The organism is Streptacidiphilus sp. ASG 303 (genome assembly GCF_020991365.1).
Lineage (GTDB): Bacteria > Actinomycetota > Actinomycetes > Streptomycetales > Streptomycetaceae > Peterkaempfera.
On sequence record NZ_JAJLRA010000008.1, the window covers coordinates 55,460 to 112,893 of the forward strand.

At 76.0% G+C, this 57,434-nt stretch carries 44 protein-coding genes and 1 tRNA gene (1 of these 45 cut by a window edge); 19 read left to right on the plus strand and 26 right to left on the minus strand.

The window, feature by feature from the left end; all coding sequences use genetic code 11:
* Together LO771_RS13180 and LO771_RS13185 are read left to right on the plus strand one after the other, a co-directional pair.
* Window positions 1-124, plus strand: partial view of a hypothetical protein gene (locus LO771_RS13180; protein WP_230651804.1) — the end only. It extends 302 nt beyond the left edge of the window; 124 of the gene's 426 nt are visible here — the last part of the coding sequence; the start codon falls outside the window, past its left edge; its stop codon occupies window positions 122-124.
* A 126-nt stretch (window positions 125-250) separates the two neighbouring features.
* On the plus strand, window positions 251-1,129 hold the full coding sequence (locus LO771_RS13185; protein ID WP_230651807.1) for a spermidine synthase: 879 nt from the start codon (window positions 251-253) through the stop codon (window positions 1,127-1,129).
* 190 nt (window positions 1,130-1,319) lie between these two features.
* Here the strand turns inward: LO771_RS13185 and LO771_RS13190 are convergent, their stop codons facing one another.
* The 5 genes from LO771_RS13190 to LO771_RS13210 form a co-directional block, all read right to left on the minus strand.
* A complete protein-coding gene (locus LO771_RS13190; protein ID WP_230651809.1) occupies window positions 1,320-1,634 on the minus strand; it encodes a hypothetical protein in 315 nt (104 codons plus the stop codon).
* Between the two features lie 288 nt (window positions 1,635-1,922).
* Complete coding sequence (locus LO771_RS13195; protein ID WP_230651811.1) at window positions 1,923-3,401, minus strand: GH1 family beta-glucosidase; 1,479 nt, start codon at window positions 3,399-3,401, stop codon at window positions 1,923-1,925.
* A 202-nt stretch (window positions 3,402-3,603) separates the two neighbouring features.
* Complete coding sequence (locus LO771_RS13200; RefSeq protein ID WP_230651814.1) at window positions 3,604-4,533, minus strand: carbohydrate ABC transporter permease; 930 nt, start codon at window positions 4,531-4,533, stop codon at window positions 3,604-3,606.
* Window positions 4,534-4,538: 5 nt separating this feature from the next.
* A complete protein-coding gene (locus LO771_RS13205) occupies window positions 4,539-5,540 on the minus strand; it encodes a carbohydrate ABC transporter permease (protein ID WP_230651817.1) in 1,002 nt (333 codons plus the stop codon).
* A 193-nt stretch (window positions 5,541-5,733) separates the two neighbouring features.
* On the minus strand, window positions 5,734-7,074 hold the full coding sequence (locus tag LO771_RS13210) for an ABC transporter substrate-binding protein (RefSeq protein ID WP_230651825.1): 1,341 nt from the start codon (window positions 7,072-7,074) through the stop codon (window positions 5,734-5,736).
* Between the two features lie 432 nt (window positions 7,075-7,506).
* On the opposite strand from LO771_RS13210, the gene LO771_RS13215 reads away from it, so the two are divergent.
* Together LO771_RS13215 and LO771_RS13220 are read left to right on the plus strand one after the other, a co-directional pair.
* Entirely contained in the window at window positions 7,507-8,559 is a 1,053-nt protein-coding gene (locus LO771_RS13215; RefSeq protein WP_230651828.1) for a LacI family DNA-binding transcriptional regulator, read from the plus strand.
* A gap of 363 nt (window positions 8,560-8,922) precedes the next feature.
* Complete coding sequence (locus tag LO771_RS13220; protein WP_374228165.1) at window positions 8,923-9,912, plus strand: slipin family protein; 990 nt, start codon at window positions 8,923-8,925, stop codon at window positions 9,910-9,912.
* A gap of 94 nt (window positions 9,913-10,006) precedes the next feature.
* On the opposite strand, the gene LO771_RS13225 is transcribed toward LO771_RS13220, so the two are convergent.
* From LO771_RS13225 to LO771_RS13240, 4 genes are all read right to left on the minus strand, one after another.
* Window positions 10,007-10,459: a DUF4442 domain-containing protein gene (locus LO771_RS13225; protein WP_230651833.1), complete on the minus strand. Its 453-nt coding sequence runs from the start codon at window positions 10,457-10,459 to the stop codon at window positions 10,007-10,009.
* Window positions 10,460-10,873: 414 nt separating this feature from the next.
* Window positions 10,874-10,949 (minus strand) — tRNA-His (locus tag LO771_RS13230).
* Window positions 10,950-11,188: 239 nt separating this feature from the next.
* On the minus strand, window positions 11,189-11,791 hold the full coding sequence (orn, locus tag LO771_RS13235) for an oligoribonuclease (protein ID WP_230651837.1): 603 nt from the start codon (window positions 11,789-11,791) through the stop codon (window positions 11,189-11,191).
* A 5-nt stretch (window positions 11,792-11,796) separates the two neighbouring features.
* Window positions 11,797-13,122, minus strand: coding sequence for a GlxA family transcriptional regulator (locus LO771_RS13240; RefSeq protein WP_230651840.1), 1,326 nt, complete (start codon window positions 13,120-13,122; stop codon window positions 11,797-11,799).
* Between the two features lie 1,023 nt (window positions 13,123-14,145).
* Here LO771_RS13240 and LO771_RS13245 point away from each other — a divergent pair.
* Window positions 14,146-15,021: a GNAT family N-acetyltransferase gene (locus LO771_RS13245; RefSeq protein WP_230651844.1), complete on the plus strand. Its 876-nt coding sequence runs from the start codon at window positions 14,146-14,148 to the stop codon at window positions 15,019-15,021.
* On the opposite strand, the gene LO771_RS13250 is transcribed toward LO771_RS13245, so the two are convergent.
* The gene (locus LO771_RS13250; RefSeq protein ID WP_230651847.1) at window positions 14,961-15,851 is read right to left on the minus strand and encodes an HAD family hydrolase; all 891 of its coding nucleotides are present in this window, start codon (window positions 15,849-15,851) and stop codon (window positions 14,961-14,963) included. The genes LO771_RS13245 and LO771_RS13250 overlap by 61 nt on opposite strands.
* Before the next feature lie 424 nt (window positions 15,852-16,275).
* On the opposite strand from LO771_RS13250, the gene LO771_RS13255 reads away from it, so the two are divergent.
* Window positions 16,276-16,908 (plus strand): universal stress protein, encoded by a 633-nt coding sequence (locus tag LO771_RS13255; RefSeq protein ID WP_374228166.1) that lies wholly within the window; start codon window positions 16,276-16,278, stop codon window positions 16,906-16,908.
* 166 nt (window positions 16,909-17,074) lie between these two features.
* On the opposite strand, the gene LO771_RS13260 is transcribed toward LO771_RS13255, so the two are convergent.
* From LO771_RS13260 to LO771_RS13275, 4 genes are all read right to left on the minus strand, one after another.
* The gene (locus LO771_RS13260) at window positions 17,075-18,265 is read right to left on the minus strand and encodes an acyl-CoA dehydrogenase family protein (RefSeq protein ID WP_230651851.1); all 1,191 of its coding nucleotides are present in this window, start codon (window positions 18,263-18,265) and stop codon (window positions 17,075-17,077) included.
* Window positions 18,266-18,345: 80 nt separating this feature from the next.
* Window positions 18,346-19,308 (minus strand): hydroxymethylglutaryl-CoA lyase, encoded by a 963-nt coding sequence (locus LO771_RS13265; RefSeq protein WP_230651853.1) that lies wholly within the window; start codon window positions 19,306-19,308, stop codon window positions 18,346-18,348.
* The gene (locus tag LO771_RS13270; RefSeq protein WP_230651856.1) at window positions 19,305-21,536 is read right to left on the minus strand and encodes a biotin carboxylase N-terminal domain-containing protein; all 2,232 of its coding nucleotides are present in this window, start codon (window positions 21,534-21,536) and stop codon (window positions 19,305-19,307) included. Before LO771_RS13270 ends, LO771_RS13265 begins: the two co-directional genes overlap by 4 nt.
* 188 nt (window positions 21,537-21,724) lie before the next feature.
* Window positions 21,725-23,389, minus strand: coding sequence for a carboxyl transferase domain-containing protein (locus LO771_RS13275; protein WP_230651860.1), 1,665 nt, complete (start codon window positions 23,387-23,389; stop codon window positions 21,725-21,727).
* Window positions 23,390-23,485: 96 nt separating this feature from the next.
* On the opposite strand from LO771_RS13275, the gene LO771_RS13280 reads away from it, so the two are divergent.
* Complete coding sequence (locus LO771_RS13280; protein WP_230651863.1) at window positions 23,486-24,253, plus strand: TetR/AcrR family transcriptional regulator; 768 nt, start codon at window positions 23,486-23,488, stop codon at window positions 24,251-24,253.
* Window positions 24,254-24,368: 115 nt separating this feature from the next.
* Here LO771_RS13280 and LO771_RS13290 read toward each other — a convergent pair whose 3' ends face one another.
* Window positions 24,369-24,761 (minus strand): VOC family protein, encoded by a 393-nt coding sequence (locus LO771_RS13290; RefSeq protein WP_230651866.1) that lies wholly within the window; start codon window positions 24,759-24,761, stop codon window positions 24,369-24,371.
* A 127-nt stretch (window positions 24,762-24,888) separates the two neighbouring features.
* Here LO771_RS13290 and LO771_RS13295 point away from each other — a divergent pair, with 127 nt between their 5' ends.
* Window positions 24,889-26,721, plus strand: a complete 1,833-nt coding sequence (locus tag LO771_RS13295; protein WP_230651868.1) for a molybdopterin-dependent oxidoreductase — start codon at window positions 24,889-24,891, stop codon at window positions 26,719-26,721.
* Window positions 26,722-26,887: 166 nt separating this feature from the next.
* A complete protein-coding gene (locus LO771_RS13300; protein ID WP_230651870.1) occupies window positions 26,888-27,544 on the plus strand; it encodes a fasciclin domain-containing protein in 657 nt (218 codons plus the stop codon).
* Between the two features lie 94 nt (window positions 27,545-27,638).
* On the opposite strand, the gene LO771_RS13305 is transcribed toward LO771_RS13300, so the two are convergent.
* From LO771_RS13305 to LO771_RS13320, 4 genes are all read right to left on the minus strand, one after another.
* Window positions 27,639-28,529 carry a phosphatase gene (locus LO771_RS13305; protein WP_230651873.1) on the minus strand — a complete coding sequence of 297 codons (891 nt, stop codon included), beginning with the start codon at window positions 28,527-28,529 and terminating at the stop codon, window positions 27,639-27,641.
* 23 nt (window positions 28,530-28,552) lie between these two features.
* Entirely contained in the window at window positions 28,553-30,160 is a 1,608-nt protein-coding gene (locus tag LO771_RS13310; RefSeq protein WP_304944803.1) for a serine/threonine-protein kinase, read from the minus strand.
* Window positions 30,157-30,912, minus strand: a complete 756-nt coding sequence (locus LO771_RS13315; RefSeq protein WP_230651876.1) for a hypothetical protein — start codon at window positions 30,910-30,912, stop codon at window positions 30,157-30,159. Before LO771_RS13315 ends, LO771_RS13310 begins: the two co-directional genes overlap by 4 nt.
* Window positions 30,913-31,057: 145 nt before the next feature.
* Window positions 31,058-33,058 carry an N-6 DNA methylase gene (locus tag LO771_RS13320; protein WP_230651881.1) on the minus strand — a complete coding sequence of 667 codons (2,001 nt, stop codon included), beginning with the start codon at window positions 33,056-33,058 and terminating at the stop codon, window positions 31,058-31,060.
* Between the two features lie 158 nt (window positions 33,059-33,216).
* On the opposite strand from LO771_RS13320, the gene LO771_RS13325 reads away from it, so the two are divergent.
* From LO771_RS13325 to LO771_RS13345, 5 genes are all read left to right on the plus strand, one after another.
* Window positions 33,217-33,972 carry a hypothetical protein gene (locus LO771_RS13325; protein ID WP_230651884.1) on the plus strand — a complete coding sequence of 252 codons (756 nt, stop codon included), beginning with the start codon at window positions 33,217-33,219 and terminating at the stop codon, window positions 33,970-33,972.
* Between the two features lie 189 nt (window positions 33,973-34,161).
* Entirely contained in the window at window positions 34,162-34,617 is a 456-nt protein-coding gene (locus LO771_RS13330; protein WP_230651888.1) for a PPOX class F420-dependent oxidoreductase, read from the plus strand.
* A gap of 11 nt (window positions 34,618-34,628) precedes the next feature.
* Complete coding sequence (locus LO771_RS13335) at window positions 34,629-38,684, plus strand: ABC transporter ATP-binding protein (RefSeq protein ID WP_230651891.1); 4,056 nt, start codon at window positions 34,629-34,631, stop codon at window positions 38,682-38,684.
* A 330-nt stretch (window positions 38,685-39,014) separates the two neighbouring features.
* A complete protein-coding gene (locus tag LO771_RS13340; RefSeq protein ID WP_230651894.1) occupies window positions 39,015-40,037 on the plus strand; it encodes a DUF4142 domain-containing protein in 1,023 nt (340 codons plus the stop codon).
* Between the two features lie 109 nt (window positions 40,038-40,146).
* Complete coding sequence (locus LO771_RS13345) at window positions 40,147-41,352, plus strand: DUF1996 domain-containing protein (protein WP_230651897.1); 1,206 nt, start codon at window positions 40,147-40,149, stop codon at window positions 41,350-41,352.
* A gap of 231 nt (window positions 41,353-41,583) precedes the next feature.
* On the opposite strand, the gene LO771_RS13350 is transcribed toward LO771_RS13345, so the two are convergent.
* A complete protein-coding gene (locus LO771_RS13350) occupies window positions 41,584-42,477 on the minus strand; it encodes an ATP-grasp domain-containing protein (RefSeq protein WP_230651900.1) in 894 nt (297 codons plus the stop codon).
* Window positions 42,478-42,502: 25 nt separating this feature from the next.
* Window positions 42,503-43,207: a helix-turn-helix domain-containing protein gene (locus LO771_RS13355; RefSeq protein ID WP_230651903.1), complete on the minus strand. Its 705-nt coding sequence runs from the start codon at window positions 43,205-43,207 to the stop codon at window positions 42,503-42,505.
* 412 nt (window positions 43,208-43,619) lie between these two features.
* On the opposite strand from LO771_RS13355, the gene LO771_RS13360 reads away from it, so the two are divergent.
* Both LO771_RS13360 and LO771_RS13365 read left to right on the plus strand, forming a co-directional pair.
* Window positions 43,620-44,447, plus strand: coding sequence for an SGNH/GDSL hydrolase family protein (locus LO771_RS13360; protein WP_230651905.1), 828 nt, complete (start codon window positions 43,620-43,622; stop codon window positions 44,445-44,447).
* A gap of 298 nt (window positions 44,448-44,745) precedes the next feature.
* Window positions 44,746-45,666, plus strand: coding sequence for a LysR family transcriptional regulator (locus tag LO771_RS13365; RefSeq protein ID WP_230651907.1), 921 nt, complete (start codon window positions 44,746-44,748; stop codon window positions 45,664-45,666).
* A 55-nt stretch (window positions 45,667-45,721) separates the two neighbouring features.
* On the opposite strand, the gene LO771_RS13370 is transcribed toward LO771_RS13365, so the two are convergent.
* The 4 genes from LO771_RS13370 to LO771_RS13385 form a co-directional block, all read right to left on the minus strand.
* On the minus strand, window positions 45,722-47,290 hold the full coding sequence (locus tag LO771_RS13370) for an MFS transporter (protein WP_230651910.1): 1,569 nt from the start codon (window positions 47,288-47,290) through the stop codon (window positions 45,722-45,724).
* Between the two features lie 1,070 nt (window positions 47,291-48,360).
* A complete protein-coding gene (locus tag LO771_RS13375) occupies window positions 48,361-49,857 on the minus strand; it encodes a S8 family serine peptidase (RefSeq protein WP_308188897.1) in 1,497 nt (498 codons plus the stop codon).
* The gene (locus tag LO771_RS13380; RefSeq protein ID WP_230651913.1) at window positions 49,854-51,377 is read right to left on the minus strand and encodes a WXG100 family type VII secretion target; all 1,524 of its coding nucleotides are present in this window, start codon (window positions 51,375-51,377) and stop codon (window positions 49,854-49,856) included. The genes LO771_RS13375 and LO771_RS13380 overlap by 4 nt, the downstream gene beginning before the upstream one ends.
* Window positions 51,377-51,739, minus strand: a complete 363-nt coding sequence (locus LO771_RS13385) for a hypothetical protein (protein WP_230651916.1) — start codon at window positions 51,737-51,739, stop codon at window positions 51,377-51,379. Before LO771_RS13385 ends, LO771_RS13380 begins: the two co-directional genes overlap by 1 nt.
* Window positions 51,740-52,178: 439 nt before the next feature.
* Between LO771_RS13385 and LO771_RS13390 the strand changes: the two genes are divergently transcribed.
* Complete coding sequence (locus tag LO771_RS13390) at window positions 52,179-53,573, plus strand: cytochrome P450 (protein ID WP_230651919.1); 1,395 nt, start codon at window positions 52,179-52,181, stop codon at window positions 53,571-53,573.
* A gap of 85 nt (window positions 53,574-53,658) precedes the next feature.
* On the opposite strand, the gene LO771_RS13395 is transcribed toward LO771_RS13390, so the two are convergent.
* Window positions 53,659-54,087: a PPOX class F420-dependent oxidoreductase gene (locus tag LO771_RS13395; RefSeq protein WP_230651922.1), complete on the minus strand. Its 429-nt coding sequence runs from the start codon at window positions 54,085-54,087 to the stop codon at window positions 53,659-53,661.
* Between the two features lie 108 nt (window positions 54,088-54,195).
* Between LO771_RS13395 and LO771_RS13400 the strand changes: the two genes are divergently transcribed.
* Window positions 54,196-54,996: a Sir2 family NAD-dependent protein deacetylase gene (locus LO771_RS13400; protein ID WP_230651924.1), complete on the plus strand. Its 801-nt coding sequence runs from the start codon at window positions 54,196-54,198 to the stop codon at window positions 54,994-54,996.
* A gap of 291 nt (window positions 54,997-55,287) precedes the next feature.
* Window positions 55,288-57,372: a hypothetical protein gene (locus tag LO771_RS13405; RefSeq protein WP_230651927.1), complete on the plus strand. Its 2,085-nt coding sequence runs from the start codon at window positions 55,288-55,290 to the stop codon at window positions 57,370-57,372.
* Window positions 57,373-57,434 lie beyond the last annotated feature (62 nt).

The window sequence follows — 57,434 nt, forward strand, 5'->3', positions numbered from 1 at the left end:
CGGCTGGCTCGTCGGCACGCTCGGCGCGGGCGCTGCCCTGCGCGCCACCGACCCCTGGGTCCTGCGCGCCGTGCTCTGCGAGGCCGCCGGGACGCTCATGGCGGGCGGCTTCGGCCCCTACTGAGCACGCCGCCCGGCCCCCCTCCGCCCGGTCCCCTCCGGCGGGCGTCTCCGCCCGGTCCCCGCCGCACGGACCCCCGGCAGGTCCCCTCCGGCGGGCGCCTCCGGTCGGCTCCTCATACTGGTCGCCATGGGACGCAGCAGCCGAGGACCGGACCACCGCACCCGCGAGCGGATCGCCCGCCGCACGGCCACCGGCCTCGCCGAACTCGTCCCCGACCGCGACCGCCCCCGCGGATGGACGCTCCTCCTCGACGGCGCCCCGCAGTCGTACGTCGACCTCGACGACCCCGCGCACCTCTCCTTCGAGTACCAGCGGCGGCTCGGCCACGTCGCCGACCTGGCCGCACCGCCCGGCAGGCCGCTGACCGCGCTCCACCTCGGCGGCGGCGCCCTCACCCTCCCCCGGTACGTCGCCGCCACCCGCCCCCGCTCCCGGCAGCAGGTCGCCGAGATCGACACGGACCTCACCGGGCTGGTCCGGGCCGAGCTGCCGCTGGACCGCGGCTGGCAGGTCCGGGTGCGCGGCGGCGACGCCCGCGCCGTGCTGGAGCGCGCGCCCGAGGGGGCCGCCGACCTGGTGGTGGCCGACGTGTTCAGCGGCGCCCGGGTACCGGCGCACTGCGCCACCGCCGAGTTCGCGGCCCTCGCCCTGCGCGCCCTCGCCCCGGGCGGCCTGTACGCGGCGAACATCGCGGACGGCGCGCCGCTCGCCTTCGCCCGCTCCCAGGTCGCCACCCTGCTGGGGCTCTTCCCCGAGGTGTGCCTGATCGGCGATCCGGCGGTGCTGCGCGGCCGCCGCTTCGGCAACCTGCTGCTGGTCGCCGGCCGGCTTCCCCTGCCGCTGGCCGAGCTGACGCGGCGCACCGGCGCCGACCCCTTCCCGGGGCGGGTCGACCACGGCCGGGCGCTGGCCGACTTCACCGGCGGCGCGGCCCCCGCCACCGACGCGACCGCCGCGCCCTCCCCGGCGCCGCCCCCGGGCGTCTTCCGCGACGCCGCCCGCTGACCGGCACGCCCGGGCCGTGACCGGGACAGGACCGGTGCGGGACCGCGGCGCGTGCCCGGCCGGCGGATGCGCCGGTCCGGCGCACGGGGGTGCACCCCGGCGCGCCGTGCACCCGGTACGCCCCGGCGTGCGGCGCGCTCCGGCCCGTCGCAGCCGCGCCGGGTGCGCCCGGCGCCGCGGCCCGCGGCCGTCAGTGGCCGCCCGGCAGCCCGCGGCGGCGCCAGACGGCCAGGCCGGTGAGCAGCAGTCCGGCGGTGATCGGCGCGATCACCGCGGCGCCCGTCCCCGAGGGCGCCCGCGGCAGCCGGGACGAGGCGTCGGCGGCCCGGTGCCCCGGAGCCGCGGCCCGCGCAGGCGCCGGGTCCCGGACGGATCCGGCGGGCCCGCCGGCGCTCCCTGCGGCGGAGGCGTCCTGACCGGTCGTCATGAAGGAGGCCGCGAGCAGCAGCGCCCCGGCGGCGGTGGTCCTGCGGCGGGCGCCGCACGCCCGGTGAATGTCGTGCACGTCAGGGGAGAACGACCGTCGGCCGAACGGGTCACGACCGGCCGTGCGCCCCGCCTCCCCGCCCCTCCGCCCCTCCGACTCCCTGACGGCCCGTCGGCCCGCCGTGCTGCCGGCCCCCGGGCGGGACCACGCGCCGCGCGCCGCGCGCCACGCGTGACGCCGCGCCGGACCCGGCACTCCCGGTCCGGCGCGGCGCGGCGGGTGCGGCGGCCCCCTCACAAGCCGCCGCGCCCGCCCTGCGGCGGGGTGCCTGCCCTCCGGGGCCCCCGCCGGTCCTGCCCTCCCCGGCTACGCCCGGCCGTCGGCCGCGGGGAGGCCGTGGCGCCGGATCACGTCCGCGTACCAGTGCGCGCTGCTCTTCGGGATGCGCCGCTGGGTGGCGTAGTCGACGTAGACCGCCCCGAAGCGGCGGCCGTAGCCGTGGGCCCACTCGAAGTTGTCCATCAGCGACCACAGGAAGTAGCCGCGCACGTCGACCCCGTCGGCGATCGCCCGGTGCACGGCCGACAGGTGTCCGTGCAGGTAGGCGATCCGCTCGGGGTCGTTGACGGCGCCCTCGGGGTTGACGTAGTCGTCGAAGGCCGCCCCGTTCTCGGTGACCATCAGCGGCAGGCCGGGGTGCTCGCGGGCGGTGTCGCGCAGCAGGTCGTACAGGCCGCTGTCGTCGATCGCCCAGCCCATCGCGGTCGTCTCACCCGGCGGCAGGTGGAAGACGACCTGCTCGGAGCCGGGCCAGGGGGAGTGGTCGCTCTTCCCGTGGGCGTCGTTGCGGGAGGCCTCGCCGGCGGTGGCGGACGGGTCCGGGGCGGACACCAGGGTCGGGGTGTAGTAGTTGATGCCCAGCAGGTCGACGGGCCGGGAGATCTCCGCCAGGTCCCCGTCGCGGACCAGGTCGTCCCAGTCGACCAGGTGGGCGGTGTCCTCCAGGAGGTCGGCCGGGTAGGCGCCGTGCAGGACCGGGCCGGTGAAGATCCGGTTGCCCACGGCGTCGATGCGGCGGGCCGCCTCCAGGTCGCCGGCGGAGGCGGTCAGCGGCCTGACCTGGTGGAGGTTGAGGGTGATCGAGGTCCGCGCGGACGCGGGGACGGTGGAGCGCAGGACCCCGATCGCCCGTCCGTGGGCGAGGTTGAGGTGGTGGGCGGCCCGCAGGGCGGCTTCGGGCTCGGTGCGGCCGGGGGCGTGCACACCGGACCCGTAGCCCAGGAAGGCCGAGCACCACGGCTCGTTGAAGGTCGTCCAGATCTTGATCCGGTCGCCGAGCGCCTCGGCGACCAGGGCGGTGTAGTCGGCGAACCGCTCGGCGGTGTCGCGCGCGGGCCAGCCGCCCGCGTCCTCCAGCTCCTGGGGGAGGTCCCAGTGGTAGAGGGTGGCGACCGGGGTGATGCCCTTCTCCAGCAGCTCGTCGGCGAGGGCGCGGTAGAAGTCGAGGCCGCGCTCGACGGCGGGGCCGCGGCCGGTGGGCTGGACCCGGGGCCACGAGACGGAGAACCGGTAGGCGTCCAGGCCGAGGTCGGCCATGAGGGCGACGTCGTCGCGGAAGCGGTGGTAGTGGTCGGCGGCGATGTCGCCGGTGTCGCCGTTGCGGACCCTGCCCGGCGTGCGGCTGAAGGTGTCCCAGATGGAGGGGGTGCGGCCGTCCTCGGCCGCGGCGCCCTCGATCTGGTAGGCGGCGGTGGCCGCGCCCCAGGTGAAGCCGGGCGGGAAGGACAGCGCGGCGGCCTGGTGGGGCAGGGTGCCGGTCAGGGGCTCGGATCGTACGGCTGTCATGCGGGAGCGCTCCCAGGATGGTGAGGGCGGGTGGGGGTCGGCGGGCGGGGGTCGTTCCTTCCGTACGGCCGCGGCCGGTGCGGCGGCCGTACGGAAGGTGCCGGTGCGGCCGTGCGTGCGGCGGGCGGCCGGGCCGGGGGGGGGGGCCGCGGCCCTGCCGGAGGGGCCGCGGCCGTGCGGGAGGGGCTGCGGGACGGCGCGGTCAGCTCTTGACCGCGCCCGCGGTGATGCCGCCCACGATGTGCTTGCCGAGCACGGCGAAGACCACCAGCAGCGGCAGCGTGGCGACCAGGGCCCCGGTGATGATGACGGCGTGGTCGGTGGTGTGGGCGCCGGCGCCGAGGCCGGCGAGCGCCACCTGGACGGTCGGGTTCTGCTGGCTCAGCGCGATGAAGGGCCAGAAGAAGTCGTTCCAGGACTGGACGAAGACCAGCATGCCGAGCACCGCCATCGCGGGCCGGGCGACCGGGAACACCACGTGCCAGACCACCCGCAGCGAGTGGGCGCCGTCGACCCGGGCGGCCTCGATCAGCTCCATCGGCAGCGCCTCCACCAGGAACTGCCGCATGAAGAAGACGCCGAAGGCGGCCACCAGCGACGGCAGGATCACCGACTGCAGCCGGTCGCCCCAGTTCAGCTTCGTCATGATCTGGTACAGCGGGATCACGCTGAGCTGCGGCGGGATGGTCATCGTGGCGACGACCAGGGCCAGCAGCGCGTTGCGGCCCCGGAAGCGCAGCTTGGCGAAGGCGAACCCGGCCAGGGTGGAGAAGAGCACGGTCGAGACGGTGACGCAGGCCGACACGATCGTGGAGTTGAGGAGCGCGTCCCCCATGTGGACTTCGTTCCACACGACGTTCAGGTTGTGGAAGAGCTGGCTGCCGGGCAGCAGCGGTGTCGGCGGCTGCACGACCTCGGTGTCGGTGTGGGAGGCCGCGACCACGGTCCAGTACAGCGGGAAGAGCGAGACCAGTGCGGCCACGACCAGCACGGCGTACGTGAACGGGCCGGCGCGGTGGGTCTGCCCGGCTCCGCCGCCCAGGCGCCGGGGCCGGCCGGTGCGGTGCTTCTGCGGGGCGCGGGGCGCGGCCGCGGGCGGCGGGACCGGCGCGGCGGTGGAGGAGAGGGTCATGGCGGTCAGGCCCCCAGCTTCTTGCGGTTGGCGCGGGCGACGGCCGCCTGCACGGCCCCGATGAGCAGCAGGAGCAGGAGCATGACCCAGGCGACCGCGGCCGCCCGACCGAGCTGGCCGTTGGGCCAGCCGAGCTCGTACAGGTACAGGCTCAGCGTCTGGTACTGGTGCGCCGAGCCGCCGCTGACGCCGACGCCGCCGCCGAAGAGCAGCGGCTCGCCGAAGAGCTGGGTGGCGCCGATGGTGGAGACCACGATGGTGAAGAGGATGGTCGGCCGGATCGACGGGATCGTCACGCTGACGAACTGCCGCCAGCGGGAGGCGCCGTCGATGGCCGCGGCCTCGTAGAGGTCGCCGGGGACGGCCTGCATGGCGGCCAGGTAGATCAGGGCGTTGTAGCCGGTCCACCGCCAGGTCACGATGGCCGAGATGGCGATCTGGGCCGGCCACTTGCCCGCCTGCCAGTCGACCTTGCCGAAGCCGAACCAGCCCAGCACCTCGTTGACGATGCCGGCGTCGTAGCCGAAGAGCTGCACGAAGACCAGCGAGGCGGCGGCGATGGAGGTCGCGTACGGGGCCAGGATCGCCACCCGGAAGAAGGTGCGGGCCCGCAGCTGGTAGTTGAGCAGGTGGGCGAGGCCCAGCGCCATCATCAGCTGCGGGACGGTGGAGATCACACCCAGGGTGAAGGTGTTGGCCAGCGCCCCCCAGAACTGGTCGCTGTCCCAGAGCCGGGTGTAGTTGTCGAAGCCCCGCCAGTCGCCCGTTCCGCTCTCGCCGAGGGAGAGCCGGTGCAGGGAGATCCAGCCGGTGTAGATCAGGGGGAACAGGCCGAAGGCCGCGAAGCAGGCGAAGAAGGGGGCGACGTACGCGTAGGGCGACGCCTTGAGGTCGAGGCGGTAGAGCCTGCTGCGCCACGACGGCCCCGGTGAGGGCGGGGCGGGGCGGTGGGCGGCGGGCGGGGTCTGCGGCGGGCCGCCGCCTGCCGTCGTCACGGAGGTGGCCACGAGTGGCGTCCTTCCCGGGCGTGTCGGTCCGGGCGTCGAGGGCCCGGACGGGTCTGGCGGTGCGTCGGGTCCGGCGGTGGGCCGGCCCCGGCGGTGCGTCGGCGGGGGCGGGCCGCCCGGCCGGGGACGTGCGCCCCGGCCGGGCGGCCTCCTCACCGCCTGCGGCTGCGGCGGGTGAGGGCCTGCCCGCCGGCTAGCTGTCGGTCTTCTCCTTGACGTTCGACACGACGTTCTCCCAGGCCTTGGCCGGGTCGGTGCCGTGCTGCTCGATGTCCAGCAGGCCGTTCTTGGTGATGATGTCCTTCACCTGGCCGTCCCACGGGCCGACGGGCGCCGGGGTCACGGACTTGGCGATCTCGGAGTAGATCTTCCCGGTGGGCGCGTTGCCGAAGTACGGCTGCGTGGCGTTCTGCACCTCGGGGGAGTCCAGGCCCGCCTTGGTGGAGGGGATGTTGCCGAACTTGGCGAAGATCTTCGCCTGCTGCTCGGGCGCGGTGAGCCACGCGGCGAGCTTGGTCGCCTCCTCCTGGTGCTGGCCCGCCTTCGGCACGCCGAGGAAGGAGCCGCCCCAGTTGGCGGGGACGGGCGCCGCCGCGATGTCCCACTTCCCCTTGCCGGTGTCGCCGGCGTTCGTCTGGATGATGCCGGTCATCCAGCTGGGGCAGGAGATGGTGGCGAACTTGCCGTTCTTGAAGCCCGCCGCCCAGGTGCCGCCCTCGTCGAACTGCTGCAGGCGGGCGCTCAGCCCGTCCTTGATGGTCTGGACCGCGGTGTCCCAGGCCAGCTTCACGCCGGGGCTGTCCTTGTAGACGAGGTTGCCCTGGCCGTCGGAGTACTGCTGCGGCTGGCTGGAGACCACGGCGTTGAAGACGCCGCCGGAGGAGTCCACGAACTTGCTGCCCGCCGGGGCCTTCGCCTGGAACTGCCGGCCCACCGCGAGGTACTTCTCCCAGCTGCCGGCCCACAGCTTGCCGACGGCCTCGCGGTCGGTGGGCAGCCCGGCCTTGGCGAAGAGGTCCTTGCGGTAGCAGACCGCCATCGGGCCCACGTCGGTGCCCAGGCCGATGGTCTGGCCGCCGCTGGTGGTGGCCTGCTTCCACTTGTAGTCGACCCAGGTGGAGGGGGAGACACCCGGCGCCTTGCTCAGGTCCGTGAACTTGTCGTACAGCTTCGAGGTGGCCTCGGCGATGTAGCCGACCTCGATGGCCTGGATGTCGTCCACGCCGCTGCCGCTCGCCAGGTGCAGCTTGAGGGCGTCCCAGTACTTCTGTGCGTCGGTGTTGTTGTCCTGGACGATCTTGATGTTGGGGTGGGCCTTCATGTACTCGTCGTACAGGCCCGCCTCGGCGTAGCCGAACTGGCCGAAGGTGCCGATGCGCAGCGTCATGGCGCCGCCGCTGCTCCCGCCGCCCTTGGGGTCGCCGCCCTTGTCGCCGCTGCTGCCGCAGCCGGTGGCCAGGGCCGCGCAGGCCGTGAGTCCCGCGACCGCGGCCAGCAGGGTTCTGCGGCTGCGGGGGCTGCTTGTGGTGCGCATTCCACTCTCCTAGGTCCAGGGTGGGTCCGGGGTGCGCCACAACGGCCCGGAGGCCGTGCGGATCGTGGCGTGACGGGATGGTGCGGAGGAAGGGTGCTGTCGGCGCTGTCCTCGCGGTCGTTTCACCGCTAGTGTGTGGGAGCGCTCCCACGAGGCATGTCGGAAGACTCCTGCCTCGGGGGGGTGGGTGTCAAGGGTTGGCGTCGCTTCCGTTGCGCGAGCGTGTCCGGCACGTCACGCGTCCGTGTCCCGCCGAGGGCCTGCCGACGGCCTGTCGCGGGCCCGCCGGCCGGGGCGGCCCGTGCCGGAACCCCCGGCCGCGGCCGCCGCCGCGCAGCTCAGGGCGGCGGTCCGGGGCAGGAGCGGCGACATCCGTTCGCGGACCGGCCACAATGAGGCCAGCCCGCGTCCGCCGAGTCCGAGAGGTGAACCATGAGTCATGCCGCGCAGCGTCCCGCGGGCCCTGCGGTGAGGGGCGGCGGCCGCCCCACCCTGGAGGCCGTGGCCGCCCTGGCCGGCGTGGGCCGCGGGACCGTCTCCCGCGTCATCAACGGCTCCCCCCGGGTGAGCGACCGGGCGCGCGAGGCGGTGGAGCAGGCCATCGCCGAACTCGGCTACGTCCCCAACCGGGCCGCCCGCACCCTCGTCACCTCCCGCACCGACTCCATCGCCCTCGTGATCCCGGAGACCGAGACCCGCCTCTCCTCCGAGCCGTTCTTCAACGACATCATCCGCGGCGTCTCCGCCGAGCTGGCCGACACCGACATGCAGCTGCTGCTCATCCTCGTCCGCACCGACAAGGAGCGGGACCGGCTGGCCACCTACCTGGCCGCCCACCGGGTCGACGGCGTCCTGATGGTCTCCGTCCACGAGGACGACCCCATCCCCGGCCTGCTGGAGCGCATCGACATGCCGTCCGTGCTCGTCGGCCGCCGCTCCGAGCTGGAACCGCTGTCGTACGTCGACGCCGACAACGCCGGGGGCGCCCGCATGGCGGTGCGGCACCTGCTGCGGCGCGGCTGCACCCGGATCGCCACCGTCACCGGCCCCCTCGACATGGAACCCGCCCGCGCCCGCCTCGCCGGCTACCGCAAGGCGCTGGAGGAGGCCGGCCTCGGCGGCGACGAGGACCTGGTCGGCCGCGCCGACTTCACCGAGAGCGGCGGCCGGGAGGCGATGCGCGGCCTGCTCGGGCGGCGGCCGGACCTCGACGCCGTCTTCTGCGCCTCGGACGTGATGGCCGCCGGCGCCCTCCAGGTGCTGCGCGAGGCCGGGCGGCGGGTGCCGGAGGACGTGGCGGTGATCGGCTTCGACGACTCGATCATCGCCCGGCACACCGACCCCCCGCTGACCAGCGTCCGCCAGCCGATCGAGGAGATGGGCCGCACCATGGCCCGGCTGCTGCTGGAGGAGGTCTCCGAGGAGGGGCGGGCCCGGCGGCAGGTGGTGCTGGCGACCGAGCTGGTGGTGCGGGCCTCCGCCTGACCGGGGGTGCGGGATGCCGGGCGGCGTGCGCGGGATCGCGTGCGCGGGACGGCGTGCGCCGACCGCGGGTCGCGGGTCGCGGGTCGCGGGTCGCGGGTCGCCGGGTACGGCCCGGTGGCCCGCACCGTGTCCCGCGAGTGCCGCGAGTGCCGCGGGTGCCGCGGGTGCCGCGGGTGCCGCGGGTGCCGCGGGTGTGCGGGCGCGGGGCCGCCGCGCCGCGGCCGTGGGCCGGGGCTGTGGGCCGCGCGCTCCCGGGCGCGGGGTGGTGCCGGACGGGCCGTTCCGCTGCCGGGCGGCTGCGCGTAGCGTGGGGCGGAGGGGGAGCGGTGCTCCCGCGCCGCACGGTGGATACGGAGGCCCGTGATGCTGGGCGTGGATGTGCTCGCCGGACTGCTCGCAGCCGGTGCCGTGTGGGTCGCCCTGGGCGTCCGGGTGGTCCAGCAGTTCGAGCGGGGCGTCGTGTTCCGGTTCGGCCGTGTCCACAAGGTGGTGCGCGATCCGGGGCTGCGGCTGCTGGTGCCGGTCGCCGACCGGCTGCGCAAGGTGAACATGCAGATCGTGACCATGCCGGTCCCCGCCCAGGAGGGCATCACCCGTGACAACGTGACCGTCCGGGTCGACGCGGTGATCTACTTCAGGGTCGTCGACCCCGTGCTGGCCACCGTGAACGTGCAGGACTACATGTTCGCGATGCTCCAGGTGGCGCAGACCTCGCTGCGGTCGATCATCGGCAAGAGCGAGCTGGACGACCTCCTCTCCAACCGCGAGGAGCTCAACCAGGGCCTCGCCGTGATGATCGACAGCCCGGCGCTGGCCTGGGGCGTCCACATCGACCGGGTGGAGATCAAGGACGTCGCGCTGCCCGAGTCGATGAAGCGCTCGATGGCCCGGCAGGCGGAGGCGGACCGGGAGCGGCGCGCGAGGATCATCACCGCCGACGGCGAGTACCAGGCGTCCCAGCGGCTCTCCGAGGCCGCGAAGATCATGGCGGAGACGCCGGCCGCGCTGCAGCTGCGGCTGCTGCAGACGGTGGTGGAGGTGGCCGCCGAGAAGAACTCCACCCTCGTGCTGCCCTTCCCGGTGGAGCTGCTGCGCTTCCTGGAGCGGGCCACGCCGGGCGACGTGTTCCAGGCGGCCGCCGGGGCGGCGGCGGCCGGGGCGGCCCCCTCCGCCGCCCCGGCCCCCGCGCAGAGCGGTGCCGGAGGCCCGGACAGGACGGCGGGGACGGCGCCCGCCGAGGCCCCCGCGCCGTTGGACGGCGCCGGGCACCCGCAGCTCGCGCCGCTTCCCGACCTGTCCGTCCCCCCGGACCTCGTCGAGCGCACCGAGCCCACGGAGCCCACGAACCGGTAGCCGCGCCGCCGGGCGGCGGACCGGCTCCCGGCCCGGCCCCGTGGGCCCGGTCCTGCGCGCCTGGTCCCGTGGGCCGGGGACCAGGGGCTGGGGATCAGGAGTTGGGGCGCAGCGTCCAGACGACGGTCATCTCGCCGGTGACGGCCCCGTCCTCGCGCGTGATCTCCACGGTGACGGGGAACTCCGGCCGCTCGCCCCGGTCCAGTTCGGCCACCACGTCCGCCGCCGGGCGTCCGAGCACCGCGGTGGCGGTGACCGGGCCCATGGCGAGCTTCCGGTAGGCGATCTCGGCCCGCACGGCCAGCGGCACGGCTCGCGAGAGCTGGTCGCTGAAGGCGGCCAGCACGATGCAGCCGCTCGCCGACTCGGCCAGGGTGAACATCGCGCCGGCGTGCGGGCCGCCGACGTGGTTGTGGTAGTCCGGCTGGTCGGGCAGGCGGAGCACGGCCCGCTCCGGGGACGTCTCCAGGTACTCCAGCCCGAGGGTGCGGGCCATGGGCACGGTGGCTGCCAGCAGTTCGCCGATCGAGGGCGTGGTTCCGGTCATGGGGCGGATGTTACCAGCGGGTAGCTTGAGGTGGGCGGCCCGTGCCCGCATCCGTGCGAGCCCCCGGGCCGCCGCCCTCCCGGACCACTGTCGGCGACGGGCCCCCGGCGGCCCGTGCCGGCTGTTCCCCCGTCTCCTCCCGGGCCGGTCGAGCTGTCGAGGCGTCACGGCTGTGCCGTCGCACCTGCCGTGGCCGTCGTTGCCGTCGTGGGCTGTCGTGGGCCGCAGGGGCCGCGGTGTCCGGGCCGGGGCGGGCTCCGGCATGTGGGGCCGGGTGCGGAGGCGGTGCTCCGGCCGCGCGGCCGCTGCGGACTGCCCGGGTTCCGTCGGCGCGGCCGCTGCGGGCAGGGGGGCCGGTGGCGCCGGGGAAAGCGAAGGGCCCCGGCCGGTCTCCCCGGCCGGGGCCCTTCTTCATGGGGTGAGCGACGGGACTTGAACCCGCGGCCCCCGGGACCACAACCCGGTGCTCTACCAGCTGAGCTACGCCCACCATGTGTCCGGACCGCTCCGCGTTCCGACGTGGATAACTCTACAGGATCGGCGGGGGTGCTCGCGCCAGCCTTTCCGCGCGTCCGCCCCGCGGTTCCGCGTCCGCCCCGTGGTCCCGTCCCGCTGCCCGGGCCGCAGTGCCGGGCCGCAGTGCCGGGCCGCCGGGACGGCGCCGCGGCCTCCCGCGCCTCGGCACCGCCGTGGCGGGCGCGGGACGCGGGAGGCGGTGCGCGGAGCCGATCAGGACGGCGGGAGCACGTGCTTCGCGGCGATGGACCGCGCCGTGTCGCTGTCCGGGCCGGGCTGCGGCACGAACACCGCCTCGCGGTAGTAGCGCAGTTCGGCGATGGACTCCCGGATGTCGGCGAGCGCCCGGTGGTTGCCGTTCTTCTCGGGGCTGTTGTAGTACGCCCGCGGGTACCAGCGGCGCGCCAGCTCCTTGATCGAGGACACGTCCACGATCCGGTAGTGCAGGTGCGCCTCCAGCCCGGGCATGTCGCGGGCGAGGAAGCCGCGGTCGGTGGCCACCGAGTTGCCGCAGAGAGGGGCCTTGCCCGCGTCCGGCACGTGCTCCCGGACGTAGGCGAGCACCCGGGCCTCGGCCTCCGCGAGGGTCGTGCCGGCGTCGAGCTCGTCGAGCAGCCCTGAGGCGGTGTGCATCTGACGCACCACCTCGGGCATGCCCGCCAGCGCCTCGGCGGGCGGCCGGACCACGATGTCCACGCCCTCGCCGAGGATGTTGAGCTCGGAGTCCGTGACCAGCGCGGCGACCTCGACCAGGGCGTCCTGGGCGAGGTCGAGGCCGGTCATCTCACAGTCGATCCATACCATCCGGTCGTTCACATGTCTCACCCTACGGCGCGGTCGCGCTGGCCGGGGAGCGCACGCGCCTGCCGGGCCTCCGCGGCCGGGGGACCGGCCGCCTGCCGGTCCGCCCCGCCGGGGCGCTCCGGTCGCTCCGGGGGGTCCGGCCGGTCCGAGCGGTGGCCGCGCCCGCGGGCGCCCGGCTGGGGGCGCCCGTCGTCCGCCGCCGCGTGGTCCGGTAGCGCGGAGGGCGGGGCGGACCGGCCGATCCGCTCGCCCGGCTGCCAGGGCTGCCCCGCGGAACCCTGCGGGCCGGGGTGGGCGGCCTGCCCGGGCAGACCGCCGCCCCCGCCGTTCGGGTACTGCCCCGGGGGCGCCGCCGACGTCCGGTCGCCCGGCGTGGACTGCTGCGGCACCGCCGAGGCCGCCTGCGGGCGCCGGGAGCGGAAGTTGGTCCGGTAGACGGCGGGGGAGACCCCGAGCTGGCGTCGGAAGTGCCCGCGCAGCGCCACCGGCGAGCGGAACCCGCAGCGGCGCGCGACCTCGTCCACCGACAGGTCGGACGTCTCCAGCAGCCGCTGGGCCTGCAGCACCCGCTGGGTGATCAGCCACTGCAGCGGGGCGCTGCCGGTCAGCGACCGGAAGCGGCGGTCGAAGGTGCGGCGGCTCATGTACGCGCGGGCTGCCAGCGCCTCCACGTCGAACTGCTGGTTGAGGTTCTCCAGGGCCCAGGTCACGACCTCGGCGAGCGGGTCGTTCCCGATCTCCTCCGGTAAAGACCTGTCGATGTACTGGGCCTGCCCCCCGGGCCTGCGGGCGGGCACCACCAGGCGGCGGGCCAGCGCGTTGGCGGCCTCGGCGCCGTGGTCGGTGCGCACGACGTGCAGGCAGAGGTCGATGCCGGCGGCCGTGCCGGCGGACGTGAGGACGTCGCCGTCGTCGACGAAGAGCTCCCGCGGGTCGACGTGCACCCGCGGGTAGCGCTTGGCGAGCGTCGGCGCGTACATCCAGTGGGTGGTGGCCGGGCGGCCGTCCAGCAGGCCCGCCGCGGCCAGCACGAACGCGCCGGTGCACAGGCCGATGATCCGCGCCCCCTCCTGGTGGGCCTTGCGCAGGGCGGCTATCGCCTCGGACGGGGGCGCCTGGGAGATCGAGCGCCAGGCGGGCACCACGATCGTCCCGGCCCTGGCCAGTGCGTCCAGCCCGTACGGGGCGGTCAGGGTCAGGCCGCCGGTGGTGGCGAGCGGGCCGTCCTCGCCCGCGCACACCAGCAGGCGGTAGCGGGGGACGCCCGCGTCCTGGCGGTCCACGCCGAAGACGGAGAGGGGGATGGACGACTCGAAGATCGGGGCCCCGCCGAAGATCAGCACGGCGACGGTCTCCCGCCGCCGGCGCCCGGAGAGCTTGCGGAACGCGCCGGAGGGCGCCGCGGCCGCGCCCGGCCGTTCCGGGGGTGCTCCGGTGCCGGGGGAGGCGGCACCCGGACCGGCCGGCCCGGCGGCGTGGCCCGTGACCGGGGCGGCGGACCCCGCCGCGGAGGAGGGCGAGCCCGGATGTGCGGGCGTGCCGGCAGCTCTCGGGTCACCGCCCGCGGGGCGGGACGGGCCGCCGGCACCGTCCAGCGCTGCGCCGCTCCTGCTCACCCTGCTCAAGGCGCTCAAGCCCCCCTACCTCGTGTGGCCCGCGGGCGCCGGTGTCCGCGGTGCCCCGCGGCGTCCCGGGGACGCGCCGCCGCGCCCCGTGCCGCCACCGGGATCCGCGGTGTCAAGGATGCCCGTCCCGTCCTGCTCCAGCACTGCTCGCTCCCCCGGCGCCAGCCAAGATCGAATCTACTGGTTCCGGACCGGCCGTTGCGACACCTTCACCGCCCAACGTTATGTCGACATGGCAATTTGGCGTGATGCATTCGATCACGAAGCGTGGCATCCGTGGGCCCCGCTGGGAAGAGGGCGTTCCGTCGGGTGGCTTGTTGTCGCACGGCGGGCGGGGTGCGGACGGCCGCACCGCCATGGTGCCTCACCCTCTGGGCTGCGTATATGTTCAAAACCTTTTACCTGTGCGGAAGTTGACCGAAAACCGGCGTTGCGGGACGCCGTCCGCGGTAGTTCGATGGTGCGCCCGCGCGGGCGCGGGCGGATCCGGTGCGCACCGGCACGCGCGGGGGCGCCCGCCGCGCCTCGGTGTACCGGTGCCGGCGCCGCCCGGCCGGCGTTCTCCGGCCATCGGCGGCTCGTCGGACCGTGTCACCGGCCGGTGCGTCCCGCCGGCCCGATCCGGGGGCCCGATCCGGGGGCGCGGCCCGGCGTCGCGGGCCGGGGCGGCCGAGTGGCGGGGCCGGCCGGGTCGCCCGGTGCGGCGCCCGGCGGCCGCCGTCCGGGGCTAGGGTCTGCGGCATGGACAGCCGCATGCCCGTGGAGGCCGCCCATCGCAACGCGGCCGGCTTCTGGCTCGCCCGGGCGCGGGCGCTCGGCCTGCCGACCCGCACCGCGGCGGGATGGACGGCGGTGCGCGCCGCTCCCGGCGGTGCGGACGCGCACCGCCTCGTGGTCACCCGGCCGTACGGGGACGCCGCCGCGCTGGCCGGGGAGCTCGCCGGGCTGGTCCGCGAGTGGGGTGCGGGCCAGGCCTGCGTCGAGGACCCCTACGGCGGACTGGACCTGGCCCCGTTCGGCTTCGAGGCCGCGATCCCGCAGCCGGTGATGATGCGTCAGCCGGACGCGTCCGCGCCGGGGAACACCTGCCGGGCCGCGCCGGCGAACGCCCCCCGGGCCGCGCCGCGGACGGCCGACGGCACCGCGTGCGTCCGGCGGGACGCCGTGGAGGTCCGCGAGGCGGTGGACGGCGCCGCACTGGCGGACGCGGAGCGGGTCGTCGCCGAGGGGTTTCCGCTGACGGGGAGGCTGCCGTGGCGGAGCGGTGCGCTCCTCCCCGAGGCGCTCCTGCGCGAACCGGGCTGGCGTGCCTGGCGCGCCGACCGCGGGGGTGTGCCGGCCGGAGCGTGCGTCAGCTTCGACGACGGGTCGGCCGTGGGGCTGTACTGGGTGGCGACCCTGCCCGCGCACCGGTCGCGGGGTGTGGCGCGCGCGCTGGTGCGGGCGGTGCTCGACGCCCATCCGGGGCGGACGGCCGTCCTCACGTCGACGCTCCTGGGGGAGCCGCTCTACCGGAGGGCGGGGTTCACCGAGCGGGGGCTCTCCCGCTGGTGGCGTCACCCGGCGAGCCCCCCTGCCCTCGCACCCGCCGTCGCGCCCGCCGCCACCGGGCGGTAGGAGGGCCGGCCGCCGCTGCCCGGCAGGGCGGCCGGGGCGGCGAAGCGGGTCCGGGCCGGCGGCGCCGTCCTGGCCGGGGCGGCGGCTCCGCGGGCGGTGGGGAGGCCACCGGCGGGGGAGGGGGCGGCGGAGGGCGCCGGGCGGGCGCTGAGCACCATGCCGACGGCTTCGGGCAGGCCGGACGCGGACAGCGTGGGGTGGTACCCCAGCTCGGGCCACGGGCGGCCGTGGTGCAGCCAGACGCTCTGCAGTCCGCTGAGGCTCGCGCCGGCGATGTCGGCGGGCGCGTGGTCGCCGACCATCCAGGTGCGGGCCGTCCACGCGCCGTCGGTGGGGACGCCGCAGCGGCGGGCGGCGATGCGGAAGATCTCCGGGTCGGGTTTGGCGAATCCGGCCTCCTCCGAGATCACCCAGCCGTCCACCAGGGCGGCCAGGCCCGTGCGGCGGATCTTCTCCAGCTGGGGGGCCGTGCCGCCGTTGCTGACGATGCCGAGCGTCCAGCCCGCGGCACGGGCGGCGCGCAGGGCGGCGAGGTGGGGGGCGGGGCAGTGGATGTGCGCGTTGATGCCGCGGCGGTAGTGGGCGAGGAGGGTGTCGAACGTGGCGTCCAGGCCGTAGCGCTGCCGCAGGGCGCCGAGCAGGGTGCCGCGGGGGACGAACCCGCTGCCGTCGAGGGTGGTCAGCCAGCCGATGTCCTGGGGCGGCAGGCCGTGCTCCGCGAGGAAGTCCCGTGCCCAGCCCCGGAAGGCGGCGTCCCGGGGCAGCAGGGTGTTGTCGAGGTCCATCAGCAGCAGCGGCATGCGCCGCATGGTGCCAGCGGCGGCGGTCATGCATCCGGCACTTGCCGCCGAGCGGCCGGAAGCGCGGCCGGAAGGCCGCGGGCATGGCCGGAATGCCGCCTGTCGCCGGCCCCCGGCACGGTGGCGCACCACGGGGACAGGCGCTGTTGCGCTTCGATCCGTGCTCCGGCATCCTCCTGTCAACCTCAGGGAACGGGGCGGCGGGGTGAAGTCCCTGCCCGCTGCGGGGGGACGTGGGCGCGACGGCGCGCACACGCCCGCGCACGGCGGCTGCAGAGTCTCTCCGCGCTCCGCACCTGGGCGGGAACGCCCTGTCGCCGTACTCTGGAAGGGAGAAGTCGCGCAGTCGCGCCGCGGCCTTCCGGGCCGGGCCCCGTGCCGCATGCGGCGTCCTGCTGCCACCCTCCGCCGCGCCCTCCCCAGCCGTCCCCCCTCTCGCCGAGAATCCCGAGTCATGGCCGCTCACGAGCCCCACAAGCCCGCCGACGGCGACCCCGCCGCCCGGCCGACGGGGCCTTCCGCCTCCACGGGGGAGCCCTCCGCCGCCGATCCGCGCCGGGCGGCCGAACCGCGCAGGCACAGGTCGAAGCCGAGGCAGAAGCCCGGCGCCCTGCCCCACGTCCAGGAGCCGTTCGGAGAACCGCAGTCCGTCCACGCCTGCGATCCCGCCTTCCAGCACGGGGTCGTGGTCGGCTTCGACGGCTCGCTGTCCAGCGAGCGGGCCCTCGCCTACGCCGTCGGCATGGCCCGCCGCTCCGGTTGCGGACTGGTGATCGTGCACGTCGCCAACCGGCTGCCGGCGACGGTGTGGGCGGGCTGCGAGCCGCCGGTCTTCGTGGACGTCCCGGACCACCGCACCGAGGTGCTCGGACTGGAACTCGCCTGCTCCGACTACCTGGCCGACGTGCCGTGGGTCCTGGTGGAGCGCGGCGGCGACATCTGCCACGAGCTGGAGGAGGTCGGGCGGGAGTACGCCGCCGACGCCATCGTGGTGGGCAGCACGCACGGCCTGGTCGGCAAGATCTTCGGTTCCGTGTCGGGGCGGCTGGCCCGCCGGGCCAACCGCCCGGTCGTCGTCATCCCCTGAGGGGCCGGGGGACGGTCCGCCGGCGGTCCTGACGGGCCGTCCCCCGGCCCGTCGGGCCGCTCCATGGCCCGCCGCGGCCCGCGGCCCGCGGCGGGCCACGGGCCCGGTGCTCCCGGCGCCCCCCCGCCCCTCCGCTCCGCCCTGCGGGGGGCGCGCCGACGGTCCGTCACGGGGTCATGCCGAGCTCCCTCGCGATGAGCATGCGCTGGACCTCCGAGGTGCCCTCGCCGATTTCGAGGATCTTGCAGTCCCGCCAGAAGCGGGCGACCGGGAACTCGTTCATGAAGCCGTAGCCGCCGTGGATCTGCGTGGCCTCCCGGGCGTTGACCACCGCGGCGTCGGAGGAGTGGAGCTTGGCGATCGCGGCCTCCTTCTTGAACGGCTCGCCGTGGAGCAGCCGGGACGCGGCGTCCCGCCAGGCCAGGCGGGAGGTGTGTGCGCGCATCTCCATGTCGGCGATCTTGAACTGGATGGCCTGGTTGGCGCCGATGGCGCGGCCGAAGGCGTGCCGCTCCGAGGCGTAGGACAGCGACTGGTCGACGCACCCCTGGGCCAGGCCGGTGGCCAGGGCTGCGATGGCGATCCGCCCCTCGTCGAGGATGCGGAGGAACTGGGCGTACCCGCGGCCGGGCTCGCCGAGCAGGTTGGCGGCCGGGACGCGGCAGTCGGTGAAGGAGAGCTCCCGGGTGTCCGAGGCGTTCCAGCCGACCTTCGAGTACTTCTTCGACACGGTGAAGCCGGGTGTGCCGACGGGGACGATGATGGACGAGATCGCCGGCCGGGTCGAGGCCCTCCCGCCCACTTCACTCGAACGGGTGGCCGGTTCGGTGAGGGCGGTCACGGTGACCAGGCCCGTGATGTCCGTCCCGGAGTTGGTGATGAAGCACTTGGTGCCGTTGATCACCCACTCCCCGGTCGCCTCGTCCAGCCGGGCCGTGGTCCGGGTCGCGCCCGCGTCCGAGCCGCCCTCCGGCTCCGTCAGGCCGAAGGCCCCCAGCATCTCGCCGGAGCAGAGCCGGGGCAGCCACTCCCGCTTCTGCTCCTCGGTGCCGAACCGGTACACCGGCATCGCGCCCAGCGACACCCCGGCCTCCAGGGTGATCGCCACCGAGGAGTCCACCCGGGCCAGCTCCTCCAGGGCCAGGCAGAGCGCGAAGTAGTCGCCGCCCATGCCGCCGTACTCCTCGGGGAACGGCAGCCCGAACAGGCCCATCCGCCCCATCTCCCGCACGATCTCGTACGGGAACTCGTCGTGCTCGTAGTAGTCGCCGATCTTGGGTGCGACGACGTCGTTCGCGAACTCGGCGACCGTGCGCCGCAGGTCCTCGTACTCGGAGTCGAGCCGGTGGTCGAGCATGGTGACGCTCCTGGGCCTCTTGGGGGTGGCGAGGGTGGGGGAGGCCGCGGCGGGGTCCCCGCCGCGGCCGGCGGGGCGGGTCAGCCCCCGGTCAGGGCGCGCACCGTCCGCGAGGGACTGGGGCGGCCCAGGTGCCCGGCGAGCCAGACGCTGGTGTCGGCGAGGGCCCCGAGGTCCACGCCGGTCTCGATGCCGAGCCCGTGCAGCATCCAGACGAGGTCCTCGGTGGCCAGGTTGCCGGTGGCGCTTTTCGCGTACGGGCAGCCGCCCAGGCCGCCCGCGGAGGCGTCCACCACGGACACGCCCGCCCGCAGCGCGGCGAGCGTGTTGGACAGCGCCTGGCCGTAGGTGTCGTGGAAGTGCACCGCGAGCCGGTCCGGCGCCACCCCCGCCCGCCCCAGCGCCTCCAGCAGCGCCGTGACCTGGCCCGGGGTGGCGACGCCGATGGTGTCGCCGAGGCTCAGCTCGTCGCAGCCCATCTCCAGCAGCCGCCGGCCCGTCGCGACGACCTGGGGGAGCGGCACCCGCCCCTCCCAGGGGTCGCCGAAGCACATCGACAGGTAGCCGCGCACCCGCACGCCCTCCGCCGTCGCGCGCGCCACCACGGGCGCGAACATCTCCAGCGACTCCTCCAGGGAGCGGTTGAGGTTGCGGCGGGCGAAGGTCTCGGTGGCGCTGGCGAAGACCGCGATGTCCGCGACCCCGTGGGCCAGCGCCCGCTCCAGGCCGCGCTCGTTGGGCACCAGCACCGGCAGCCGCAGACCCGGGTGGCGGCCGGGGAGGTCCGCCAGCAGCGGCATCAGCTGCTCCGCGTCCGCGAGCTGCGGCACCCACTTCGGGTGCACGAAGCTGGTCGCCTCCACGGTGCGCAGGCCGGCGGCCGCCAGCCTGGCGACGAACTCCGCCTTCACCTCGACGGGCAGCGGCAGCGCCTCGTTCTGCAGGCCGTCGCGGGCGCCCACCTCGTGGATGCGCACGCGTGCGGGCAGTCCCGGCAGGGGGACGGCCTCGGGGAGTCCGAGGTCCAGCACCGACCCGGTCACCGCGCCGCCTCCGCGGGCCCGCCGTCCGCGGCGGCCGTCCCGTCGTCGCCGTCGCCCGCCGAGACCACGGCGAGCACCTCGTCCATGGACACGCCCGCCCCCTGGACGGCGCGCAGCTGCTCCACCGTGCCGTCGTGCGGGGCGGCGATGACGTGCTCCATCTTCATGGCCTCCAGGACCAGCAGCGGCTGGCCCTTGCGGACCCGCTCGCCGACGGCGGCCTTCACCACGGTGACGGTGCCGGGCATCGGGGCGGTGAGGGTGCCGTGGTGCGCGCCGGGACCGCCGCCCGCCGCGCGCTCCGCGACCGGGTCGTACGGCAGCACCGCCCAGGTGTCGCCGTCCAGGCCGAGCCAGAGGGCGGGCCCGCCCGCGGCGGGGGCGGCGGTGTCGGCGGCGAGTGCGAAGGTGTGTCCGACGCCGTCGAGGGAGACCTCCAGGCGGTGGCCGCGGCGTGCCGCCCTGGCGGTGCGCACGGGTCCGTCGCCGAGCCGTACCTGCAGTTCGGAGGCGTTGCCGGGGCCGTTGTCAGTGGTGGCCGCTACGTTGTCCGTCGAGGTGGGCCGTACCCGCACCTCCACCGGTTCGCCGCCCGGGAGGCGGAGCCGGTGGACGGTCCAGGCGGGCTCGCCGCCCAGCCGCCAGGCGGAGGGCAGGGAGAACGGGTCGGTCCAGCCGCCGGGGGCGGGGGCCGGTGCGAGGGCCAGGTGCCGGGCGAGTGCCGCGGCGCACAGCACGGTGTGGGGGAGCGGGGCCGCGGGAGGGGCTCCGGAGGGTGAGCCGTCGGGCAGGTCGGCGGCGTCGGCCGGGGATGCCAGGAGGTCGGGGGTCTGCTGGACGGTGCGCTCGACCAGGCCGGTGTCGAGTCGCCCCGCGACGACGTCGGGATGCGTGAGGAGCCGGCGCAGGAAGCCGGTGTTGGTGGTCACGCCGAGGATCAGGGTCTCCGCGAGGGCGGCGCGCAGCCTCCGCAGGGCCGTGGCCCGGTCGGGACCGTAGGCGACGACCTTGGCGAGCATGGGGTCGTAGGTGGAGCCGACGAGGGTGTCCGGGGCGAGCCCGGAATCGACCCGGACACCCTCCCCGGTCGGCTCGCGCAGCAGCAGGACGCGGCCTCCGGTGGGGAGGAAGCCGCGTGCCGGGTCCTCGGCGCAGATCCGGGCCTCGATCGCGTGGCCCCGGAAGGAGACGTCCTCCTGGGTGACCGGGAGGCGCTCCCCGGCGGCGATCCGCAGCTGCCACTCGACGAGGTCCGGCCGCCCGGGGCCGGCCGGGCTGTCCAGGCCGCGCACGTGGGCGGCGAGTTCGGTGACCGGGTGCTCGACCTGGAGGCGGGTGTTCATCTCCATGAAGTAGTACGCCGACGGGTCGTCGCCGGGAACGATGAACTCCACCGTGCCCGCGCCGGTGTAGCCGCACGCCTCGGCGGCGCGGACCGCGGCGGCGCCCATGGCGGCGCGGGTGTCCTCGTCGAGGAGGACGGAGGGGGCCTCCTCGACCAGCTTCTGGTGGCGCCGCTGGAGGCTGCACTCGCGCTCGCCCAGGTGCACGGTGGTGCCGTGGGCGTCGGCGAGCACCTGCACCTCGATGTGGCGGGGCCGGTCGATCCAGCGCTCCACCAGGAGCGTGTCGTCGCCGAAGGCGGTCCGGGCCTCGCGCCGGGCGGCGGCGATCTCGTCCGGCAGGGCGGCCGGGTCCCTGACCAGCCGCATGCCCTTGCCGCCGCCTCCGGCGGAGGGCTTCAGCAGCACGGGGAAGCCGATGCCGGCGGCCGCGGCGGCGAGGTCCGCGTCGCTGCGGGCGTCGTCCCGGCTGCCGGGGACGACCGGTACCCCGGCCGCCCGCACCGCCTCCTTGGCGTTGATCTTGTCGCCCATCAGCTCGACCGCGGAGGGAGGAGGACCGACGAAGACCAGGCCCGCCTCGGCGCAGGCGCGGGCGAAGGCCGCGTTCTCGGCGAGGAAGCCGTACCCCGGGTGCACGGCCTGGGCCCCGGTGCGGCGGGCCGCCTCCAGGAGGCGCGGGACGTGCAGGTAGGTCTCGGCCGCACCGGAGTCCGACCGGTCGGGCGGGCCCAGCCGGACCGCGGTGTCGGCCTCCCGCACGTGCGGTGCGTCGGCGTCGGCGTCGCTGTGGACGGCCACTGCGCGCACGCCGAGGCGGCGCAGGGTGCGGATCACCCGGACGGCGATCTCACCGCGGTTGGCGACCAGGACGGTGTCGAACATGGGAGGTGCTCCTCCGATGGCAGGGTAGGCGTGCCGGCGGCCCGTCACGTCGGTGGTCGCTTCGGTGGTCGCTTCGCCGACTGCGTCGTCGGCCGCACCGTTCGGTGTTCCGCCCGGCGATCCGGTCGGCCATCCGGTCGCCCGGCCGGCTCGCGCCCCGGTGGTCACGTCGGTGGTCACGGCCGCCGTCACATCCGGAAGACGCCGTAGGGGCGGGGCTCGGCGAGCGGGGCGTTGGCGCAGGCGGTGAGGGCGAGACCGACCACCGTGCGGGTGTCCTTCGGGTCGATGACGCCGTCGTCCCAGAGCCGCGCGGTGGCGTAGTAGGCGCTGCCCTGCCGCTCGTACTGCTCCCGCACCGGGCGCTTGAACTCCTCCTCCGCCTCGGCCGGCCAGTCGGCCCCCTGGGCCTCCAGCTGGTCGCGGCGGACGGTGGCCAGCACCGAGGCGGCCTGCTCGCCGCCCATGACCGAGATCTTGGCCCCCGGCCACATCCACAGGAAGCGGGGTGAGTACGCCCGGCCGCACATCGAGTAGTTGCCGGCGCCGTAGGAGCCGCCGACCACCACGGTGAGCTTGGGCACCCGGGTGCAGGCCACCGCGGTGACCATCTTGGCGCCGTGCTTGGCGATGCCGCCCGCCTCGTACTGGCGGCCCACCATGAAGCCGGAGATGTTCTGCAGGAAGAGGAGGGGGATGCCGCGCTGGTCGCACAGCTCGATGAAGTGCGCGCCCTTCATGGCGGACTCGGAGAAGAGGATGCCGTTGTTGGCGACGATCCCCACCGGGTGGCCGTGCACCCGGGCGAAGCCGGTGACCAGGGTCGGCCCGTACTCGGGCTTGAACTCGGCGAAGCGGCTGCCGTCCACGATCCGGGCGATCACCTCCCGCACGTCGTAGGGGGTGCGCGGGTCCACCGGGACGGCGCCGTACAGGCCCGCCGGGTCCACCGCGGGCGGCTCGACCGGGGCGACCTCCCACGGCCGGGGCGGCCGCGGGCCCAGGCCGCCCACGACGGAGCGGACGATCGCCAGCGCGTGCGCGTCGTCCTCGGCCAGGTGGTCGGTGACGCCCGAGGTCCGGGAGTGCACCTCGCCGCCGCCCAGCTCCTCCGCGGTCACCACCTCGCCGGTGGCCGCCTTCACCAGCGGCGGGCCGCCGAGGAAGATGGTCCCCTGGTTGCGCACGATCACGGCCTGGTCGCTCATCGCCGGGACGTACGCACCGCCCGCCGTGCAGGACCCCAGCACCGCCGCGATCTGCGGGATGCCGGCGGCCGACATCCGCGCCTGGTTGTAGAAGATCCGCCCGAAGTGGTCGCGGTCGGGGAAGACCTCGTCCTGCATCGGCAGGAACGCTCCTCCGGAGTCGACGAGGTAGATGCAGGGCAGCCGGTTCTCCAGCGCCACCTCCTGCGCCCGCAGGTGCTTCTTCACCGTCATGGGGTAGTACGTGCCGCCCTTGACCGTGGCGTCGTTGGCGACCACGACCACCTCGCGCCCGGCGACCCGGCCGATCCCGGCGACCACCCCGGCCGCCGGTGCCGCACCGTCGTACATCCCGTCGGCGGCCAGCGGGCACAGCTCCAGGAACGGCGATCCGGGGTCCAGCAGGGTGTCCACCCGGTCGCGGGGCAGCAGCTTGCCGCGCGCGGTGTGCCGCTGCCGGGCCCGCTCCCCGCCGCCCAGCGCGGCGGCCGCCAGCTTCCTGCGGAGCTCGCCGACCAGGGCGGTGTGCGCCTCGACGTTGCCCCGGTAGGTGTCCGACCCGGGGTCGGCGGCGGTGCCCAGCCGCGGTGCCGCCGCCTCGGCGGCCCACGTCGGGGGAGCGGCGGCGTACGACGAGAAGACCATGGCCACGAGCTCCTTTGCCCTGCACCGCCACGTTAATTAACGTTAACTTACGCGCCCAGGTTAACCATCGATAACCGCACTGTCTAGGATCGGACCATGTCCCGCACCGACGCCCCCGCCGCGACCCCGCGCCGCGACCAGATCCGCCGCGAGGCCGCCCGGCTCTTCGCCGCCCGCGGCTTCCTCGGCGTCGGCGTGGACGAGATCGGCCGGGCCGTCGGTATCAGCGGCCCCGGCCTCTACCGGCACTTCGCGGGCAAGGACGCCATGCTCGCCGACCTGCTCGTCGGGATCAGCGAGCGCCTGCTGGACGAGGGGCGCCGCCGCGCCGAGGACGCGCCCGGCGCCGCCGCGGCCCTGGACGCACTGGTCCGCGGCCACATCGACTTCGCCCTCGACGACCAGGACCTCATCACCCTCCACGACCGGGAGCTGCTGCACCTGAAGGACGAGGACCGCCGCCGGGTCCGCCGCCTCCAGCGCAGCTACGTCGAACTCTGGGTGGACGTGGTGCGCCGGGCGTTCCCCGCGCCCTCCCCGCTGGCCGCCGAACCCGGGGCCCGCGCCGCCGTCCACGCCGTCTTCGGACTGCTGAACTCCACCCCCCACAGCGCCGTCCGGCGCGGTGCCCAGCCGGCCCTGGGCCGCGACGCCATGGCGGCACTGCTGCACCGGCTCGCCCTGGGCGCCCTCGCGGCGGCCGCCGGGACCGACGGCGGCGCCCCGGCCCCGGTCCAGGCCCCGGTCCAGGCCCTCGACCCGAACCCCGACCCGGCTGCGGTCCCCTCCCCGCCGGACGGCCGTGCCGCCGCCGGGCCGGGCGGCTCCGCCCGGCCTGGCGACCGACCGCTGCCCGGCGGCTGACCCCGGCCCGCGCCGGGCGTCCGGCCCGCAGCGCCCGGCCCGCCCGGCCTGGTCGTCGGCCCGCCCGGCCTGCTCGTCGGCCCGTCCGCTGCGGGCCGCGCCCGGCGGCATCCCGCTACCCGTCCGCCGACGAGGCCGCCGCGGCGGCCTCCCGGTCCGGGCCCTCGGGCGGGACGACCACGCAGAACTCGTTGCCCTCGGGGTCGGCCAGCACCGCCGTGCACCACCCCTCCTCCTCGAAGGGCTCCCGCACCACCCGCGCGCCCAGCGCGCGCAGCCGTGCCAGCTCCGGCTCCATCCCGGCCACCCGCAGGTCGAGGTGCATCCGGTTCTTGCCCGCCTTGGGCTCCGGCACCTGCTGCAGCAGGAGTTCCGGCCGCCGTCCCGAAGGGTCCGTCAGGCTCACGTACGGCGGCTCCCACGGCCCGGCCCGGTAGCCGAGCACCGCCGACCAGAAGCCGGCCAGCGCCTCGGGCTCCGCACAGTCGAGCACCCACACCAGTTGCATTCCTGCCCCTTACCCCGGAATCCGCGTCCTCCGCCGGCACCGCGCCGGCCGCAGCAATGAGATCACCCGGAAGGGTGACTTCCGAGATCGGACCCAACCGGCCCAGCGGCGGCACCGAATAACGGTCATGACAGTCACCCAGGAGCAGCAGGCGCCGCAGGGCGGCCGGACGGCCGGGCCCGGCCGGGCCGCCCGCACGGGCGTCGGCGCCCTGGCGGGCGCCCTGTCCGCGGCATTCGCCCTGGGCGCGGGCGAGCTGGCCGCGGTCCTGACCGGCCCGCAGTCCTCCCCGGTCGTCTCCGTGGGCTCCCAGGCCGTCGACCTCGCCCCGACCCCGCTGAAGGAGTACGCGGTCCGCACGTTCGGCACCCACGACAAGGCGGTGCTGCTCGGCGGGATCTACGCGGTCCTGGTGCTGCTGGCGCTCGCCGCGGGCGTCGCGGCGCTGCGCCGCCCCCGCCTCGGGGTGCCGCTCTTCGCGGTGTTCGGCGCCGTGGGCGTCTGGGCCGCGGTCAGCCGTCCCACCGGCACCGCCGCCTGGAGCGTCCCCTCGCTGGTGGCGGCGGCGTGCGGCGCGGCGGTGCTGCACCTCCTCGTCCGTACCGGCCGGGCCGCCGTCGGCATGGGCGTGGGAGCGGGTCACGCCCGGGCCGCCGGGCCCGGTTCCGGGGCTAAGGGCGGTCCCGGTGCGGCGGACATCCCGGAGGCCGGGGACGCCGCCGCCCCCGAGGAGCGTGCCTCCGGGCCCTCCGGCCCCGGGGAGCGCGGCCCCGAGGCCCCCGTCGCCGCGCCGCCCGCTCCCGCCGCCCTCGACCGGCGCCGCTTCACGGCCGCGGCCGGCGCCACCGCCCTCGACCGGCGCCGCTTCACGGCCGCGGCCGGCGCCACCGCCCTCGACCGGCGCCGCTTCACGGCCGCGGCCGGCGCCACCGCCCTCGCCGCCGCCGGCGCCGGCTTCGGCGGCCGGGCCCTGGACTCGCGCCGGTACGACCGCAGCGCGGCCAGGGAGGCCGTCCGCATCCCCGCCCCCGTCCGCCGCGCTCCCGCCGTCCCCGCGGGTGCGCACCCCCGGGTGCCCGGCCTGTCCCCGCTGTTCACGCCCAACGCCGGGTTCTACCGCGTGGACACCGCCCTGGTCGTGCCGCAGGTCGACCCGCGGGACTGGAGGCTGCGCATCCACGGCATGGTCGACCACGCCGTGGAGATCACCTTCGACGACCTCCTGCGCCGCCCGCTGGAGGAGCACGACCTCACCCTCTCCTGCGTCTCCAACGAGGTGGGCGGCCCCTACGCGGGCACCGCCCGCTGGATCGGCGCGCCCCTCGCGGCCCTGCTCCGCGAGGCGGGGGTGCGGCGCGGCGCCGACCAGCTGGTCAGCCGCTCCGTGGACGGCATGTCCATCGGCACCCCGGTGGACGCGGTGCTGGACGGCCGGGCCGGGATGCTCGCCGTCGCCATGAACGGCGAGGTGCTGCCGGCGGCCCACGGGTTCCCCTGCCGGATGCTGGTGCCCGGCCTCTTCGGCTACGTCTCCGCCACCAAGTGGCTGACGGAGCTGGAGGTGACGACCTTCGACGCCTACGACCCCTACTGGGTCAGGCGCGAGTGGGCGCCGCGGGCGCCGGTGAAGACCGCCTCGCGGATCGAGGTGCCCAAGCCCTTCGCCCGTGTGGCGTCCGGCGCCGTCACCGTCGCGGGCACCGCCTGGGCCACCCACCGCGGCGTCGACGCGGTGGAGGTCAGGGTCGACGGCGGCCCCTGGGCCGAGGCCCGGCTCGCACCGCAGGTCAGCGAGGACGTGTGGCGCCAGTGGACGTGGGACTGGACGGCCCCGCCCGGTACGCACCGCATCGAGGTGCGCGCCACCGACGGCACCGGCGCCGTCCAGACCGAGGCCCGCGCCACCCCCTTCCCGGACGGCGCAACCGGCTGGCACAGCACGGTGGTCACCGTGACCTAGCCGCCCCTTCCCGGGTTGATCCCCCGGGACGTCCCCACGACAACCCCATACCGCGCGGCCGTCCGGCCGCCGGCGTCCCCGCCGCAGCCCGGACGGCACGCCACCCCCATGCCCTGAACGGGCCGGACAGAACCAACCACACCCCTCACCACAGGAGAAGAAGGACATGAACGCCCTGCGCACCACCGCCTCCCTCGTCGCCGCCGGCGCCCTCGCCCTCACCCTCGGCGCGTGCAGCAGCAGCGGCAGCGGCACCAGCGACTCCGCCTCCGCCCCGGCCTCCGCGTCCGCCCCGGCCCCCGAGAGCAGCATGCCGATGGACTCGGCGAGCCCCTCCGCCTCCATGGCCTCGGGTCCGTTCGGTGCGGCCTGCTCCGCGGTGCCCGCCAGCGGTGCCGGCAGCTTCACCGGCATGGCGAAGGACCCGGTGGCCACGGCCGCCTCCAACAACCCGGTGCTCTCCACCCTGGTCACCGCCGTCAAGAAGGCCGGCCTGGTGGACACCCTCAACTCCGCGAAGGACATCACCGTCTTCGCCCCGACCAACGACGCCTTCGCCAAGCTCCCGAAGAAGACCCTCGACGCGGTGCTCGCCGACAAGGCCAAGCTGACCAAGATCCTCACCTACCACGTGGCCCCGGGCAGGATCGCCCCGGAGCAGCTGGCCGGCGAGCACAAGACCCTCGAGGGCGGCTCGGTCAAGGTCGCCGGCAGCGGTGAGGACTTCACCGTCAACGGCAACTCCAAGGTCGTCTGCGGCAACGTGCAGACCTCCAACGCCACCGTCTACATCGTCGACACCGTGCTGATGCCGGCCTCCTGACGCCGGGTCCGCACAGGCGGGGCCGGGCTGCCGACCGCTGGTCGGCAGCCCGGCCCCGCCGTCTGTGCCCCGCCCCGGGGGCCGCGCGTCCCCGTCAGCCGCCCAGGCCCGCCTCGGCCAGCAGGTAGGCGGTCAGCGGCCCGTAGAGCTCGGGGCTTACGTTGTCGTCCAGCGGCACGGTGACCCGCAGCGTCCCCTCGGCCTCGGCGAGGAAGAGCGCCGGGTCGTTGCAGTCGGCGAACCCCACGGTCTCGATGCCCCGCAGGCCCGCGTGGCCCGCCCAGCCGTGGTCGGCGACCACGAGGTCCGGCAGGCCCCCGTCCGCCTCCAGGACGTCCAGCACCGCCCGCATGGGCCCGGGTTCGTGGGTGTGCAGGAGGCGGGAGCCCTCGTGCAGCACCGCCACCCGGTCCACGGCCCGCACCTCCCGCCGGCGCCGGCCGTCCGCGCCGTCCGCGCCGCTCGCGCCGTCCGCGCTGCCCGTGCCGTCCGGCGGCAGCGGCAGGTCCCGCGGCACCACCACCGTGCAGCCCGCCCCGGCGAGCGCCCGGGCCAGTTCCCGGTGGACCGCGAGGACGCCGCCCGGGTGCCCGGTCGCGAACAGCACCCGGGCCCGCCGCCCCACGGCCTCCCGCAGCACCGCCGCCATCCGCTCCAGGGCGTCCGCGCACAGCTCGGCGCCGATGGTGTCCTGCCCGCGCACGTGCCCCGGGTCGGCCACCACGCCGCAGCGCTCCGCCATCACGGCCAGCACCGCGGACTCGTCCGCCCACCGGTCGCCCAGCTCCAGGCCCAGCCAGTAGTAGCGGTCGCCCTCGGCGAGCGCACGGTAGTGGTCGAGGTTGTTCTCCCTGGTCGTCGCCACCTCGCCGGCGATCCGGGACGCCGTCAGGTGGGCCAGGAGCCCGGCCCGGGAGGGGGCGCGCCCGGGTGCGCCCCCGGTGGTCACGTCTGCTGCTTCCGCTGCTTCCGCGTCAGTCGACATGCGGCCATTGTGCCGGGGCTGCCTCAGCCCGCCACCCTGCCGAGCCAGTCCAGCATGCCGCGGACCTCCCCCGCCGCCGGGTGGTGCGGCCCGTGGCGCCGCTCCAGGTCGGCCAGCAGCCCGGTCAGCACCTCCCGTGCCGCCGCCCGGTCCCCGGTGGACAGCAGCAGGCCGCCCGCCCGGCGCCGGACGTCCAGCGGCAGGTCGGGGTCGCCGCCCGCCGCCCGCTCCGCCCACGGCAGCAGCGCCCGGTACTCGGCGAGGGCGGCCACCGGGTCCCCCAGCTGCTCCACGCACTGCGCCGCCTCGTAGCGGAACCGCAGCACCTGCGGGTCCGCGGGCCCGTACGCCTCGGCGCGCTCCCGGGCGAGGAGCCGCAGCTCCGGGAGCGCCTGCCGGTACCGGCCGTCCTCCAGCAGGGTGGCCGCGTACTGCTTGCGCAGCAGGTGCACCACCGGCGACCGCTCGCCGTGTTGTGCCGCCGCGGCGGGGACGAGGTCGCCGAGGACGCCCACCGCCTGGGTGATCCGCCCGGCGTCCAGCAGCCGCCGCACCTCGTCGACCGCCTCCGCCACACCCCCGGCGCCCGCCGGGCCCCCCGTCGCGCCGACGGCGCCGCCGCCCCCCGGGCCGGCCCCCGCCGCTCCCGGGGCCGCCGGACCGCCCGGGGGCGCCGCGCCGGCGCCCGCCGGCGCCGCGGTCCCCGGCCGGTCGGGCCACGGCGCGTGCGGGCGCAGGAACGGCCGGGTCGGGTCCATCGGCCCGCTCCCCCCACGCCCGGCGGCCCCGCCGGGCGCCGGGAGCAGTCCGGCCAGCGCCCCGTACACCTCCCAGGCGTCCGCCGGCCGGTCCCCCGGGTCCTTCGCGAGCAGCCGCAGCACCAGCGCCTCCAGCGGCCCGGGCACCTCCGGCCGCACCTCCCGCAGCGGCACGGGCGGTTCGTACAGGTGCCGGTGGAGCACCCCCAGCGCGGTCGAACCGGCGAACGGCACGGTGCCGCTGAGCAGTTCGTGCAGCAGCACGCCCAGCGCGTACAGGTCGGTGCGCGGCCCCACCGCGCCGCCCATGGCCTGCTCGGGCGCCATGTACGCGGGGCTGCCGACGGGCGCCCCGGTCCTGGTCAGCCGGGTGCCGTCGGCCTCGAGGACGGAGGCGACGCCGAGGTCGAGGACGGTGAGCGTGCCGTCGGGCCGCACCATCACGTTGCGCGGCTTCAGGTCGCGGTGGACGACCGGCACGGCGTGCACCGCCGCCAGGACCGAGCACAGCTGCGCCCCCACGGCGACCGCCCACGGCCAGGGGTAGGGGTCGTGCTCGGCGAGGTGGTCGGCGAGGTCCGCGCCCTCCACGTACTGCATCACCAGGAAGAGCTCGTCGCCGTCGCTGCCCGCGTCGTGCACGGTGACCAGGCCGGGGTGGTCGACCCGGGCGGTGACCCGGCACTCGCGGGCGAAGCGCAGGCGCAGCTCCTCCGCGTCCTCGCCGCCTGCGGCCACCCGGTCGGCGCGGACCAGCTTGACGGCGACCCGCCGGTCCAGCGTCCGGTCGTAGGCGGTCCAGACCTGGCCCATGCCGCCCTGTCCGACCACCGTCGCCAGCTCGTAGCGGCCCGCCACGACCCGTCCGCTCAACGCCCCTCCTGCTCGCGCAGGTAGGCGCTCAGCTCGTCCAGCTCGGCCCGCACCCGGTCGATCCGGCCGCCCTGCGGCGGCACCGCGGGCGGGGGCGGCGTCGCGTCCGCGAGCGGCGAACCCGGCAGCGGTGAACCCGGCGGCGGCGAGGCGGGCGGCGGCGAGGCCGGCGCCGGCGCCTGCCCGGTCCGGGGACCGCCCGGTGCGCCGCCGGCGTCCGCGGCGCGGGGGGTGCCGGGGGTCCGGAAGGCGTCCGGCGCGTACGGGGCGCCCGGCGCGTACTGGGCGTCCGGCGCGTACGGGGCGCCCGGGGTGTACGGGCCGCCGTACGCGCCCCCGGGGGTGTACGGCCCGGCCGGCGGGTACGGGGCGTAGCCCGGGTGTGCCCAGGCGCCGCCCGCGGGCGACCGCCTCGGCCGGGTGTCGGCGTACAGGAACCACGCCGCCGAACCCGCGCCGAGCAGGAGCAGCAGCGCCACGCCGGTGTTGGTCTGCCAGTCGTTCTCGTCCTGGGTGTACCCCGCGAGCACGAACGCGCCGGTGGAGGCCGCCGCGACCGCCGAGAACGCCCACCAGTCCGCCGCACGCTGCCGCACGAGGGCCAGCCGCAGCAGGGGGACCCACGCCAGGATGCCGAGCGACGCCAACGGCACCGCCGCGAGCAGCACCCGCAGGACCACCGCCGCCACCGCCGCCGCGCGGCTCCGGGGCCGCTCCGCCCACAAAGGCGGGGGAGGAGGACCGAAGGACATGACTGCTCCTGCTGGTCGGCGGCGCACGCGGCGGTGGCGTGTGCGGTGGTGACGTGTGCGGCGGGTCCGGGCGGGCGCCGCCCGGCGGTGGCGGTGCCCGGTCCGGTGGGGCCCGGTCCGGCGGTGGTGCCCGGTCCGGCGGTGCTCAGTCCGGGCGGACGCTGCCGTCCGCCAGCCCGTCGTACAGCCCCCGGACGAGCTGCCCGCCCAGCTCGCCCGCGAGCCGCAGGGCGGCCTCGAAGGCGGCCAGGGTCCGGAAGCGCTCACTGTAGCGGCGCTGCTCCCCGAGCGGGAGCCGGGGAAGCTGCAGCCGCCGCACGTCCAGCCGGGTCGCGGCCGTGGTGTAGCTGCTGGCCTGCCTGGTGTTGGCGCTGCCGCGCAGGAACCCGGCGACGAACCAGGGGTCCAGCGCCTCCGGGTCGCACCGCAGCAGGTGGACGCCGCGCCCCAGGGCCGCGCCGTCCAGGGCCGCGTCGGCGACCCGCGCCACCCCGCCCCGGCCGAGCACCGGCACCACCACGTCGCCCTCCCGCACGAGGACCGGCTCCTCGGCCGGGCCGTCGGGCAGCGTCCCGCTGGGGGCGGTGCCCGCCACGACGTCGTGCTCGGTGAGCACCCGCGGCCCGCCCCCGCCGGGGGCCGTGCCGCCGCCCCCGGCCCGCATCACCAGCGCCCCGTCCCGGGCGAGCTGCCCGACGGTGGTCACCGGCCACCGCGCCGGTCCGGCGGGGGGTGCCTGCGGGGCCAGTTCGGAGGTGCGCAGCAGGGCCGCCGTGAGCCGGTCGCGGACCCCGTCCAGCCCGTCGGCCCCGCCGTCCCGCGGCGGCGGCAGGTGCCGGGCCGGCGCCAGGTCGACGTCGTCGTCCAGCAGGCCGATCACCGGCAGGACCCGGCTGACCCCGGGCCGCTCGGCCCCGGCGCCGCCGGCCTCGAACGCGTGCCAGGCGTCGAGCACCGCCGACCGCACCGCCTGCCACGGCTGCCGCCCGCCGTCCCCGGCGGGCAGGGCGCCGGCGTCGACGACCAGCAGCCGCGGGTCGGCGGCCGCGCCCGCCGGGGGCCGCCGCAGCACCCACAGGTGGAGCGGGATCGCGTGCGGCGGCGCGGCCCCCGCGGGCAGCGCGACCACGGCCCGCAGCACACCCCGGCGCAGCAGGTCGGCGCGGATCCGCCGCCCCGACCTGCGGGAGGCGACCGCGGGGGGCAGCAGCAGCACCGCGACCCCGCCGTCCCGCAGCCGGGCGAGGGCGTGCTGCACCCAGGCCAGTTCGGACTCGGCCCGCGCGGGCAGCCCGTACTCCCAGCGAGGGTCGTAGGCGAGCTCCTCGTGGCCCCAGGCGCGCTCGTTGAACGGCGGATGGCACAGCGCCGCGTCGGCCGCCAGGCCGGGGAAGGCGTCGTGGCGCAGGCTGTCGCCGACGTGCACCCGGACCTGTCCGGGCCCGTGCAGGGCCAGCCGCAGGGCGGTGAGGGCCGCCGCCTGCGGGTCCGACTCCTGCGCGTACACGGCGTCCGGCGCGCCTGCCGCGCGCAGCAGGGCGCCGGTGCCGGCCGCCGGGTCCAGGACGGCGGCGGCGGGCCCGGCCAGCGCGGCCATCAGCTCCGCGGTGCCGGCGGGAGTCGCGGAGCCGGCCCGGGGCCCGGTGTCCGGCAGCCGGCCCAGCAGGAACTCGTACGCCTGGCGGGGGCCCAGCTCGTCCGCCAGCGAGGCCGCGCCCCGCAGCAGCGGCAGCCGCTCGGCGTACCCGTCGACGGGCACCGGGTGGTCCGGGCCCAGGCGCTCGGCCAGCACCTCGGCGACGGCCGGTCCGAGCCCGTCGCGCACCGCCGCCGGGCCGCTCCACTCCCCGGGCCGCTCCTGCGCGAGCAGCAGGACGGCCCCGGCCCGGGCGAGGGCGGCCGCGGCGCCGGCCGGGTCGGCCAGGAGCTGCTGCCCCACCTGCTCGCGCAGGGGGACGCTGGTGAGCTTGCCGCGGCGCAGGAGCCACGCCTCGACCTCGGCGGCGTCGAAGGCCGGGCTGGTGTCCGTGCCGCCCACCGGGCGGGGGAAGTCCGCGTGACGGCGCCGCCAGTTGCTCACGGCGGCGCGCCCCACGCCGGCGAGGCGGGCGATGCCGCCCGCGGTCACCTCGGTCCTGTCCGGCACATGTCCCCCTGTCACCTGCGGTCGCCGCGATCATAGCGACCCCGCGTGTTCACGGCGTGTAAAACTTCCAGAGAAATCAACAGTGTTGACTCGGTTAACAAAGCCATGCTCTGATGGCTTCGCCCCACCGCCTCCACCGTCCCCGAAGGAGAACCACCATGGGCCGCCGCACCCGCAGCACCCTCCTCCTGGCCGCCGCCTGCGGTGCCGCCGTCGCGCTCACCGCCTGCGGCCCGGGCGGCGCGGGCGGCGGGAGCGCCTCCGGGGCGCCCGCCGCGGCCTCCCCCGCGCCGTCCCCCACGGGCCTCGCCGACCTGGGCGCGCAGCAGATAGCCGCCAGGGCCTCGGCCGCCATGAAGTCCCTCCACTCCGTCACCGTGGACATGAAGGGCGCGCCCGGCGGGGACGTCCCCGGATTCCACATGCGGATGGACACCAGGGGCGACTGCGCCGGCACGCTGGACCTGGGCAAGGGCGGCGCCGAGCTGGTCAAGGCCGGCCGGACCGTCTACCTCAGGTACGACGAGGCCTTCTGGAGGTCGCAGGGGAAGGACGGCGCGGCGGCCGCCCGGTACCTCCACGGCCGCTGGGTCAGGATCCGGAGCACCGACTCCGACTACAAGGACATGGCGTCCATGTGCGACCTCCGCGACCTCCTCGGCGGGTTCGACGAGGACACCGCCGGCATGAGGAAGGGCGCCCGCACCACCGTCGGCGGCAGGGCCGCCGTCGTCCTGAGCGGGAAGGACGGCAAGGCTACCGAGACCGCGTACGTCGCGACGGAGGGCAGGCCCTGGGTGCTCCAGCTGGTGTCCACGGGCGGCGGCGACGACGGCACCGTCCGCTTCAGCGGCTTCGACCGGCCCGTCGCCGCCCGGGTGCCGGCGGCGAAGGACGTCACCACCCTCGGCTGACCCCGCGGCGCCCCGCCGGGCCCCGCGCCCGACCCCGGCCCGGCCCTGTCCGGCGGGCCCGGACCGGCGGGCGGAGGACCACCGCCGGGCGGCGCACCCGTCGGCGGACGGGTGCGCCGCCCGGCGGCGGAGAGGGATGCTGGAGCGGTACCCGCACCCCCGTCCGCACCCCGCCCGAGGTGGAAGCGCATGGCAGAGCACCTCCCGCCCGCCCTCGAAGCCCTCCTGGGCTCCGCCCGCACCGCGGCCCTGGCCACCCTCAAGCGCGACGGCCGACCGCAGCTCTCCAACGTCAGCTGCACCTGGGACCCGGCCTCGTGCACCGTCCGCATCTCCACCACCGACGGCCGGGCCAAGACCGCCAACCTGCGCCGCGACCCGCGGGCGAGCCTCTACGCCACCACCCCCGACTTCGGCGCGTACGCCGTCGCCGAGGGCACCGCCGAGCTGACCCCGGTCGCCGCCGACCCGCACGACGCGGTCGCGGACGAGCTGGTCGAGGTGTACCGGCTCATCCAGGGCGAGCACCCCGACTGGGAGGAGTACCGCGCCGCGATGGTGGCCGACCGGCGGCTGGTGGTGCGCCTCCGCGTCGACCGCCTGTACGGCTGGGCGCCGGTGGACGCTCCCCGGACAGATGATTAGTATCTCTAAATATGTATGAGGCTCATGACTCCGCCGGAGAACAGCCCGCCCCCGGCTGGCTGCGCCGCCTGACCGGTTACTGCCGCCCCTACCGGCGCAACGTGCTGCTCTCCTTCGGCGCCTCACTCGCCGGCATGGCCGTCACCGCCGTCGTCCCGCTGATCACCCGGCTCATCATCGACGACGTCGTCACCGCCCACACCCGCCCCCTCACCCCCTGGGCGGCCCTGCTCGTCCTCGCCGCCGTCGCCGTCTTCGGCCTCACCTGGGTCCGCCGCTACTACGGCGGGCAGCTCGCGCTCGACGTCCAGCACGACCTGCGCACCGACCTCTTCCGCTCCCTCACCCGCCTCGACGGCGTCCGCCAGGACCAGCTGGACACCGGCCAGGTCGTCGGCCGCGCCACCTCCGACCTCCAGCTGATCAACGGCCTGCTGTCGATGCTGCCGATGATGACGGGCAACCTCCTGCTCTTCCTCATGTCGGTCGCCGTCATGCTGTGGCTCTCCCCGCTGCTCACCGTGGTCGCCCTGGTCATGGGCCCCGCCCTGTGGTGGTTCGCGCAGCTCAGCCGCAAGCGGCTGTTCCCGGCCACCTGGGCCGCCCAGCAGCAGGCCGCCGCCGTCGCCGGCGTGGTGGACGGGGCCGTCACCGGCGTCCGCGTCGTCAAGGGGTTCGGCCAGGAGGAGCAGGAGCTCGGCCGCCTGGAGCGCGCCTCCCGCCGCCTGTTCGCCTCCCGGCTCCGCGCCGTCCGGCTCAACAGCCGCTACGGCCCGGCCATGCAGGCCGTCCCCGCCCTCGGCCAGGTCGCCGTGCTGGCCCTCGGCGGCTGGCTGGCCGTGCGCGGCCAGGTCACCCTCGGCACCTTCGTCGCCTTCTCGTCCTACATCGCCCAGATGACCGGCCCCGTGCGGATGCTCACCATGCTCCTCACCGTGGGCCAGCAGGCCAGGGCCGGCGTGGAGCGCGTCCTCCAGCTCATCGACGAGCGGCCCGTGGTCACCGAGCGGCCCGGCGCCCACGTCCTCACCCCCGCCGAGGCCGACGCCGACGCCGACGACGGCACCCCCGCCCTCGCCTTCGACCACGTCACCTTCGCCTACACCGGCACCGGCACCCCGGCCGGGGACGGCGACGCCCCGGAGCCGGTCGTCCGGGACCTCACCCTCCGCCTCGCCCCCGGCGAGACCGTCGCCCTGGTCGGCGCCTCCGGCTCCGGCAAGTCCACCGTCGGCATGCTGGTGCCCCGCTTCTACGACGCCACCGCCGGAACCGTCCGCGTCCACGGCCACGACGTCCGCGACCTCACCCTGGACTCCCTGCGCGCGGCCGTCGGCATCGTCCCCGAGGACAGCTTCCTGTTCTCCGAGACCGTCCGCACCAACATCACCTACGGGCGCCCCGACGCCACCGACGCCGAGGTCGAGGCCGCCGCCCGCGCCGCCCAGGCCGACGGCTTCATCGCCGCGCTGCCCGACGGGTACGACACCGTCGTCGGCGAGCAGGGCCTCACCCTCTCCGGCGGCCAGCGCCAGCGCATCGCCCTGGCCCGCGCCATCCTCACCGACCCCCGCATCCTGCTCCTGGACGACGCCACCTCCGCCGTCGACGCGCGGATCGAGGCCGAGATCCACGACGCCCTGCGCAGCGTCATGCGCGGCCGCACCACCCTCCTCATCGCCCACCGCCGCTCCACGCTGCAGCTCGCCGACCGCATCGCCGTCCTCGAACGCGGCCGCCTGGTGGACCTCGGCACCCACGAGGAGCTGCAGGAGCGCTGCGCCCTGTACCGGACGCTGCTCACCGACCCGGACGCCATGGCCGCCGACGTCCGCACCGCCGACCCGGCCGCCGGCACCCCCGCCGCGGCCGACGGCCACGCCCCGGACGGCGTCACGGCCCCGGACGGCCACGCCCCGTCCCCCGAGGGCCACGCCCCGGACGGCGTCGCCGCCCCGGACGGCCACGCCCCCGGCGCCGCGTCCCCCGACGGCCGCGCCCCCCGCGGCACGGTCACCCCCGCCCTGTGGGACCGCGAGCGGTACCCCGACACCGACGGCGACGACGACCCCGCCGCCACCGCCGCCCGCGCCATGGCGGCGGCCGGCTCCGGCGGCCCCGTCTCCCGCAACCTCGGCTCGCTGCCCGCCACCCCCGACCTGCTCGCCAAGGTCGCCGCCCTCCCGCCCGCCGCCGACACCCCCGACGTGCCGGCCGGGGAGGCCCGCGCCGCCGACCCCGACTTCACGCTGCGCCGCCTGCTCAGCCCCTTCCGCCGCCCCCTCGCCGCCGCCCTGCTGCTCGTCGCGGTGGACGCGGCGGCCGGCCTCGCCCTGCCCGTCCTGATCCGCCACGGCATCGACGACGGCGTCAGCAAGGCCGCGGTCGGCGGCGTCGCGGCGGCCTCCCTGGCCGCCCTCGCCGTCGTGCTCCTCGACTGGCTGGTGCAGACCGCCGAGACCCGGCTGAGCGGGCGCACCGGCGAGCGCGTCCTGTACGTCCTGCGCGTCAAGATCTTCGCCCACCTCCAGCGGCTCGGCCTGGACTACTACGAGCGCGAGCTCGCCGGCCGGATCATGACCCGGATGACCACCGACGTCGACGCCCTCTCCACCTTCCTGCAGACCGGTGTCGTCACCGCCGTGGTCAGCCTGCTGACCTTCTTCGGGATCTTCGCCGCCCTGCTCGTCATCGACGCGGGGCTCGCCCTCGTGGTCTTCGCCGTGCTGCCCTTCCTCGTCGGCGCCACCCTCGTCTTCCGCCGCAAGTCCTCGGCGCAGTACACCCTGGCCCGCGAGAAGGTCTCCACGGTCAACGCCGACCTGCAGGAGAACACCGCCGGCCTGCGGATCGTCCAGGCGTTCCGCCGCGAGGACGTCAACGCCGACCGCTTCACCGCCCGCAGCGACGAGTACCGCACGGCCCGCATCCGGGCCCAGCTCTACATCGCGCTGTACTTCCCCTTCGTCCAGTTCCTCTCCAGCACGGCCGCCGCCCTCGTCCTCATCGAGGGCGCCCGGCGGGTCGACGCCGGCACCCTCACCACCGGCGCCCTGGTCGCCTACCTCCTCTACATCGACCTGTTCTTCTCCCCGGTGCAGCAGCTCTCCCAGGTCTTCGACGGCTACCAGCAGGCCGCCGTCGGACTCGCCCGCATCCGCGACCTGCTGCGCACCCCCACCAGCACCCCGCCCGCCGCGGCCCCGCTCCCGGTCACCGGGCTGCGCGGCGAGGTCCACCTCGACGACGTCCACTTCGCCTACGGCGGCGGCGGCGCCACCGTGGACGGGCCGGCCACGGCGAACGGGGCGGGCGCGGGCGGCCCGGGCCGCGGCGGGCGCAAGCCCGAGGCGCTCACCGGCATCTCGCTGCGCATCCCCGCCGGGCAGACCGTCGCCCTGGTCGGCGAGACCGGCGCCGGCAAGTCCACCCTGGTCAAGCTGGTCGCCCGGTTCTACGACGCGACCGGCGGCGCCGTCCGCGTCGACGGCACCGACGTGCGGCACTACGACCTCGCCGGCTACCGGCAGCGGCTCGGCGTCGTCCCGCAGGAGGCCCACCTCTTCGCCGGGACCGTCCGCGACGCCATCGCCTACGGCCGCCCGGACGCCTCCGACGCCGAGGTCGAGGCGGCCGCCCGCGCCGTCGGCGCCCACGAGATGGTCGCCCGCCTCCCCGGCGGGTACCTGCACCGCATCTCCGAGCGCGGCCGCAACCTCTCCGCGGGCCAGCGCCAGCTCCTCGCCCTGGCCCGCGCCGAACTCGTCGACCCCGACATCCTGCTCCTCGACGAGGCGACCGCCGCCCTCGACCTCGCCACCGAGGCCGCCGTCAACCGCGCCGCGGACCGCCTCGCCGGGCGCCGCACCACCCTGGTCATCGCCCACCGCCTGACCACCGCCGCCCGCGCCGACCGGGTGGTCGTCCTCGACCGCGGCCGCGTCGTCGAGGACGGCACCCACGACGCCCTGCTGGCCGCCGACGGCACCTACGCCCGGCTCTGGCGGGCCTTCACGGGCGAGGAGGACGAGGCCGACGCCCGCCGGCTGCCCGCCCCCGTGCGCTGATCCGCCCCCCGCCCCGCACGACGACCCCGTCCGGCCGCGCCCGACCCCTCCGGGGGCCGGGCGCGGCCGGACGCGCACGAGCCGCCGCTCCGCCTGCCGGACGGGCCGCGCGCCCCCTCCACGTCCCCTCCCCGGGTCCCCTCCGCCTCCACCCGCCCTCCTCCCGGCCCTCCCGCCCCCTCCTCGGAACCCGCCCCGCGCGCCCCTGAACCGAACCGCGCGCCGGGGCGTACGAGAGGCGACCGACACGGCACCCGCGCGGTGCACCGTCCGCCAGTACCCGGCAGCCCTGCTCTTCCCGCAGGCTCCCGCCGCCACCGAGGAGGCCTGATGCGTATGCGTACGCCCAACCGACCGCCGACGGACGACCGAAGGCCGTCCCGCGGCGGCCCCGGACAGTCACGGCTGCTGCGGATGCTGGCCGTCGGCCTCGTCGCGGTGGTCGTGCCCCTGTGGGTGTACAAGCAGGGCGGCGGCAGCACCCCGGCCGCGCAGGCCGTCGCCTCGGACAGCCTGCCCGCGGGCACCGTCCAGACCGCCTTCGGCCCGCTCACCCCGGACGAGCGGACCTTCGTCACCAAGGTCCGGCTGGCCGGGCTCTGGGAGCTGCCCAGCGGCATGATGGCGCAGACGCACACCACCAACCCGTCCGTGCACGTCGCCGCCCAGCACCTGATCGACGGCCACAAGAAGCTCGACGCCCAGACCCTCAAGATCGCGGCGGAGCTCGGGATGGGCCTCCCCAACCAGCCGTCCGACCAGCAGCAGGGCTTCCTCCAGCAGGAGCAGGCCGCGCAGGGTCCGGCCTTCGACCGCACCTTCGCCCAGCTGCTGCGCACCCAGCACGGGATCATCTTCGGGGCCATCGCCAAGATCCGGAACAGCACCCGCAACACCCTGGTCCGCCAGCTCGCCGACAGCGCCAACAACACCGTGCTGGACCACATCACCGTGCTGGAGAGGACCGGCGTCGTCGACTTCGACTCCATCGCCGCGGCCGCCACGCAGCCGCCCGCGCCGCCGGCCCCGCTGCCGCCCGGCGTGGCCGTGGGCCAGGCACTCCCCGTCACCCAGCTCGCCAACGCCTGGGCCGCCAGCAGCGGCGCCGCGGGCGTCCCCGCCGCCGGCACGGTCCAGGGATCCACCCAGCAGCAGTCCGGCCAGGTCGGGCAGCCCGGCCAGCCCGGACAGGTCGGGCAGCCCGGACAGGTCGGACAGGCGGGCCAGACGGGCCAGGTCGGCACCGGCGTCCAGATCGGGCAGGGCGTCCAGAGCGGACAGGGCGGACAGGGCGTCCAGGGCGTCACCGGCACCTCCACCGGCACCACGACGGGCTCCACCGGCGGCTACTGACCCCGCCCCGACCTGCCGACCGGCCGACCCGCCCCTCACCACCGGCCACCCGCCGGCGGCCGTCCTCCTCCCACCGCCACCCACCGTTGAAAGGGAGAGTGCTTCGACGATGTTCGGGACCTCCGACCCGCAGACGCCGGCCCCGCGCAGCGCGCACCGGTTCCGCCGCACCCGCCGCACCTGGACAGCCCTCGCCGTCGGCCTGGCCGTGGCCGGCGGCGGCCTCGCCGTGGTCAACCAGACCGCCCTCGCCCACACCTGGCGCTACGGCTCCGGAACGCCCGTGGCAGCCGCCTCCCCGGCCCCCTCCGCCACGGGCGTCCAGAACCAGAGCAGCCAGGTCGGCCAGGGGGGCCAGGCCCAGGGCGGCCAGGCGCCGAACGGACAGGCCCAGAACGGCCAGAACGGCCAGAACGGCGGCGGCGCACAGAACGCCTCCCCGCTCTCCCGGCGCGACTTCACCGACATCACCAGGGTCGGGCCCAACGTCAGGGAGCCCCGCACCCGCCGCGGCGGATCACGCGGCGTCTTCTTCTCCCGCTGCGGCGTGAGCGACCACAACAACCCCGACAACTTCATCGTCGCCCCGGGCGTCTCCAACGGCGCCCACCACATGCACGACTACGTCGGCAACAAGACCAGCGACGGCTTCTCCAACGACCAGACCCTCGCGGCCGCCGGCACCACCTGCGTCCGCAACGACCGCTCCGCCTACTTCTGGCCGGTCCTGCGGCTGCGCAACAACGTGCAGGAGGCCGACGCCAACGCGCCCGGCGGCGGACAGGACCAGAACGTCGGCCAGATCCTCAAGCCCGCCGCGGTGAGCCTGCAGTTCCGCGGCAACCCCGTCGCCAAGGTCGTCCCGATGCCCCGCTTCATGCGCGTCATCACCGGCGACGCCAAGGCGGTCACCAACGGCACGGCCAACGCCAGGGCGCAGTGGACCTGCAGCGGCTTCACCGACCGCCGCCTCTCCGACACGTACCCCGTGTGCCCCGGCGGCCGCCGCACGATCCGGGTCCTGGACTTCCCCAGCTGCTGGGACGGGAAGAACACCGACAGCGCCAACCACCGCACCCACGTGGTCTTCCCCGACCCGCGCACGGGACGCTGCGCGGCCGGCCTCAAGCCGGTGCCGCAGCTGCGGATGGTCCTCTCCTACAACGTCCCGCGCGGCCAGGTCTTCGCGCTCGACACCTTCCCGGAGCAGCTCCACAAGGCGGTCACCGACCACGGGGACTTCGTCAACGTGATGTCCGACCGCCTGATGCGCGCGGTGGTGGGCTGCATCAACGCCAACCACCGCTGCGCCTGACCCCGGGCAGCCCGGACAGCCGAACGGCCGGGCAGCCGGGCCGCACGGCGCACCGGCTCCCCGGTGCCGGGCCGCGGCCGCTCCGCTGCCGCCGCAGCGGAGCGGCCGCCTCCGTACCAGGGGGGCGGCCCCCGTCGCGCCGCGCGCCGGGGGCGACCGCCACCCGGTACCCGGTACCCGGTACCCGGTCTCCCGACCTCCCGGCCCGGGCCCCCGGCCGGCCCGGCGTCCTCAGCAGGAGACCAGCGCCGCCAGCAGCGGCGCGGGGTCCGCGCCCTGCGGCAGGTCGCTGACCTGCCCGTCGCCGACCTCCACGACCTGCCAGCGCCCGTCGTCCTCCCGGACCGCCAGGTCGGTCGTCACGAACCGGCACCCCAGCGCGTGCACCAGCGGCCGCACCGCCCCCAGGTCGGGATCGGCTGCCGGTGTGCCCCCGGCGAGGACGGCCGCGTCCGGATGCGGCGTCACCAGGGCGGCCTCCCCGTCCACCCACCACACCCGCCACTCCTCGGCCCGGCCCCCGCGCAGCCGGTACCGCTCGAAGCGGCGCAGCACCACGCCCCCGGTCAGGAACTCCCCCTGCAGCTCGACGAACCGGGACACCACCCGGTGCAGCGCGGCCGTGTCCGCCAGGTCCGGGACGAAGCAGGCCTCCTCCCACTCGTGCTTGCGGGACTTCACGAAGTCCTTCACGACCGCCGGTCCCGTACCGCCCAGCCGGCGGGCCGCGGCGGCCAGCTCCTGCGGCGGCGGCACCGCCGCACCCGGCAGCCAGGTGCTCTGCGGCGTGGCCCCCTCGAACGCCCCGTACCAGCCGGGGAGTTCGTGCGCGGCCGTGTACCCGGCGGGCGTCGTCAGCAGCGTGCAGCCCCGCGCGGCCAGGGCCCGGGCCAGGGGCGTGTAGGCCGCCGACGGGACCATCCAGCCCCGGTACCAGGCGGCGGACGGTCCGCGCGGCACCCGGCGCACCGCCGCCTCCGCTTCACCGGCCAGCAGCGCGTCGTGGTCCACGAGCGCGGTGTCGCCGCCCAGTTCACGGACCACCTCCGCCTCGCCGGCGAAGTGTCCGTCCGTACGGTGCGGCGCGAGGGGGTCGCAGGGCAGCAGGATCACCGGAGCGGTCACCCGGCCAGCGTAGGCCCCGGCCGTCTCACCCGGTCCCGGCTTCCGCGCACTCCGCCCCGGCGGCCTCCGTACCGTCAGCACCCTTACCGGTCACGTCGTGCGCCGCCGAATCCGTCGGCCCGGCCGGTCCGGCAGGTCCGGCCGGCCCCGCCGTGCTTCCGTCCGGGCGCCAGTCCTCCGGGGCGAGGTCCCGGTCGTGCACGGCGCCGGGGTCCACCACGGCCGACAGCTCCGCACCGCGCAGCCCCTCGCACGGCAGTCCGGTGGCGGCCAGCAGGACCGTCGTCGCCACCGGGACCGCGATCGCGGGCCGCCACTCCGGCAGCACGACGAAGGACGTGTCCGCGCCCACCCGGACCACCCGCGCCCGCAGACGCCGCCGCTCCACCGCCGCGGGCCGCCCCGGCACGGACCCCCCGGACACCGCGGCCCCCGCCCCGGCGGCACCGGCCCGGCCGCCCCCGGCCGCCTCCCCGGACGCCGCGCCGGCCGCCTCCCCGGTCGGCGGGGCGGCTGCCCGCACCCGCCCCGGACGCCGCCGCGGCGCACCGCCCAGCACCACCCCGGCCTCGCGCAGCAGCCGCCGCACCTCGCTCTGCGCCCGGTGCGACGCCACCGCGAGGTCCTTCACCCGCGCGCCGTCCTCGTACGCCGACCTGAGGTCTGCGGCGAGACGGGCACGCGCGGCCACGTCCGCGGGCTGCTGGCCGGACTCTTCGACGGCGGTCATGGGGCGGGGTCCTCCGGTCTGGGATTCCGAAGATCATCCCCCATGCCCGTCACCGCGCACCAGGGGACCCGTCGCAACGGACCCCGCGCCCGCTCCCCGTCGGCCGGCGGCGGACGGGGATGCGGATACCGGACGCCCGGCTTGAACGCGGCTGCGCCGGGTGCCCGGTGCAGCCGTGCTTTTGTGATCGACATAACAACTTCGACAGGGACGATCAAAAAAAGCCAGAACAAGACAGTTGTGGTCTGAGGGGCGTGCGCGACCCTGTGTCCACGTGTCGCGGCCCGCCGCTCCGATCCCATCGGATCCGTGCGTCGGCCGTCGGCGCGGAGCCGCATCCGCACAGGCCAGGAGCACCGCACGCGATCCGTGCGGGGCTGCCTGCCGCCCGGTTCCCACAGTGAGGTGGAACATGGCGCACGACCGCACCAGACCGAACAGAAGAGCCCTGGTCCGCACCTGGGCCGTCGTATGGGTGGCGGCGGCCACCCTGTTCGGCGGAGGGGTGATGGCCGCCGGCACCGCCCAGGCGAGCACACAGACCGACTACGTCGCCCTCGGCGACTCCTACAGCGCGGGCGTCGGGACCAGGACGTACGACCTGGACAGCACCTGCCAGCGGTCATCGAAGTCGTACCCCGCCCTGTGGGCGTCCCGCTACGGCACCCAGAGCTTCTCCTTCACCGCCTGCACCGGGGCCACCACCCAGACCGTCCAGAGCAGCCAGCTCGGCCCGCTCAACAGCGGCACCGACCTGGTGACGATCACCGCGGGCGGCAACGACGCCGGCTTCGCCGACGTCGTCACCGCCTGCCGCACCAGCAGCGACGCCGACTGCTTCGGCAAGCTCGACAACGCCGAGTCCATCATCCGCAACACCCTGCCGGGCCGACTGGACAGCCTGTACGGGGCGATCCGCAGCAGGGCGCCCTACGCCCGGGTCGTCGTCCTCAGCTACCCCCAGCTGTACGAGACCGGGAGCTGCTTCGGCGGGATCGCCCTCAACCGCCGCCAGCGCATCGACGACGTCGGCCTCATCATGAACTCCACCCTCCGGGACCGCGCCCAGGCGGCCGGCTTCACCTTCGCCGACGTCGACGGCAGGTTCGCCGGACACCGGCTGTGCTCCGGCACCCAGTGGCTCAACGGCCCCTCCATCCCGCTGTCGGACTCCTACCACCCCAACGTCGACGGCCACGCCTCGGGCTACCTGCCCACGCTCAGCGCACTCGTCCAGTAGCCGCGGCCCGCGCACGGCGCGGCCTGCGACGCACCCTTGCGGAGTCGGAACCGACGGGGTGCACCCCAGCCGGCCCGCTCCTGCCCCCACGGGCAGGGGCGGGCCGTTCCGCACCGGCCTCCCGGCCCGCGGGCGGCCCCCCGCGCCGGCCACCGGGAGCTCCGCCCGGCCCCCGGCCCGGCGGCACTCCCCTCCTTCGGACCGGACCCTCTGGGGCCGGATTCCGGCGTGACCGGTCCTCAGGTGCCCTTCTGCGAAGTCCAGCCAATGACGGCGAGGAGAATTATCATTCCCGCTTATGGAGATCAGGCAGTTGAAGTACTTCATCGCCGTGGCCGAGGAAGCCAACTTCACGCGCGCCGCCCAGCGCGTGCACATCAGCCAGCCGGGCATCAGCGCCCAGATCCGCCAGCTCGAGAACGACCTCGGGGCAACCCTGTTCGACCGGTCGGGCCGCGGCGCCGGCCTGACCGCGGTCGGCGAGGTCGCGCTCGCCCACGCCCGGGAGGTGGTCGCCGCGGCGCAGTCGCTCCGCCGGTCGGTCGACGAGATGAACGGGCTTGTCCGGGGGAAGCTCGTGGTGGGCATGGTCACCGCCTGTACCGTCACCCCGCTGTTCGACGCGCTGTCCGCCTTCCACCGTGCGCACCCCGGTGTGGAGGTCAGCCTGATCGAGGACGACTCCGACAGGCTCGTCGGGCACGTCCGCGAGGGCAGGGCCGACATGGCGCTGATCGGTGCGGCCGGCGGACCGCCGGCGGGACTCGACGGATGGCCGATCATCACCGAACCCGTCGTTGCAGCCGTCCCCGCCGGCCACCCGCTCGCCGAACGGGGCCGGATCCCCCTCGCCGAACTTGTCGGCCACCCGATCATCTGCCTGCCGCAGGGCACCGGCGTCCGCGCGGCTTTCGACCGGTCGGCCGCCGCCCTGGGCCTCACCCCGGCCGTCGCCCTCCAGGCGAGCGCTCCGGGCGCGGTGGCCGCGCTGGCGCTGCGCGGCCTCGGCGTGGCCGTGCTCTCCGAGTCCATGGCCGCCCGGTACGAGGGGCTGCGGACCGTCCCCATCGCCGACGCCGGAGTCCCGGCCGTACTGGCGCTCATCACCGCGACGACCGGGAGCCCTGCACTCCGCGAACTGCTGGCGTACTGCCGCCGGTTCTTCGGGGAGCCGCAGCCGGCGGGAGCGGCCCCGCTGGGCGGCCTGGCCGCCGGGTAGGGGCGGCCCGTCCCGCGCCGCCCCCACCCGGGCCCGGGGCGAGCCCCGGGCGGCCTCAGCCCTTCGCGGCCACCGGCGACGGCCCGGGCGTCTCCGGTGCCGGGGCCGGGCCGGGCTGCGGGGCTGCCTGGAAATCGGCGGCGCGGATCAGCACCAGGGCCAGCACCCCGCCGACCAGGGCCAGGGCGGCGGAGATGGTGAGCAGAGCGTTGATGCCGTCCGCGAAACCGTCCGCGGCGAGCTGCTCGATCCTGCCGTGGTACCGCTCCGGGACCGACTGCACCGCCCCGGCCAGGTCCCCGGCCCGGACCCGGGCGGCGAGCTCGTCGCTGCGGGCCGCCAGGCCGGGCACGCCGCGCAGTCCACGGTGGAACCGGTCGGTCACGACGGCGGCGAAGGCCGAGCCGAGGACGGCGACGCCGGCGCTCACCCCCAGCTGGCGGAACGTGCCGTTCACGCCCGAGGCCATGCCGGAACGCGAGAAGTGGACCACGCCCACCGCGGTGGAGGCCAGTGGCGGGTTCACGAGACCGGCGCCGATCCCGCCGAGCACCAGGCCGGGGAGGAAGTGGGTCCAACCGGTCGACCCGGTCACCCGGCCCATCAGCAGCAGGGCGGTACCGACCAGGAGCAGGCCGACGCCGATCAGGCAGCGGGGCTGGACCCTGGCGCTCAGCCGGCCCGCGACCAGTGAGGCGACCAGCATCGACAGGGAGGCGGCGAGCAGCCGCAGCCCGGTCTGCAGCGAGGAGTACCCCAGCGCGTCCTGGAAGTGGATCGCCAGGAAGAGGAACATCGCGAACAGCGAGCCGTTCATCGCGAAGGCGGCCACGGACCCGCCCACGAAGGTCGGGATCCGGAACAGCCGAAGGTCGAACATCGGCTCTCCGACGATGGCCTCGACGCCGAGGAAGGCCGCCAGCAGGACGCCGCCGACGACCAGTCCGATCACCGCGCCGGGATCGCTCCAGCCGGCCTCGCCGGCACGGATGAGCCCGTACACGAGGGTGGCGAGGCCGCCGGTGAGAAGCACGAAGCCCGGCAGGTCGAGCCGTCGGGCGGACGGCGACCGGGACTCGTCCGCCCGCAGCGCGACGACGGCGGCGACCGCGACGCCGATCGGGATGTTGATCAGGAAGACGCCTCGCCAGCCGACACCGCTGGAGATCAGGCCGCCGAGGACCGGCCCGGCCGCCGAGGCGACGCCGGTGACCATGCCCCACACGCCGAACGCCGATCCGCGCTCCCTGCCCTCGAAGCTGCCTGCGATCAGGGCGAGACCGGTCGCGAACATCATCGAGCCGCCGACGCCCTGCAGGAGCCGTGCGAGCACCAGCATCAGCGGTGACTGAGCTGCGGCGCACAGCAGGGATGCAGCGGTGAAGACGGCCACTCCGACGGTGTAGAGCCGTCTGCGCCCGAACCGGTCGGCCAGCGTGCCGGCGGTCAGCAGCAGGGAGGCCAGGCTCAGTGCGTAGGCGTCGACCACCCACTGCACGTCGGAGAGGCCGGCCCCCAGGTCCCGCTGTGCGTCGGGCATGACGACGTAGACGATCGTGGTGTCGAGCAGGAGCATGAAGGTCCCCCCGCACACTCCCAGCAGCGTCCACCATTTCTTCTCCATCTGCGTTCCTTCCGTTGAGCGGGGCGGGGGCGGCCGAGGGGCAGGCCGCCGGGGGCGCGACCGCCGCGTGCCGGGACGCCGCGCCCGGGGCCGGTGATGTGCCGAAGGGCTGACCGCGTCTCCGGGGACTCCTGCCACCGACGGGCCTCCGAGGCACGGACCGTGTGCACCCGGTCGGCGCTCCGGCCGAACCCCGAGCGGATGGACCGGGGTTGCGCACGTCGGCCCCGGAAGGCGAGCGCGTCGGGCCAGGTCGCACCGCGGTTCCTTCGGGAGGGCCGACGGCAGTCGGCACCCTGGGCACGGCCGGGGCTCCCCAGCCGCCTCCCCATGGTCGCGAGACCCCTGCCAGAAGTCCAAGGATGAGAATCGATCAATTCCAGAAGCTGAAGTTATGAAACGTGCCGCAGGCCGGCCTGCGGGCACGACGTCCCCGGGACACGGCGGACGCTGCCGGCATGCTTCCGGGGACGGCGGCGCAGCACGCCACGGCGAGCCGGGCGCCGGGCAGAGGCGGCTCACGGCCCGGCCGGACCCGGATGGCCGGCCCGCACGGCTTCCGCCCGAACCGCCGGGCACCCGGCACGGAGCGGCACCGCGTTCGGAGCGGTCGTACGGAGAAGGCGCCGTCGGGCGGAGAAGGGGCCGTCGGGCGGAGAAGGGGCGGCGCCGGTCGGGCGTACGGTGCGGCGTACCGGCCGGACCTGGCCCCACCGAGGCGGCGGGCCCCTGCTCCCGCCCGTCAGTCCTGACCCGCGGTCCGGGACCGGAAACCCGCTTCGACAGAGGGAGGTGCCTCGGCGCCCGTGGACGTCATGATTCCGACCCCGGTCTCCTCCCGTCCCACCACGCACAGCCGGGTGCCGGGGGTCAGTCGTCCGGGAGGAGTGCTTTCCGGAGGCCTTCGGGCGACAAGGGCCGGGCCCTGTGCCGGGGTGGTGCCGGGCGGCGCAATGGCGACATCGTCGCTGAGCATGTCGATCTCGCTGTCCGTCCGGGGCGGGGCAGACGTGCCGCAGGACCGGTTCCCGGTCGGTGCCTCGCAGCCACGGCAGGCATGCATCCCGGGGTCAGTGCTGCTGCGGGGGCTGCCCGTACCCGCCCTGCGCGTACGGGTTGCCGGGCTGCGGCTGTCCGTAGGGCTGGGGGTACTGCTGCTGGGGCGGCGGGTAGCCGCCCGGCTGCGCCTGGGCGGGCCAGGGCTGCGGCGGGTACGGCGGCGCGGTGCCGGGGTGGCCGCCGCCCGGGCCCTGCGGCCCGCCGGGACCGCCCGGGGGCCGGCGCCGGCCGCGGGACACGGCGGCGATCACCACGATGACGACGACGAGCAGGGCGACGCCTCCGGCCGCGATCCCGATCAGGGCGCCGGTGGACAGGCCGTCGTCCTGGGCGGCGGTCGCACCGGGCCCGTTCCCGGAGGGCGCGGGCGCGCCGGACTGCGGCTTCGTGCCGCTGCCGGCCGAGGTGCCGGGCGCTGCGGCCCGGGGGAGGGGGCCCTCCTCGGGACCGGGCGGGATGTCGGCGGTCAGGGCCTTGTAGGGGCGGATGATGCCGTAGCCGTAGTGGGGGTCCGGCAGTTTGCGTCCCTTGAGCTCCTCAGGCACATATGCCGTCTTGACGAGCCGGTTGACGACCTGCCCGGCGGTCAGGTCGGGATACTTGGCCCGGATCAGCGCTGCCGCAGCCGAGACGAAAGCTGTGGCGTCCGAGGTTCCCGTCCCTGATCCGTAGCCACTTGCGGTGGCTGTCGTAGCAGAGGTCACGTCTACTCCGGGTGCGGTCAACGCCAAATAGGGCCCGTAATTGGAATCCCGCCAAACCCTGAGCCCCTTGTCCACCGCTCCGACGGCCACAACCCCAGGAAGTGCTGCCGGAAAGTTTTCCTGACTGCTCGCCTCGTTGCCCGATGCCGCGATGAGAACCACGTCGTGTCGCTGGGCGTACGCCACTGCTTCTCGAAGATCGGGCGGCTCTTCGACACCACCGATGGACATGCTGATGACTGAAGCGCCATGGTCTACAGCGTAATGAATGGCCCGCCCTGTACCGTTGGTCCCATCAGCGCCGAACTTTGCAACCGGCAGGATTTTGACACCAGGTGCCAGGCCGACAACACCGTCGGAGTTGTTCGGTCCGTGCCCATGGCCGGCGATGATGCTGGCCATGCTCGTCCCGTGCTTCTCCGGGTCGTAGTCCTTCCTTCCGTCGCCGCCGTGTCTGGCGTCTGTCCCAGGAAGGATCTGGCCCGTAAGATCCGGGTGGGATGCGTCGATTCCCGAGTCGATAACAGCGACCTTCACCCCGGATCCGGTCGTGATCCTCCAGATGTTCTGGACATTGAAATCCTTCAACGGCCACTGCATTTGAAGGTCTCTGATGTTGTCTGCGTGGGCGGCGGGCGCGCCGACGAGTGCGACGGCGCCTGCGAGCAGTACCCCGGTCAGTGCCCGCAGTGTTCGTGTGGGCTTCATGCGGTGCTTCCTTCCCTGTGCAGGCCAGTGGCCCCACGCGGTGCGCGCGGGGCCACTGCCGACGTTCTGCTCCGGCTCGCGGCGAGCCCGGTTCATTCGATCACGGGCGGGTTCACCGGGCCGTCTCCGCCGGTCCAGGTGTCCTCGTCCTCGACCAGGTAGTCAGGACGACTGCCCCGCTTGTCCTTCTTGCGCTGGCCCCCGGCCCCCGCCCCGGGCATCGCACCACCGTTCCGGCCGTTGGCGGACGCGTTGCCGCGGTTGCGGCCGAGACCGGAACCACCCTCGGTGAAGGCGCCACCGGCACGCTTGCCGTCTGCGCCGATCATGCCGCCGCCGCGTCGCGCCAGTCCGCTTCCGCGCGAGCCGGCTCCGGTTCGGCCGCCACCCATGCCCGACATGCCGCCCATGCCTCCGGCGCCGGTTCCGGTACGGCCCTGCCCGGCGGCGGAGCCACCGCCTGTCCCTGTGCGACCCGCAGTCGTACCGCCTCCGTACCCGTTCCCTGTACGGCCGCCGGTCGACGATGTGCTGCTGCCGCCTCGTGCCCTGCCGTATCCGCCGCCGGGCAGACCTCCGCCGATGTACCCACCGCCGGAACCGACGCCTCCGCCGGCGGACCCGCCGCCGTATCCGCCGCTGCCCGATCCGCCGCCTGTCCCGGAGCCGATGCCACCCGGGACCTGAGTGCCCGGTGTGGTCGAACCGCCGCCGTGGCTGTCGATGCCTGTGTGGGAGGGCGGCTGTGTGTCGATCCGGTGGTCCCCGCCCGGAGGCGCCGTTCCCCCTCCGGGCGGAGTGCCGTGGGTCTGGTGAATCCCGATGTCACCGTTACCGGTGTGTGTGCCGTCGCCCACCGAGTTGGGATCGCGATAGGTCGGACGGGTGCTTACCCGGCGATCGCCGCTTTCGGTGCCCCCGCCGATACCGCGAGGACTTTTCGGGGCGGGGCCGACGTCACCGGGCGAATTGATCCTTTGCTTCGGCGGCGACGGGATCGGGTTGAGGTGTCCTTTGCCGGACGAGTCCGGCGGAACCATCACGTTGCTGGCGGCCTTGTACTGCGGCGCCAGCCGCTCCATCACCGCGATGGCCTGCTGGTGCCGCTCCTCCAGGAGCGACAGGCTGCCCGAGTTCCTCTGCACCGCCGCGTCACGGTCCATGCCGGCGGCGACGTCGGCGCGGAACTGCGTGTCGCTCCGGCTGCCGTCGCCCAGCTTGTCCTTGGCCTTCTCCCACGTGCTGGGCACGTGGATGGAGGCCATCTCGGTCTTGGCCGTCTGGAGGGACCGGCTCGCGTACCTCAGCGCGTGGGAGGTGTTCTCGGCGTGGAGGCCGGTGTTGCTGATGCTCTCCTGGAGGACGGCCGAGCGCTGGGCGAAGCCGTCGGCGGCCGAACCCTCCCAGTGGGCGGCGATGTGGTCCGTGGCGGCCTTGAGCTCCCGGGCGGCCGCGTCGAGCTCCCGCTTGACGCTCATCCAGTGGTCGGCGACCTCGTCCATCCGCTCGGGGCGGCTGTTCTCGACCATCTGCTTGATCGGGATGAGGTCCCAGTGCTCGAAGTTGGTGATCCCCGCACGGGTGGTGCCCATCGGGACGTCGACCCTGTCGCTCATCAGGCCAGCCTCGATCCGGACTCGGGCTGCGCGCCGCCGCTCATGGCCGTCCGGATGCTGTACTCGCTCTCGCGGTACGAGTCCGTCACGGCCTTCGTCTTGCCGCCGAAGTCGTCGATCATCGCCTCGAGCTTCCTGATCAGCTCCTCGAGGGACGCCTTCATCCGCGTGTGCGCCCCGTGCAGCTCGTGCGCCTCGGGGAAGTCCCACCCGACGTCCGACGCCGCGAGCACGGTGTTGTACGTGGCCTTGCCGGCCGTCTCGCCGAGGTTCCTCTGCAGGTTCCTCAGCCTGGTGACGACCGCCTCCAGTTCGTCCGTATTGACCCGGTAGCCGTTGGCCACTGCGCGTCCCCCTGCCATCGCTGGTTCCCCGTCAACGTCAGCTGCCCCACAGCCCGGGGCCGGACGATCCTATCCCGTCCCGATCTGACAGGAACACTGCGCCATTGCCGCCCCGGACGGCCGGTCAGCGGTCCGGGAGGAGGTGCACCCGGTCGAAGCGCCGGGCTATGGTCCGGCCCCTGGGGCTGCGTGCCAGGTGGACCCGGCCCATGCCGCCCGCCCCGGGCCGCGCGACCAGGCGGCAGGCGCCGGGACGTGCCGGATCCGCTGCCTCGAGGGGCTTCATCGCGCTGTCGCTGCCTTCCGTGGCGTGGTGCGGGAGGACTGGCCGCGCGGTACGTGCCCGGAGAGCGTCGTGGTGCCCGGGCCGCCGCCGACAGGCGCACCGGGCGGTTTCCCCGCGTCCGCCGGGTCCGCGACGGGCGTCCCGCTGCTACCGTCCTCCGAGGGAAGGCTGTTGACGTCCGATCAGCCGGGGGGCGGCATGCGGGGAAGCCGGGACGGACAGGACGGCCGGAGCCGGCAGGACGGCCGGGACCCGTCCGCCGCCGACGGCGGGCACCAGACGCAGGCGCCGGCGCCCGGCCCGGACCCGGGGCCGCCTCTGGTCGGCACCCCGGACTTCAAGGCCGACGCCCACGCCCGCTACGCCGCCCTGCGGGCCCGCGGTCCCGTGCACCGGGTGCGGTTCGCCCGCGGCCTGGAGGGGTGGCTGGTGGTCGGCCACGACGCCGCCCGCGAGGCGCTGCTCCACCCGGCCCTCGGCAAGGACACCGCCCCGGCCGAGGCGGCCCTGGAGGCCGCCGGCTACCTGTCGAACCGGCCCGGCGTCGGCCTGGGCGGCAACATGCTGACCGCCGACCCGCCCGAGCACACCCGGCTGCGCCGCCTGGTCGCCGGGGCGTTCACCCCGCGCCGCACGGAGGCGCTGGCGCCGCGCGTCCGGGAGATCGCCGACCGGCTCGTCGACGCCTTCGCCCCGCTCGGCGAGGCCGACCTGGTGGCGTCCTTCACCGCCCCCCTGCCGATGACCGTCATCTGCGAACTCCTCGGCGTGCCCGAGGAGCAGCGCGACGGCTTCCGCACCTGGTCGCAGCAGGCGCTCGGCAACCCGCCGTCCGCCGCCCGCGAGGGCGCCGCCGCGCTCAGCCGGTTCCTGGCCGACCTGCTCGCCGCCAAGCGCGCCCGGCCCGGCGACGACCTGCTCTCCGCGCTGGTGGCGGTGCGCGACGAGGACGACGGGCGGCTCTCCGACACCGAACTCGTCGGCACGGCCGTCCTGCTGGTGGTCGCGGGCCACGAGACCACCGTCAACCTGCTGGGCAACGCCCTGATGGCGCTGCTGCGCCACCCCGGCCAGGCGCGCCTGCTGCGCGAGCGGCCGGAGCTGCTGCCGGGTGCGGTGGAGGAGTTCCTGCGGTACGACGCCCCGGTGGAGCTCACCCCGCAGCGGTTCGCCGCTGCCGACGTCGAGCTGGGCGGGTGCCTCATCCGCCGCGGCGACATCGTGCAGGTCGCCCTGACCTCGGTGGGCAGGGACGGGTCCGGTACCGGCACCGCCGACCCGGACGCGCTGGACGTGACCCGGGACGCCGCCCGCCACCTCTCGTTCGGCCACGGGATCCACTACTGCCTGGGCGCCCCCCTGGCCCGCCTGGAGGCCGCGGTCGCGCTCGGCACCCTGCTGCGCCGCCTCCCCGGCCTGGAGGCGGCGGTCCCCCTCGACGAGGTGGCGTGGATCCCGTCGGGGATCATGCGCGGACCGGTGGCGCTGCCGGTGCGCTTCACCCCGCAGCCGGGCGCCGCCCTCCCCGGGCAGGCCGCCGCCCCGGACGCGCGCGTCCCGGACTGAGCCGCGCCCGGCACACGGCGGCCCGCCGGGCCCCACCGGGCAGGCGGGACGCCGTGGCGGGGCGCGCACCGGCCGGGGAGCCCCGTCAGTCGGCGAGGTCGCGGACCGCCACGGCCTTCTCCACCCGGATCCGCACCAGCAGCTCCCCCGGCACGCCGTTGCGGGCCCCGTACTCCTCGGCGCGGTCCTCCCCCATGTACCGGGCGGCGATCCGCGTAGCCCAGTGGCGGACCTCCGCCAGGTCCTCGCTCAGCTCCGCCCGCCCCTCCAGCACGGCGAAGGAGTAGGGCGGCCGCTCGTCGTCGACGCAGAGCGACACCCGGCCGTCCCGGGCGAGGTTGCGGCCCTTGACCGTCTCCTTCCCGGTGTTGAGGACCACGTCGTCGCCGTCGAGCAGGAACCAGACCGGCGCCAGGTGCGGGCGGCCGTCGGCCCGGGTGGTGGCGAGCTTGCCGGTGCGGGTGCCCTCGCTGACGAAGGCCCGCCATTCGCTGTCGGTCATCGGGGTTGCCATGCCGTCCATGGTGGCCGAGCCGGGCGGCCGGCGCACCCGCCCACCGCCTCCGGCGGCCGCCCCGCAATCCGTTCGCCCTCCGCGCGGTGCGCCTCCTAGCCTTGCCGTATGGACGAGCAGCACCGCACCGCGCCGGACGACGGCGACGCAGCGCACCGCCTCCCCCTGGTGGCGGTCCTCACCGGTGCCGGGATCTCCACCGACTCCGGCATCCCCGACTACCGCGGCCCCGACGGCGTGTGGCGGCGCGACCCCGAGGCGGAGAAGCTCGTCACCTACTCGTACTACATGGAGGATCCCGAGGTCCGCCGCCGCGCGTGGCGGGTCCGCCGCGACGCGCCGACCCTGCGGGCCGAGCCCAACGCCGGCCACCGCGCCCTCGCCGACCTGGAGCGCACCGGCGTGCCGGTCCGCGTGCTCACCCAGAACGTCGACGGCCTGCACCAGCGGGCGGGCCTCCCCGCCCGCAAGGTCCTCGAACTGCACGGCACCGCCCACCGGACCCAGTGCACCCGCTGCCACGCCCGCGGTGACATGAGCGCCGCGCTGGAGCGGGTGGCGGCGGGCGAGGACGACCCGGCCTGCCTCGTCTGCGGCGGCGTCCTGAAGTCGGCCACCGTGATGTTCGGCGAGGGACTGGACCCGCAGGTGCTGGGGCAGGCCCGCTCGATCGCCCGGGCCTGCGACCTCTTCCTGGCCGTCGGCACCTCCCTGCAGGTCCATCCGGCGGCCTCGCTGGTCGACGTCGCGGTCGCCAGCGGCGCCCGGCTGGTCGTCGTCAACGCCGAGCCCACCCCGTACGACCCGCTCGCGGCCGAGATCGTCCGCGAGCCCATCGGCACGGCCCTGCCGCGGCTGGTGCGGCGCATCGCCGAGGAGGCCGGCGCCCCGCTGCCCGGCGCCGGCTGAGGGGCCCGGCCGCGCTGCGGCCGTCCCCGGACCGGTCGGCGGCAGGCGGACGGCAGGCGGGCGACCGGCGGACGGCAGGCGGTCGATCGGAGGGCGATCGGTGGACGATCGGGTGTGACATCGCCGGGGTACGTGCGCGCGTTCACGCCCCACCCGTATTGTTGGCGTCCATCGCGGCTCCGGAGCACCAACCGCCCCATGGCGCCCGAACCGCGGCAGCAGCCCGGCCGGCCCCGTCGCTCACCGCGTCGGCCGGAACCGTCGACCTCCTCGCCCCGAACCGGACCCCACATGCCTGCGCCACAGCCCCACAGCACCGAAGAAGCCCCCGCCGCCTCCGTCCCCGAGCCGCGCTCCCACACCTCCGCACCCGCCCCCGGCGCCCCGGCGCCGGCCCCGGCGGAGGCAGACGGCGACCGCTCCGGCATCCGCGACCTGCTGCGCGGCCACGCGGCCCAGGGCGGGTTCGCCCCCGCCGACGCCGCCGGCCCGTGGTCCGCGGCGGCCGGCACCGTCACCACCGCCGAGGAGGCCCGCGCCGCGTCCACCGCGCTCGCCGAGCTCCGAGGCCGCGACCTGCCCGCGCTGCGCGCCGCCGCGCCCCGCATCGCCGACGCCACCCCGCTCGCCGAACCGGCCACCGCCGCCGAACTCACCGCCGCCGCGGCCCTGCTGGTCCGCGTCGCGGCCACGCTCGGCACCCTGCGGCCCGAGGCGTACGAGGCCGACCTCGACGCCCTCGCCGACGCCACCGCCACCGGCGGCCTCGCCCTGGGCCCCCGCCGCTCCCTGGTCAAGCAGGCCAAGCGGCTCGCGGTGTCCCGCTGGGTGCGGCGCGCCGTCCTGCACGCCGCGCTGGTGGAGGCCGCCGCGGTCCGGGCCGACTGGCAGAAGGAGGCGCCCGGCTCCACGCCCGCGGCGCCGTCCGACGCCGACCTCTTCGGCGAACTGGTCCAGCACGTCCAGGGGATGGAGGCGAGCCTGCGGGAACTGGACCGGCTCCTCCCCGACGCCGGGCTGCAGAGCCTGCCGCTGGCCGAACTCGCCGAGCTCCTCGACGTCCTGGCCGCCGACGAGGGCGCCCTCCACCGCCTGGCCTCGCTCCACCAGCAGCGCGCCGAGCTGGAGCGGGCGGGTCTGGGCTCCCTGCTGGAGAAGCTGGCGGACGTCCAGGCCGACGCCGACCGCGCGGTGGCGGAGTACGACGCCCTGCACGGCGGCGACGCCGGGGCCGAGGACGGTCCGGACACCGCCGCGCACGACGCCGCCGCGCACGACGACGCCGCGCACGAGGACGCCGCCGCCGAGGACAGTGGCGCCGAAAACAGTGGCGCCGAGGACGCGGAGCGCGGTCCCGAGGACGCCGAGACGACCCCGGACGCCGCGCACGAGGACGCCGAGGGCGCCGAGTCGGAGCCGGCAGAGGCGGAGGCTGTGGCCGGTCCGGGCGACGACGCCGTCCCGGCTCCCGTGGCGGAGCACGGTCCCGATGCGGCCGAGCAGGTCGAGGACGTCGAGGCCGCCACCGCCCCTGCCGACGAGGTGGAGACCGCCCAGGCCCCGGCCGCCGTGGCCGAGGCCGAGCCCGCGCCCGAGGCCGAGCCCGCGCCTCCCGTCGCCGCTCAGGAGCACACTGCTCCCGCCGAGCAGGCCGCACCGGAGCCCGTGTCCCAGCCCGCGCCCGTCGAAACTGCCGAGGTCGCAGTACCGGTTGCCGGGACCGACGCCCTCCCCGTCCCCGCCGAGGCCGAGCCTGCTGCCTCGCCCGTGCCCGCCGCCGAGGTGCCTGCTCCGGTCGTGGCCGAGCCCGTCGTCGAGCCTGAGCCCGAGCCCGTTGCCGTGGCCGAGCCCGTCGCTGAGCCCGAGCCTGTCGTCGTGGCCGAGCCCGTCGTCGAGCCCGAGCCCGAGCCCGTTGCCGTGGCCGAGCCTGTCACCGAGCCCGAGCCCGAGCCCGTTGCCGTTGCCGAGCCCGTCGTCGAGCCTGAGCCCGAGCCCGTTGCCGTGGCCGAGCCCGTCGCTGAGCCCGAGCCCGTTGCCGTGGCCGAGCCCGAGCTTGTCGCCGAGCCCGAGCCCGCCGGATCGGCCGCCCCCACCACCGCAGAGCCCGTCGTGGCGGAGCCCGCCGCCGCTGCGTCGAGCCCGGTGGCCAGGACGCGCCGCCCGCGCAAGCCGTCCCTCACCCCGGGGCGCCCGGTCGCCGCCTACTCGGCCGCCGAACTCACCGCCCTCGCCCGCTGGATCGACAGCGACGGTGTCGGACGCACCGACGAGGAACTGCTGCGCGCGATCATGAAGGAGCTGGGCTTCACCCGCCTCGGCCCCCGCATCAAGGAGGCGCTCTCCGCCGCCGTCGGAGCGGCCCGCGCCGACTCCTGACACCTGTCCGGCCCGCCCGTCCTGCCGCGCGTCGGGCCCGTACGCGTCCGGGGCCGCCTCCC

Bases quoted from the DNA above. Each gene is read 5' to 3' on its own strand.
- LO771_RS13220 (WP_374228165.1), top strand. From the start codon at position 8,923: ATGCTGGGCGTGGATGTGCTCGCCGGACTGCTCGCAGCCGGTGCCGTG.
- LO771_RS13195 (WP_230651811.1), bottom strand. From the start codon at position 3,401: ATGACAGCCGTACGATCCGAGCCCCTGACCGGCACCCTGCCCCACCAG.
- LO771_RS13225 (WP_230651833.1), bottom strand. From the start codon at position 10,459: ATGACCGGAACCACGCCCTCGATCGGCGAACTGCTGGCAGCCACCGTG.
- LO771_RS13315 (WP_230651876.1), bottom strand. From the start codon at position 30,912: ATGTCCTTCGGTCCTCCTCCCCCGCCTTTGTGGGCGGAGCGGCCCCGG.
- LO771_RS13245 (WP_230651844.1), top strand. From the start codon at position 14,146: ATGGACAGCCGCATGCCCGTGGAGGCCGCCCATCGCAACGCGGCCGGC.
- LO771_RS13295 (WP_230651868.1), top strand. From the start codon at position 24,889: ATGACAGTCACCCAGGAGCAGCAGGCGCCGCAGGGCGGCCGGACGGCC.
- LO771_RS13355 (WP_230651903.1), bottom strand. From the start codon at position 43,207: ATGACCGCCGTCGAAGAGTCCGGCCAGCAGCCCGCGGACGTGGCCGCG.
- LO771_RS13280 (WP_230651863.1), top strand. From the start codon at position 23,486: ATGTCCCGCACCGACGCCCCCGCCGCGACCCCGCGCCGCGACCAGATC.
- LO771_RS13405 (WP_230651927.1), top strand. From the start codon at position 55,288: ATGCCTGCGCCACAGCCCCACAGCACCGAAGAAGCCCCCGCCGCCTCC.
- LO771_RS13330 (WP_230651888.1), top strand. From the start codon at position 34,162: ATGGCAGAGCACCTCCCGCCCGCCCTCGAAGCCCTCCTGGGCTCCGCC.
- LO771_RS13370 (WP_230651910.1), bottom strand. From the start codon at position 47,290: ATGGAGAAGAAATGGTGGACGCTGCTGGGAGTGTGCGGGGGGACCTTC.
- LO771_RS13345 (WP_230651897.1), top strand. From the start codon at position 40,147: ATGTTCGGGACCTCCGACCCGCAGACGCCGGCCCCGCGCAGCGCGCAC.
- LO771_RS13185 (WP_230651807.1), top strand. From the start codon at position 251: ATGGGACGCAGCAGCCGAGGACCGGACCACCGCACCCGCGAGCGGATC.
- LO771_RS13290 (WP_230651866.1), bottom strand. From the start codon at position 24,761: ATGCAACTGGTGTGGGTGCTCGACTGTGCGGAGCCCGAGGCGCTGGCC.
- LO771_RS13250 (WP_230651847.1), bottom strand. From the start codon at position 15,851: ATGACCGCCGCCGCTGGCACCATGCGGCGCATGCCGCTGCTGCTGATG.
- LO771_RS13275 (WP_230651860.1), bottom strand. From the start codon at position 23,389: ATGGTCTTCTCGTCGTACGCCGCCGCTCCCCCGACGTGGGCCGCCGAG.
- LO771_RS13385 (WP_230651916.1), bottom strand. From the start codon at position 51,739: ATGGCAGGGGGACGCGCAGTGGCCAACGGCTACCGGGTCAATACGGAC.
- LO771_RS13360 (WP_230651905.1), top strand. From the start codon at position 43,620: ATGGCGCACGACCGCACCAGACCGAACAGAAGAGCCCTGGTCCGCACC.
- LO771_RS13200 (WP_230651814.1), bottom strand. From the start codon at position 4,533: ATGACCCTCTCCTCCACCGCCGCGCCGGTCCCGCCGCCCGCGGCCGCG.
- LO771_RS13400 (WP_230651924.1), top strand. From the start codon at position 54,196: ATGGACGAGCAGCACCGCACCGCGCCGGACGACGGCGACGCAGCGCAC.
- LO771_RS13365 (WP_230651907.1), top strand. From the start codon at position 44,746: ATGGAGATCAGGCAGTTGAAGTACTTCATCGCCGTGGCCGAGGAAGCC.
- LO771_RS13300 (WP_230651870.1), top strand. From the start codon at position 26,888: ATGAACGCCCTGCGCACCACCGCCTCCCTCGTCGCCGCCGGCGCCCTC.
- LO771_RS13270 (WP_230651856.1), bottom strand. From the start codon at position 21,536: ATGTTCGACACCGTCCTGGTCGCCAACCGCGGTGAGATCGCCGTCCGG.
- LO771_RS13380 (WP_230651913.1), bottom strand. From the start codon at position 51,377: ATGAGCGACAGGGTCGACGTCCCGATGGGCACCACCCGTGCGGGGATC.
- LO771_RS13335 (WP_230651891.1), top strand. From the start codon at position 34,629: ATGTATGAGGCTCATGACTCCGCCGGAGAACAGCCCGCCCCCGGCTGG.
- LO771_RS13210 (WP_230651825.1), bottom strand. From the start codon at position 7,074: ATGCGCACCACAAGCAGCCCCCGCAGCCGCAGAACCCTGCTGGCCGCG.
- LO771_RS13260 (WP_230651851.1), bottom strand. From the start codon at position 18,265: ATGCTCGACCACCGGCTCGACTCCGAGTACGAGGACCTGCGGCGCACG.
- LO771_RS13305 (WP_230651873.1), bottom strand. From the start codon at position 28,529: ATGTCGACTGACGCGGAAGCAGCGGAAGCAGCAGACGTGACCACCGGG.
- LO771_RS13215 (WP_230651828.1), top strand. From the start codon at position 7,507: ATGAGTCATGCCGCGCAGCGTCCCGCGGGCCCTGCGGTGAGGGGCGGC.
- LO771_RS13340 (WP_230651894.1), top strand. From the start codon at position 39,015: ATGCGTATGCGTACGCCCAACCGACCGCCGACGGACGACCGAAGGCCG.
- LO771_RS13395 (WP_230651922.1), bottom strand. From the start codon at position 54,087: ATGGCAACCCCGATGACCGACAGCGAATGGCGGGCCTTCGTCAGCGAG.
- LO771_RS13375 (WP_308188897.1), bottom strand. From the start codon at position 49,857: ATGAACCGGGCTCGCCGCGAGCCGGAGCAGAACGTCGGCAGTGGCCCC.
- LO771_RS13255 (WP_374228166.1), top strand. From the start codon at position 16,276: ATGGCCGCTCACGAGCCCCACAAGCCCGCCGACGGCGACCCCGCCGCC.
- LO771_RS13325 (WP_230651884.1), top strand. From the start codon at position 33,217: ATGGGCCGCCGCACCCGCAGCACCCTCCTCCTGGCCGCCGCCTGCGGT.